Source organism: Pantoea sp. Morm, from assembly GCF_016643525.1.
Lineage (GTDB): Bacteria > Pseudomonadota > Gammaproteobacteria > Enterobacterales > Enterobacteriaceae > Pantoea > Pantoea dispersa.
In genome coordinates, this window is record NZ_VOQX01000002.1 from 113,668 (window position 1) to 154,773 (window position 41,106).

At 61.5% G+C, this 41,106-nt stretch carries 37 protein-coding genes and 1 pseudogene (1 of these 38 only partly in view); 10 read left to right on the top strand and 28 right to left on the bottom strand.

Annotation, left to right across the window (positions count from 1 at the left end):
• Positions 1-883, bottom strand: the 5' portion of a protein-coding gene (gene rlmF / locus FT726_RS01345; RefSeq protein ID WP_288422744.1) for a 23S rRNA (adenine(1618)-N(6))-methyltransferase RlmF. It extends 44 nt beyond the left edge of the window; only the first 883 of its 927 coding nucleotides appear in the window; the start codon lies at positions 881-883; its stop codon lies off the left edge, out of view.
• Positions 884-1,062: 179 nt separating this feature from the next.
• Here rlmF and FT726_RS01350 point away from each other — a divergent pair, with 179 nt between their 5' ends.
• Positions 1,063-1,692 (top strand): flavin reductase family protein, encoded by a 630-nt coding sequence (locus FT726_RS01350; protein ID WP_021508426.1) that lies wholly within the window; start codon positions 1,063-1,065, stop codon positions 1,690-1,692.
• Between the two features lie 33 nt (positions 1,693-1,725).
• Here FT726_RS01350 and hutH (FT726_RS01355) read toward each other — a convergent pair whose 3' ends face one another.
• The 7 genes from hutH (FT726_RS01355) to hutI form a co-directional block, all read right to left on the bottom strand.
• Complete coding sequence (gene hutH / locus FT726_RS01355; RefSeq protein ID WP_282995655.1) at positions 1,726-3,210, bottom strand: histidine ammonia-lyase; 1,485 nt, start codon at positions 3,208-3,210, stop codon at positions 1,726-1,728.
• Positions 3,207-4,007, bottom strand: coding sequence for an ABC transporter ATP-binding protein (locus FT726_RS01360; protein ID WP_021508428.1), 801 nt, complete (start codon positions 4,005-4,007; stop codon positions 3,207-3,209). Before FT726_RS01360 ends, hutH (FT726_RS01355) begins: the two co-directional genes overlap by 4 nt.
• A gap of 1 nt (position 4,008) precedes the next feature.
• Entirely contained in the window at positions 4,009-4,737 is a 729-nt protein-coding gene (locus FT726_RS01365) for an ABC transporter permease (RefSeq protein ID WP_215480147.1), read from the bottom strand.
• Between the two features lie 11 nt (positions 4,738-4,748).
• A complete protein-coding gene (locus tag FT726_RS01370) occupies positions 4,749-5,468 on the bottom strand; it encodes an ABC transporter permease (RefSeq protein WP_031279871.1) in 720 nt (239 codons plus the stop codon).
• Positions 5,469-5,480: 12 nt separating this feature from the next.
• Complete coding sequence (locus tag FT726_RS01375) at positions 5,481-6,332, bottom strand: transporter substrate-binding domain-containing protein (RefSeq protein WP_021508431.1); 852 nt, start codon at positions 6,330-6,332, stop codon at positions 5,481-5,483.
• 348 nt (positions 6,333-6,680) lie between these two features.
• The gene (gene hutG / locus FT726_RS01380; RefSeq protein ID WP_282995656.1) at positions 6,681-7,472 is read right to left on the bottom strand and encodes an N-formylglutamate deformylase; all 792 of its coding nucleotides are present in this window, start codon (positions 7,470-7,472) and stop codon (positions 6,681-6,683) included.
• Entirely contained in the window at positions 7,469-8,683 is a 1,215-nt protein-coding gene (gene hutI / locus FT726_RS01385; protein WP_211726418.1) for an imidazolonepropionase, read from the bottom strand. Before hutI ends, hutG begins: the two co-directional genes overlap by 4 nt.
• Before the next feature lie 84 nt (positions 8,684-8,767).
• On the opposite strand from hutI, the gene FT726_RS01390 reads away from it, so the two are divergent.
• Together FT726_RS01390 and FT726_RS01395 are read left to right on the top strand one after the other, a co-directional pair.
• Positions 8,768-10,123, top strand: coding sequence for a formimidoylglutamate deiminase (locus tag FT726_RS01390; protein ID WP_125308416.1), 1,356 nt, complete (start codon positions 8,768-8,770; stop codon positions 10,121-10,123).
• Positions 10,120-10,656 (top strand): HutD family protein, encoded by a 537-nt coding sequence (locus FT726_RS01395; RefSeq protein ID WP_346302328.1) that lies wholly within the window; start codon positions 10,120-10,122, stop codon positions 10,654-10,656. Before FT726_RS01390 ends, FT726_RS01395 begins: the two co-directional genes overlap by 4 nt.
• Here the strand turns inward: FT726_RS01395 and hutC are convergent.
• The gene (gene hutC / locus FT726_RS01400) at positions 10,640-11,395 is read right to left on the bottom strand and encodes a histidine utilization repressor (protein WP_021508436.1); all 756 of its coding nucleotides are present in this window, start codon (positions 11,393-11,395) and stop codon (positions 10,640-10,642) included. The genes FT726_RS01395 and hutC overlap by 17 nt on opposite strands.
• A gap of 319 nt (positions 11,396-11,714) precedes the next feature.
• Here hutC and hutH (FT726_RS01405) point away from each other — a divergent pair, with 319 nt between their 5' ends.
• From hutH (FT726_RS01405) to FT726_RS01415, 3 genes are all read left to right on the top strand, one after another.
• A complete protein-coding gene (gene hutH, locus FT726_RS01405) occupies positions 11,715-13,268 on the top strand; it encodes a histidine ammonia-lyase (RefSeq protein WP_104187040.1) in 1,554 nt (517 codons plus the stop codon).
• A 10-nt stretch (positions 13,269-13,278) separates the two neighbouring features.
• Positions 13,279-14,964 carry a urocanate hydratase gene (gene hutU / locus FT726_RS01410; RefSeq protein WP_125308529.1) on the top strand — a complete coding sequence of 562 codons (1,686 nt, stop codon included), beginning with the start codon at positions 13,279-13,281 and terminating at the stop codon, positions 14,962-14,964.
• 279 nt (positions 14,965-15,243) lie between these two features.
• Complete coding sequence (locus FT726_RS01415; protein WP_346302329.1) at positions 15,244-16,401, top strand: M20 aminoacylase family protein; 1,158 nt, start codon at positions 15,244-15,246, stop codon at positions 16,399-16,401.
• A gap of 114 nt (positions 16,402-16,515) precedes the next feature.
• On the opposite strand, the gene ybiB is transcribed toward FT726_RS01415, so the two are convergent.
• From ybiB to FT726_RS01430, 3 genes are all read right to left on the bottom strand, one after another.
• Positions 16,516-17,484, bottom strand: coding sequence for a DNA-binding protein YbiB (ybiB, locus tag FT726_RS01420; RefSeq protein WP_288423002.1), 969 nt, complete (start codon positions 17,482-17,484; stop codon positions 16,516-16,518).
• 71 nt (positions 17,485-17,555) lie between these two features.
• Positions 17,556-19,691 (bottom strand): ATP-dependent DNA helicase DinG, encoded by a 2,136-nt coding sequence (gene dinG / locus FT726_RS01425; protein WP_346302330.1) that lies wholly within the window; start codon positions 19,689-19,691, stop codon positions 17,556-17,558.
• Between the two features lie 54 nt (positions 19,692-19,745).
• Positions 19,746-20,642, bottom strand: coding sequence for a LysR family transcriptional regulator (locus FT726_RS01430; protein ID WP_346302331.1), 897 nt, complete (start codon positions 20,640-20,642; stop codon positions 19,746-19,748).
• A gap of 128 nt (positions 20,643-20,770) precedes the next feature.
• Here FT726_RS01430 and FT726_RS01435 point away from each other — a divergent pair, with 128 nt between their 5' ends.
• On the top strand, positions 20,771-21,856 hold the full coding sequence (locus tag FT726_RS01435; protein WP_288422751.1) for an iron-containing alcohol dehydrogenase family protein: 1,086 nt from the start codon (positions 20,771-20,773) through the stop codon (positions 21,854-21,856).
• A gap of 180 nt (positions 21,857-22,036) precedes the next feature.
• On the opposite strand, the gene FT726_RS01440 is transcribed toward FT726_RS01435, so the two are convergent.
• From FT726_RS01440 to argH, 7 genes are read right to left on the bottom strand one after another with little or no spacing between them, the layout of a single operon-like run.
• Positions 22,037-23,398, bottom strand: coding sequence for an MmgE/PrpD family protein (locus tag FT726_RS01440; RefSeq protein ID WP_346302332.1), 1,362 nt, complete (start codon positions 23,396-23,398; stop codon positions 22,037-22,039).
• Complete coding sequence (locus tag FT726_RS01445) at positions 23,382-24,269, bottom strand: polysaccharide deacetylase (protein WP_346302333.1); 888 nt, start codon at positions 24,267-24,269, stop codon at positions 23,382-23,384. The genes FT726_RS01440 and FT726_RS01445 overlap by 17 nt, the downstream gene beginning before the upstream one ends.
• Positions 24,262-25,107, bottom strand: coding sequence for a polysaccharide deacetylase (locus FT726_RS01450; RefSeq protein WP_021508446.1), 846 nt, complete (start codon positions 25,105-25,107; stop codon positions 24,262-24,264). Before FT726_RS01450 ends, FT726_RS01445 begins: the two co-directional genes overlap by 8 nt.
• A gap of 11 nt (positions 25,108-25,118) precedes the next feature.
• Entirely contained in the window at positions 25,119-25,940 is an 822-nt protein-coding gene (locus FT726_RS01455) for an ABC transporter substrate-binding protein (RefSeq protein ID WP_021508447.1), read from the bottom strand.
• A gap of 18 nt (positions 25,941-25,958) precedes the next feature.
• On the bottom strand, positions 25,959-26,723 hold the full coding sequence (locus tag FT726_RS01460) for an amino acid ABC transporter ATP-binding protein (protein ID WP_021508448.1): 765 nt from the start codon (positions 26,721-26,723) through the stop codon (positions 25,959-25,961).
• Positions 26,724-26,736: 13 nt separating this feature from the next.
• Positions 26,737-27,615: an amino acid ABC transporter permease gene (locus tag FT726_RS01465; protein ID WP_141496518.1), complete on the bottom strand. Its 879-nt coding sequence runs from the start codon at positions 27,613-27,615 to the stop codon at positions 26,737-26,739.
• Between the two features lie 9 nt (positions 27,616-27,624).
• Positions 27,625-29,052: an argininosuccinate lyase gene (argH, locus tag FT726_RS01470; protein WP_346302334.1), complete on the bottom strand. Its 1,428-nt coding sequence runs from the start codon at positions 29,050-29,052 to the stop codon at positions 27,625-27,627.
• Between the two features lie 156 nt (positions 29,053-29,208).
• Between argH and FT726_RS01475 the strand changes: the two genes are divergently transcribed.
• Positions 29,209-30,180, top strand: coding sequence for a LysR family transcriptional regulator (locus tag FT726_RS01475; RefSeq protein WP_282995667.1), 972 nt, complete (start codon positions 29,209-29,211; stop codon positions 30,178-30,180).
• Positions 30,181-30,324: 144 nt separating this feature from the next.
• Here FT726_RS01475 and FT726_RS01480 read toward each other — a convergent pair whose 3' ends face one another.
• Positions 30,325-30,843 (bottom strand): GNAT family N-acetyltransferase, encoded by a 519-nt coding sequence (locus FT726_RS01480; protein WP_010615951.1) that lies wholly within the window; start codon positions 30,841-30,843, stop codon positions 30,325-30,327.
• Positions 30,840-31,403, bottom strand: a complete 564-nt coding sequence (locus FT726_RS01485; protein ID WP_058775322.1) for a helix-turn-helix domain-containing protein — start codon at positions 31,401-31,403, stop codon at positions 30,840-30,842. Before FT726_RS01485 ends, FT726_RS01480 begins: the two co-directional genes overlap by 4 nt.
• Before the next feature lie 152 nt (positions 31,404-31,555).
• Between FT726_RS01485 and FT726_RS01490 the strand changes: the two genes are divergently transcribed.
• Complete coding sequence (locus FT726_RS01490; RefSeq protein WP_031279872.1) at positions 31,556-32,290, top strand: MerR family transcriptional regulator; 735 nt, start codon at positions 31,556-31,558, stop codon at positions 32,288-32,290.
• A 166-nt stretch (positions 32,291-32,456) separates the two neighbouring features.
• Here the strand turns inward: FT726_RS01490 and FT726_RS01495 are convergent, their stop codons facing one another.
• From FT726_RS01495 to FT726_RS01510, 4 genes are read right to left on the bottom strand one after another with little or no spacing between them, the layout of a single operon-like run.
• On the bottom strand, positions 32,457-33,188 hold the full coding sequence (locus FT726_RS01495) for an ABC transporter permease (RefSeq protein ID WP_346302335.1): 732 nt from the start codon (positions 33,186-33,188) through the stop codon (positions 32,457-32,459).
• A complete protein-coding gene (locus tag FT726_RS01500; RefSeq protein ID WP_021508457.1) occupies positions 33,188-34,123 on the bottom strand; it encodes an ABC transporter ATP-binding protein in 936 nt (311 codons plus the stop codon). The genes FT726_RS01495 and FT726_RS01500 overlap by 1 nt, the downstream gene beginning before the upstream one ends.
• Positions 34,116-35,282 (bottom strand): ABC transporter permease, encoded by a 1,167-nt coding sequence (locus FT726_RS01505; RefSeq protein WP_282995668.1) that lies wholly within the window; start codon positions 35,280-35,282, stop codon positions 34,116-34,118. Before FT726_RS01505 ends, FT726_RS01500 begins: the two co-directional genes overlap by 8 nt.
• A gap of 3 nt (positions 35,283-35,285) precedes the next feature.
• The gene (locus FT726_RS01510; protein ID WP_058780854.1) at positions 35,286-36,194 is read right to left on the bottom strand and encodes an ABC transporter substrate-binding protein; all 909 of its coding nucleotides are present in this window, start codon (positions 36,192-36,194) and stop codon (positions 35,286-35,288) included.
• 217 nt (positions 36,195-36,411) lie between these two features.
• Here FT726_RS01510 and FT726_RS01515 point away from each other — a divergent pair, with 217 nt between their 5' ends.
• On the top strand, positions 36,412-37,878 hold the full coding sequence (locus tag FT726_RS01515; RefSeq protein ID WP_058775318.1) for an MFS transporter: 1,467 nt from the start codon (positions 36,412-36,414) through the stop codon (positions 37,876-37,878).
• A 31-nt stretch (positions 37,879-37,909) separates the two neighbouring features.
• Here FT726_RS01515 and idi read toward each other — a convergent pair whose 3' ends face one another.
• The 3 genes and pseudogenes from idi to FT726_RS01530 form a co-directional block, all read right to left on the bottom strand.
• On the bottom strand, positions 37,910-38,443 hold the full coding sequence (gene idi / locus FT726_RS01520; RefSeq protein ID WP_152391206.1) for an isopentenyl-diphosphate Delta-isomerase: 534 nt from the start codon (positions 38,441-38,443) through the stop codon (positions 37,910-37,912).
• A 193-nt stretch (positions 38,444-38,636) separates the two neighbouring features.
• Positions 38,637-40,532 carry a methyl-accepting chemotaxis protein gene (locus tag FT726_RS01525; RefSeq protein WP_058769488.1) on the bottom strand — a complete coding sequence of 632 codons (1,896 nt, stop codon included), beginning with the start codon at positions 40,530-40,532 and terminating at the stop codon, positions 38,637-38,639.
• A 191-nt stretch (positions 40,533-40,723) separates the two neighbouring features.
• Positions 40,724-41,106, bottom strand: a pseudogene (locus FT726_RS01530) (sulfite exporter TauE/SafE family protein); the annotation flags it as partial.

The window sequence follows — 41,106 nt, forward strand, 5'->3', positions numbered from 1 at the left end:
TCCAGGCGATAAAGCGGCTCTGCTTCTGGCCCTGCGCCATGTCGACGATGCGTACCTGATAAGCGTCCTGCGCCTTCAGCCGGTCGCGCAGTTCAGGCAGATGCTCTTTGCGCGACACCAGTGAGGTAAACCAGACGATGCGATCGCCTAATGCGACGCTTTCATCGATCATCCGGCCGATAAACGCACGCTCACCGCCGTCGCACCACAGCTCGTTATGCTGACCGCCGAAGTTAAGCGGCGCCTGCCTGCTCAGGCCGAGATTGCGCACTTTACGCTGGCTGCCGGCCGCCGCATCGGCCGCCGAGGCGTGGAACGGCGGATTACACAGTACCGCGTGATAGCGTTCGTTCTTGAGCACCACGCCAGCAAAAATCGCGCTCTCCTGCTTCTGACGGCGCAGGCGAATGGCGCGCTGCAGGCCGGGATTGCTGGCGACAATCTGACTGGCGGCGTTAACGGCGTCCGCGCTGATGTCGGTGCCGGTAAAGCGCCAGCCATACTCCGCGTGACCGATCAGCGGATAGATGCAGTTGGCACCGCAGCCAATATCCATCACGTCGAGATCGCGCGGCAGCACGCCACCGTTATCGCTGGCCAGCAGATCCGCCAGCGCATGGATATAGTCAGCGCGGCCTGGCACCGGCGGCGTCAGATAGCCTTCCGGCAGCTGCCAGTTCAGATTATAAAACAGTTTCAGCAGCGCCTGATTCAGCAGCAGCACCGCGTGCGGATCGGCGAAATCAACCGACAGCTCACCGTAACCGTTGGGGCGCACTTTGTCCGCCAGCGGCGGATGCGCGGCAGTCAGGGCAGCAAAATCATAACGGCCCTGATGGCGGTTACGCGGATGAAAGAGCGCGGTAGCGGCAGGCTTGTTCATAGATTCTCCGGACATTAATGCGCGCGTAAGATACGCTGGATGACGGCAGCGCACAATCCGCCAGGAAAATTTAGTGCAACGAATTTAAATCTATTCTCCCTAAAACTGCATCCGCAATACTGCGTCCAGCCGCCAGCGCCGCCGGAACACGCAGTATCCAGGACGAATCAGGAGCGCAAATGCGTCAACGTTACACTTATCAGCCACGCAGTGGACACGGTCTGCCTCACGATCCGCTCAATGCCATCGTCGGCCCGCGCCCGATTGGCTGGGTCAGCTCGCAAAGCGCCAGCGGCCAGCGCAATCTGGCGCCCTATAGTTTCTTTAACTGTTTTAACTACCATCCGCCAATCATTGGTTTTGCCAGCAGCGGCTGGAAAGACAGCGTGCAGAATATCAGTGAAACCGGCGAGTTTGTCTGGAACCTGGCGACGCGTCCGCTGGCAGAAGCCATGAATGAGAGTTCCGCCTCGGTACCGCCCGATCACGACGAGTTTGCCCTCGCCGGCCTGACGCCGCTGGCCGCTTCCCACGTTAACGTCAGCATGGTGGCAGAAAGCCCGGTAAACTTTGAGTGTCGCCTGACGCAGCTGATTCGCCTGCAGGATGCACAGGGAGGCGAGCTGGAGAGCTGGCTGGTACTGGGCGAAGCGGTGGCGATTCACATCGATGAAGCGCTGCTGGAGAACGGCATCTACCAGACCGCCAAAGCGCAGCCGATTCTGCGCGCTGGCGGACCTTCCGCCTATTACGCGATCAGCGAAGATCAGCGTTTTGATCTGGTGCGCCCGGACGCGCGCCGCGGTTAAATCAGGCCACTGGCGGCGCGACACATTGCGCCGCTAGCAGGCCAGCGTCTGTAACACCTTCACCGCCCGGGCTATCTCCGGTGCCAGCCAGCGATCCTCCTGCCAGGTAGCAACCTCAGCGCGCAGCGCGCGTAGCGCCCGGCCCGTGCCGCTGGCCAGCTGCGCCTCACCGTGAAAATCCAGCGCCTGCGCCGCCAGCAGGTACTCAATCGCCAGCACCTGCCAGAGGTTATTCAGCAGCCTGAGCAGCTTGAGCGCCGCGCCGGTACCGAGGCTGAGGTGATCCTCCTGCAGTCCCGAGGTGACGTAATTGTCCAGCACCGCCGGCTGCGCCAGCTGACGATTCTCCGCGCACAGGGAAGCCGCCACGTATTGCGCGATCATCATGCCGGAGTTGACGCCCGGTTGCGCCACCAGAAACGGCGGCAGCCCGCTGACCAGCGGATTGACCAACCGGTCCAGCCGGCGCTCGGCTATGCTGCCAATCTCCGCCATGGCAATCGCCAGCAGATCGGCCGCCATGGCGACCGATTCACCGTGCGGATTGGCCTGCGACACCACGCGCCAGTCGTCCGGCGTGCCCAGCACCAGCGGATTATCGGTGCAGGCATTCAGCTCGATCTCAACCTGACGCGCCGCGTGAGCGAACTGATCGCGGCTGGCGCCGTGCACCTGCGGCATCGAACGCAGGCTGAGCGCATCCTGGGTGCGTATGCCGCAGCTCGCCGCCAGCAGCGGGCTGTCGCTCAGCAGCGCACGCAGACGCTGGCCGCTGTGCTGCATGCCGGGGCTGGCTTTCAGCGCAATCACCTCGGCGTCAAACGCCGCCAGCTGACCGCGCAGCGCTTCGAAGCTCATCGCGCCGGTGACATCCGCGCAATCCAGCAGCCGCGCCGCATCGTCCAGCGCCAGACAGCTCAGCCCGGTCATGCACGGCGTACCGTTGACCAGGCTCAGGCCCTCTTTGGCACCGGGGCGATACGGCTGCAAGCCAGCCAGCCGCAGCGCCTGCTCCGCCGGCATCACCTGTTGCTGATACTCAACGTCGCCCACGCCAATCAGCGCCAGCCCGATATGCGCCATGTGGGTGAGATAACCGACCGAACCCTTCGACGGCACCTGCGGCGTGATCTGCTGATTGAGCAGCGCCAGCAGATGCTGCACCAGCGCCACCGAAACGCCGGATTTGCCGTGGCTGTAGTTGGCGATGGCCGCACACAGAATGGCGCGCGTCTGCTCGCGCGTCAGCAGCGGACCGACGCCGCAGGCGTGGCTCAGCAACGTATTGCGTGACAGCTGGCTGAGCTGGTCTTCCGGCAGCGTGATGTTACACAGCGCCCCCAGCCCGGTGTTGATGCCATAGGCAATCTGGCCGCTGGCAACGATCTGTTCGACGATCTCGCGACCGCGCGCAATGCGCTGCCAGGCGGCGGCGCTCAGCGTCAGTTCGGCGTTATGTCGCGCTACCTGTACCAGCGCCTGCCAGGTCAGCGGCGCATCGCCCCAGACGACGGTCATACTGGCTGCTCCGCGTGATGGCTCTGATGGCTGGAGATAAACTGCTTAAAGCGCGATGAACCGCTGGCGCCAAACATCGCTTCCGGCGTGCCCTCGCAATCAATGTTGCCCTGATGCATAAACACCACGCGATTAGAGACGTTGCGCGCGAAGCCCATCTCGTGCGTCACCACCAGCATGGTGCGCCCCTCTTCCGCCAGGCTGCGCATCACCTTGAGCACCTCGCCGACCAGTTCCGGGTCGAGCGCCGAGGTTGGCTCATCAAACAGCATCACTTCCGGATCCATCGCCAGCGCACGGGCAATCGCCACACGCTGCTGCTGGCCGCCGGAGAGCTGCGCCGGATAAAAATCCTTGCGGTTAAGCAGCCCGACGCGATCCAGCAACTGCTCTGCCTGGGCGATACAACTCTTTTTGTCGCGCTTCAGCACATAGTGCGGACCTTCAATCACGTTCTGCAGCACCGTCATGTGCGACCACAGATTGAAGCTTTGAAACACCATGCCCAGCCGCGAGCGCAGGCGCTCAATCTGCTTAGGATTCGCCGCCAGCTGATGGCCGCGCGCGTGGCGCTTCATTTCAATGGTTTCGCCGCCGACGCTCACCACGCCGGCATCCGGCGTTTCCAGCAGATTGATGCAGCGCAGCAAGGTACTTTTGCCCGAGCCGCTGGCACCGAGAATTGAAATAACATCGCCCTGATGCGCCTGCAGCGAGATGCCCTTGAGCACCTCCATAGCGCCAAAGGATTTATGGATATCAGTGGCGGACAAGGTGACTGGTGAAGTGGAATGCATATTAGTCTCCGGCAAGCGGTTTAACGGCGGGCAGCGGCTTTTTTTCAGCGCGGTGCACCGGGGTCAGACGGCGCTCTAACAGCGCGTACAGCTGGACGATAATAAAGTTGAGAATCAGGTAGATCGCCGCAGCGCAGACAAACACCTCCATGGTGCGATAGGTACGCTGGATGATCTGCTGCGCCACGCCGGTGACATCCCACACCGTGACCAGGCTGGCGAGCGCGGTGGATTTCACCAGCAGAATCGCCTCGGTGGAGTACGCCGGCAGCGCATAGCGCAGCATGATCGGCGCGATGATGCGGCGCAGCAGCAGCCAGCGTGACATGCCGCAGGCCAGCCCGGCTTCGACCTGACCTGCCGGCACCGCCAGCAGCGCACCGCGCAGGATCTCAGCGGTGTAAGCGGCGGTACACAGCGACAGCGCCAGCACCGCGCAGATAAACGGCTCGCGCAGAAACGGCCAGACGAAGCTGTGGCGAATCACGCCAAACTGGCCGAGCCCGTAGTAGATGAGAAACAGCTGAATCAGCAGCGGCGAGCCGCGAAACACCAGAATATAGCCGCGGGCAAAACCGCTCAGCAGCCGCCAGCGGCTCATGCGCAGCGCCAGAATGCCCAGCGCCAGCAGCCCGCCGCAGACAAAGGCGCTGATAAACAGCCCGAGCGTCACCGGCAGCGCCGCGCTCAGCTTAAGAAAAGTGTCGGCAAGAAAAGCGAAGTCGATCATGCTGCTGCTCCTTAGTGCTGTGCCGCAGTGCGACTTTGCCATGCGCGGCCGAGGCGCGATTCCGCGCGGCGAAACGCATGGTTCGACAGCAGTGTCAGCAGCAGATAGCAGCCACCGCCAATCAGATAAAAGGTGAAGTAATCGCGCGTTGAACCGGCCGCCACCTGGCTGGCGCGCATCAGCTCGACGATGCCGGTCACTGACACCAGCGCCGAATCTTTCAGGCTCATCTGCCAGACGTTGGACATCCCCGGCAGCGCGTAGCGCACAATCTGCGGGACGAGAATGCGCTGGGCGATACGCCAGCGCGGCATCCCGATGGCTACCGCCGCTTCGACTTCGCCCTTGGCCAGCGCCAGGCGCGCAGCGCGATACACTTCACCCTGATAGGATCCGGAGATGAGCCCGATAGCCAGCGCGCCAATCAGGAACGGCGGTGCCTCAATAAAGCCGTCAGCACCAAACAGCTGGCCGACCAGCGTGATCAATCCCGATCCACCGAAGTAGAACAGGTAGATCACCAGCAGTTCCGGGATGCCGCGAAACACCACCGAATAGCTTTCACCCAGCCAGCGCAGCCAGCGCTGGTGCGAGAGTTTCGCCGCCGCCACGCCGGAACCGACCACGGCGCCAATCATCAGCGCCGCCAGCGACAGCAGCAGCGTGGTACCGGCGGCGCTCAGAATCAGGCGACCCCAGCCATCTGCACCAAAACTCAGCAGGCTCATCATCTTTCACCTCACTTACGGCGTTACGTCAGTTTTAAACCACTTCTCGCTCAGCTTTTTCACCGTGCCGTCCGCCAGCGCAGCGTGAATGGCGGCATCGAGTTTGGCCTTCAGGTCGTTATCAGCCATGCGCACGCCCATCGCTTCGCCTTCCCCCCAGATCGGACCGCCCAGCTGCGGGCCGCTGAATGTCAGGTTGCTGTTCTCTTTTCGCGCCAGCATCGACTGCGCGAAGGTCACGTCATCAAACACCGCATCGATGCGGCCCGCCTGCAGATCGAGAATCGCATCCGCCGAAGCGGTGTATTCGCGCACGTCGGCCACATCTTTGAAGTATTTATCGATAAACGGCGTATACACGGTGCCGGAGGCAATGCCGATGGTTTTGCCCTTGAGCGCCGCCTTCAGCGGGGCGATGGCCGCATTGATGGCCGCCTCGTCGTCGTGCAGTTTGATGATGTTCTTATCGGCCGGCAGCAGCGGGTTATCTTTGCTGGTGATGAAGGTCGCCGGCGTTGACGCGTACGGCGTGGTGAAGTTGACCACTTTTTTCCGGTCCGGCGTAATCACAATCGCATCCATGATGACGTCATATTTCCCGGCGTTCAGTCCGGCAATCATCCCGTCCCAGTTCTGCACCACCAGCTTGCACTGAATGCTCATGCGCTTGCAGAGATCTTCCATCAGTTCAGGTTCGAAGCCGCCCAGCTTGCCGCCCGGCAGCGTCAGGTTCCACGGCTCATAGCTGCCTTCAGTGGCGATGGTGATGGATTTCCACTCTTTAGCCTCGGCAGACACGCCGGCCAGCATCAGGCTGGCAAACAGCGTGGTAAGGCAAAAACGGCGAAACGGGGCACGGTGTGTCATACGTCTTCTCCTGGTGGTTAACAAATCTGGCTGTCTCTGTTGGCTGATACAGCGCAAATGACATTTCATGTATATACAAGTTAGCCTGCGGCAGATCATTGTCGGCATAAGCTTTTTGTGAGCCAGCCAGAATAAATAGTCATCATTGCCGCGCGGTCTTTACTTGTACATACAAGCTAGCAAGGGCTGTGCCAGATCGGCAAAGACGGTAAACGGAGGGGATCGGCGTCAGGCGAAACGCGTCGTGCACACTTTCAGGGCAGGGGTTGCACAGCATTGGGGAGTGAGGCAGCGGTTGTACATCCGCCACATGAGAAACGGGGTCACCGTGATGGCGACCCGCATCAATTAAACGGCTTTCCCCGCCTGCAGAAACGCCTGCAGCAGCGGCTTCAGCACGTGCTGCAACCGCGTGGCGCGATCCTGCTGCCAGGCAAACGGCGGCGCCTCATCCATGTAATTCAGCTGCGCCAGCTCCAGCTGCACCGCCTGCACGCCCTGCGCTGGCTGACCGTAAGCGCGCGTGATGTAGCCGCCTTTAAAGCGTCCATTCACCACCCAGCTGTAGTCGCTTTGCGCGGCGCACACCTGCTCAATCGCCGCGATGCTGGCCGCCGAACAGCTGGCGCCATCGTTGGTGCCGATGTTCAGATCCGGCAGCTGGCCATCGAACAGGCGCGGAATCACCGAAGCGATGGAGTGCGCATCAAACAGCAGCGCATAGCCATGTTCAGCTTTCAGCCGCGCCAGCTCCTGCTGAATCTGCTGATGATAGGGCTGCCAGATAGTGTCCAGATAGCGCTGGCGTGCCGCGCTGTCCGGCGTCATGCCCGGCTGGAACGTCGGCGTGCCGTCAAACAGCGTCTCCGGATAGAGTCCGGTGGTGGCCGTGCTGTACAGCGGCTGGTTGTCCGGCGGACGGTTGAGATCGATCACGAAGCGCGAGTAGTGACCGATCAGCACGCTGGCACCGAGGTCGCGCACAAAGTCGTACAGCAGCGGAATATGCCAGTCGGTATCCGGCAGGCCGCGCGCGGCCTCGCTCAGCCCGGCGTCAACCTCCGGCGTCAGTTGGGTACCGGCATGCGGAATACTGACCAGCAGCGGCAGCTTACCGGCGGTGAAATGAAAAGGGGTCATTGCGCTTCTCCACGATAGATAACCTGGCACGGCAGTTCGCCGCCCAGCCAGTAAACCAGCTCAGCCGGGCGAGCCAGCGGCCAGTGGACAAAATTGGCTACTTTGCCTGGCTCCAGCGAGCCGTGCGTGGCCTGCAGGCCAAGCGCCTTCGCGCCCCACAGCGTGACGCCGGCCAGCGCTTCCTCCGGCGTCAGGCCAAACAGCGTACAGCCCATGTTCAGCATCAGCCGCAGCGACAGCGCCGGTGACGTGCCCGGATTGGCATCGCTGGCCAGCGCCATTGGCACGCCGTGCTGGCGGAACAGTTCGACCGGCGGTCGCTGCGTCTCGCGCAGCAGATAGAACGCTCCGGGCAGCAGTACCGCCACCGTGCCATGCTCCGCCATCGCGCGGGCATCGTCCTCCGTGGCGTATTCGAGGTGATCGGCTGAGAGCGCACCATAGCGCGCCGCCAGTGCGGCACCGCCGAGTGCCGACAGCTGTTCAGCGTGCAGCTTCACCGGCAGGCCGAGCGCTTTGGCGGCATCAAATACCGCGCTCACCTGCTGCGGTGACAGCGCCAGGTGTTCGCAAAACGCGTCGACTGCATCCGCCAGCCCCTCCGCTTTCACCCGCGGCAACAGGCGCTGGCAGATAATATCGATCCAGCCCTGCGGGTTATCCCTGAACTCTGGCGGGAAGCCGTGCGCCGCCAGGCAGGTGGCCTGCACATCGGCAGGCACCGACTGCGCCAGCTCGCGGATAGCGCGCAGCAGAGTGAGTTCGCTCTCTTCGTCCAGCCCGTAGCCGGATTTAATTTCCACCGTGGTAACGCCTTCGGCCAGCAGGCGATCGAGCCGCCAGCGCGCCGACGCCACCAGCTGCTGCTGACTGGCCGCGCGCGTGGCGCGCACCGTCGACAGGATGCCGCCGCCCTGCGCGGCGATCTCCGCGTAGCTCACGCCGTTGAGCCGCTGTTCGAACTCCTGGCTGCGATCGCCGCCAAACACCAGATGCGTGTGGCAATCCACCAGACCGGGCGTAATGATGCCGCCGTCAAACTGCTGCTGCCGGCGCGGGGCAAAGTCCGGTAACGCGCTGCGCGGGCCGACCCACACCAGCTCGCCGTTATCCACCGCCACGGCGCCATCCTCAATCAGGTTATAGCGACCGTCACGCATGGTGACCACATCAGCCCCCAGCCACAGGCTGTCGATCTGTTTACTTGCCATCCCACTCCCCTTTTGTCTGGCGATTTACACTGCGCCTCAAAGTATGTATATGTATATACAACTTTCCGCCATTGAGGATCAACCATGGCAGTTTATTTTGCCCCACGCGCACGGCTGGCCGACGGCTGGCAGGAAAACGTGCTGATCGCAACCGACGATCAGGGATTTATTCGCGCTCTTACCGCCGACAGTACGCCCGGCGATGCCGTTCGTCTGGCCGGCCCGGTGATTCCGGCAATGGCCAACCTGCATTCCCATGCCTTCCAGCGCGCCATGGCCGGGCTGGCGGAAGTGGCAGGCGATCCGCAGGACAGCTTCTGGACGTGGCGCGATCTGATGTACCGCATGGTGCAGCGCCTGTCGCCTGAGCAGGTCGGTGCCATCGCCACCCATCTCTACATTGATATGCTCAAGGGCGGCTACAGCCAGGTGGCGGAATTTCACTATCTGCATCACGATCCGCACGGCCAGCCCTACGCTGATGATGCGATGCTGCACCAGCTGATGCAGGCAGCGCACACCGCCGGAATCGGCCAGACGCTGCTGCCGGTGCTGTACAGCTACAGCGGCTTCGGTGCGCAGCCGGCCAGCGACGGTCAGCGACGCTTTATTCAGCACACCGATGCCTATCTGCAGCAGCAGCAGCGTGTCGCGCAGTGGAGCGCGCAGCAGCCGCTGATCAACCACGGCCTGTGTTTCCACTCGCTGCGGGCGGTAAGCGAAGCCCAGATGCATGAGGTGCTGGCCGCCAGCGCTGCGCATCTGCCGGTGCACATTCACGTTGCCGAGCAGGAAAAAGAGGTTAATGACAGTCTGGCATGGAGCGGCGAACGGCCGGTGGCGTGGCTGTATAATCGCTTTGCCGTTGATGCACGCTGGTGCCTGATTCACGCCACCCATCTCGATCAGCAGGAGATCGCGCGCATGGCGGACAGCGGCGCGATTGCCGGTCTGTGTCCCACCACCGAGGCCAATCTCGGCGACGGCATCTTCCCGGCGGTGGAGTACATCGGGCGCGGCGGACGCTGGGGCATTGGCTCTGACAGCCACGTTTCGCTCAGTGCGCTGGAGGAGCTGCGCTGGCTGGAGTATGGCCAGCGGCTGCGCGATCGTCGCCGCAACCGCATCACGCTAACCGATCAACCCTCGGTCGGCGATCTGCTGTGGCAGCAGGCGGCACAGGGCGGCGCGCAGGCCTGTGGCATTGCCAGCGGTGAGCTGGCGGTGGGCAAACGCGCCGACTGGCTGGTGCTGGAGGAGGATGCGCTGCTGGCCAGCGTCAGTTCCGCCGCGCTGCTCAATCGCTGGCTGTTTGCCGGCAGCAGCCAGCAGATTCGTGACGTGTTTGTTGCCGGACAGCCGGTGATTCAGCAAGGCCACCACGCGGCAGAAGAAGCGGCCGCCGCTGGCTTTGCCCGGGCAATGCGGGCGCTGCAATGATCGCGCGCTTTGACTACGCGCAACTGCCGGTCAGCCGCTGGCGCAACGGCGGCGGGGAAACGCGCGAAATTATCAGCTATCCGCCGGGCGCAGCAGAGTTCGGCTGGCGCGCCAGCATCGCCACCATCGACGCCGACGGGCCGTTCTCGCCCTTCCCCGGCGTCGATCGGGTGATCACTTTGCTGCACGGCGATAGCGTGCTGCTGCGCTGTGAACAGGCCGAACAGACGTTGCTGCCCCATCAGCCGTGGGCCTTTCCCGGCGAATGGGCGATAGAGGCGCAGGTCAGCGGCAGCTGTCAGGACTTCAATATCATGACGCGGCGCGACGCATGGCGCGCGGCGGTAAGCGTGGAGCAGCTGGCGGTCAGCAGCCTGCATGGCGTGGCGTATGTGCTGGCCGGTACATGGCGCAGCAGTGCGGGCGAGACGCTGCAGGCGCAGCAGGGAATGTGGTGGCTGCAGGAGCAGCAGCTGGTGCCGCAAACGGCAGAGGCCAGCCTGCTGTTTATCGCGCTTAGCCGTGTCCCCTGAAGCGGCCCAGCAATTTGTAGCGTGAGCCTGGATAGAGCAGGCGCGCATAGGTGACGATTTTGTTGTCGCTCCACGTCTGGCGACGGATAAGCAGGCACGGCTCGTGCTCGTCCAGCGCCAGATGCTTACGCTGGCGCAAATCCGGCAGTACCGCTTCAACGATATGCTCACCGGCGGTCAGCGGGGCGACGCGCATCAGATAGGTGTACGGCGTCAGGCTGTGGTAATCCTGGCTGAGGTAGTCAGGCGCGACCAGCGGATTGACCAGACGATCTTCCAACTGCACCGGCAGCTCATTTTCATAGTGCACGATCAGCGAATGATACAGCGTCTGGCCGGTGGAGAGTCCCAGCACCGCCGCCTGTTCCGGATCGGCCTTCATCTGACCTATTGAGAGAATTTTGCAGCTGTGCGTATGGCCGCGCTGGGCAATTTCATCGGCGATGTTATGCACTTCCAGCATTGCGGTGTAGCCCTTCATCTCCGCGACAAAGGTCCCGACGCCCTGCATGCGCACCAGAAACCCTTCGCTGGTGAGTTCGCGCAGCGCGCGGTTGATGGTCATGCGGCTGACGCCCAGTTCATTGACCAGCTCGCTCTCTGACGGCACCCGCTGGTTGGCTTTCCAGTGACCTTCGCGGATCTGGCTGACGATTGCCTGCTTAACGCGCTGGTAAATGGGCGCGGGTTCATCCCCCATCGCTGCCGCCAGCTGTGCGATTGCCGTTTGCTCCGCCATTTCCTGTTCCTTTTCCGAATGATATGTGAAGTTTACTGTCTCGACGCCTAAATGTATATACATCCAATGGTGCAAAGCCTGCCCGCGTGGTGCAACCGCCGCCCGATTTTGGTGCAGCGTACCAGGCTGAAGGTTGCCGCGCCCGCATTGCGGCACGTTTCACAGAATACGATCAATCTGGCACAGCGCTTGCTACTTGTATAGACAAGATTAGACACTTATGCTTCACTCACAACACTTATAGCGCCCCTGGCGGATGCCATCGCAACTTACGCTCCGCCACAACGTGGCAGATCACTTGTATAGACAGGAGTAGACTATGTCAGGTTCGGTTCAGGCAATTCGCCTCGTTCCCGGTGAAGTGGACCTCGCCACCTTACGCCGCATTTATCAGGATAAGGTGACCCTGCAGCTGGCAGAGGAAGCGCGGGCGGATATTGACCGCGCACGTGAAACCGTCGAGGCCATCGTCGCCTCCGGCAAGGTGGTGTACGGCATCAACACCGGCTTCGGCAAGCTGGCGCAAACGCAGATCCCCGCCGAACGCCTGGCGGAACTGCAGCGCAACCTGGTGCTGTCACACAGCGTCGGCCTCGGCGATCTGCTGCCGGACAACGTCACCCGCCTGGTGGTCGCCAGCAAAATCATCAGCCTGGCACGCGGTCACTCGGGCATCCGCATGGAACTGATTGACGCGCTGCTGGCGCTGTTCAACGCCGGCGTGATGCCGTGCATCCCGGCGAAGGGATCGGTTGGCGCGTCCGGCGATCTGGCGCCGCTGGCGCATCTCTCCCTGATGCTGCTCGGTGAAGGCCAGGTGCGCATTGACGGCCAGCTGGTACCCGCCAGCGAAGGCCTGGCCCGCGTCGGCCTGCAGCCGATTGTGCTGGGGCCAAAAGAGGGTCTGGCGTTGCTCAACGGCACCCAGGTCTCTACCGCGCTGGCGCTGCGTGGTCTGTTTGAAGCCGAAAATCTGTTTGCCGCCGGGCTTATGGCCGGCGCGCTGTCGCTGGAAGCGATTAAAGGCTCGGTTAAACCGTTTGATGCGCGCATCCATCAGGCGCGTGGCCAGCACGGGCAGATTGCCGTCGCCGCTGCGGTGGCGACACTGCTCGAAGGCAGCGAAATTCTCAGTTCGCACAGCAACTGCGGACGCGTGCAGGATCCCTACTCGATCCGCTGCGTACCGCAGGTGATGGGCGCCTGTCTTGATAACCTCAGCCACGCCGCGCGCGTGCTGCAGATTGAAGCCAACGCTGCTTCTGACAACCCGCTGGTCTTCAGCGACAGCGGCGACGTGATCTCCGGCGGTAACTTCCACGCCGAGCCGGTGGCCTTTGCCGCCGACATCATCGCACTGGCGATAGCCGAAGTCGGTGCCATCTCCGAACGCCGCCTGGCGCTGCTGCTCGACACCGGTCTCTCCGGCCTGCCGCCCTTCCTGGTGCGCGACGGCGGTGTGAACTCGGGCTTCATGATTGCGCAGGTTACCGCTGCCGCGCTGGCCTCGGAGAACAAATCGCTGGCGCACCCGGGCAGCGTCGACAGCCTGCCGACCTCAGCCAATCAGGAAGATCACGTATCGATGGCCACCTACGCGGCACGCCGCCTGGGCGAGATGTGCTTCAACACCGCTGCCGTGGTCGGCATTGAAGCGATGGCGGCGGCGCAGGGCATCGACTTCCACCGCCCGCTGCAAAGCTCTGCCGCGATCGAACAGGAGATGAGTCGCATTCGTGCGCAAGTCGCCTTCCTCGATCAGGACCGTTTACTGGCGCCGGACATTGATGCCATGCGCCTGTGGGCCAGCAGTTACGTCTGGCCTGAAACCCTTACTGCGCTGCTGCCAAGCCAGCGTTCTACTGCTAATTAAGGAACCGATGATGAGCGAAACTTTGACTCAGGCTGTTGCCCGTGAAATCCGTGCGCCGCGCGGTAATGAACTGCACTGCGCCAACTGGCTGATTGAAGCGGCATACCGCATGATTCAGAACAACCTCGATCCTGACGTGGCCGAACGCCCGGAGGATCTGGTGGTGTATGGCGGAATCGGCAAAGCCGCGCGCAACTGGGCGTGCTTTGAGCAGATTCTGCGCTCGCTGCGTGCGCTGCAGCCGGAAGAGACGCTGCTGATTCAGTCCGGCAAGCCGGTCGGTGTGTTCCGCACCCATGCCGATGCGCCGCGCGTACTGCTGGCCAACTCCAACCTGGTGCCGCACTGGGCAACGTGGGATCACTTCCACGAACTGGATAAGGCCGGGCTGATGATGTATGGCCAGATGACCGCCGGCTCATGGATCTATATCGGCGCGCAGGGCATCGTGCAGGGTACCTTTGAAACCTTCGCCGAAGCCGGTCGCCAGCACTATAACAGTGACCTGACCGGCCGCTGGATCCTCACCGCCGGTCTGGGCGGCATGGGCGGCGCGCAGCCGCTGGCGGGCGTGCTGGCCGGTGCCTGCGTGCTGGCGATTGAGTGCCAGGAGTCGCGCATCGATTTCCGTCTGCGCACCCGCTACCTCGACCATAAAGCCTACAGCCTGGATGAGGCGCTGGCGCTGATCAAAGACGCCACCGAAGCCGGCCAGGCGATCTCCGTGGGGCTGCTGGGCAACGCGGCCGAGCTGGTCCCGGAACTGGTGCAGCGCGCGAAAGCGGGCGGCATGAAGCCTGACATCGTGACCGATCAGACCTCCGCGCACGACCCGATCAATGGCTATCTGCCGGTGGGCTGGGACGTGGCACGCTGGGAAGCCGAGCGCGTCAGCAATCCGAAAGCGGTAGAGAAAGCGGCACGCGCTTCCATGGCGCAGCACGTGCAGGCGATGCTCGACTTCCACCACATGGGTGTGCCGACCGTGGATTACGGCAACAACATTCGTCAGGTGGCGCTGGATGAAGGGGTGAAAAACGCCTTTGATTTCCCGGGCTTCGTGCCGGCGTATATTCGTCCGCTGTTCTGCGAAGGCAAAGGCCCGTTCCGCTGGGTGGCGCTCTCGGGCGATGCGGAAGATATCTATAAAACCGACGCCAAACTGAAAGAGCTGTTCCCGGATCACAAAAACCTGCACCGCTGGCTGGATATGGCGCAGGAGCGCATCGCCTTCCAGGGCCTGCCGGCGCGTATTTGCTGGCTGGGGCTGGGCGAGCGTCATAAAGCGGCGCTGGCATTCAATGAGATGGTGCGCAACGGCGAGCTGAAAGCGCCGATCGTGATTGGTCGTGACCACCTCGACTGCGGCTCGGTGGCGTCACCTAACCGTGAAACCGAGGCGATGAAGGATGGCTCGGATGCGGTGTCAGACTGGCCGCTGCTGAACGCGCTGCTGAACACCGCCGGCGGGGCCACCTGGGTGAGCCTGCACCACGGCGGCGGCGTCGGTATGGGCTTCTCGCAGCATTCCGGGGTGGTGATCGTCTGTGACGGTACGGCTGAAGCGGATGCGCGCCTTGGTCGCGTACTGTGGAACGACCCGGCCACCGGCGTGATGCGTCATGCCGATGCGGGTTACGAGCTGGCGCAGACCTGCGCAGAGCAGCACGGTCTCAATTTGCCGATGCTGAAGTAGTTCCAGGTGCGCATCAATGCGCACCCTACAGGATGTCACCCCGGCTAAACAATAACGTCGTGTTGGCCTGTTAAGCCGTAACATTGTTCCAAAAGAGTGCATTGTGTAGGGTCGGCATTGATGCCGACCTTGCCCCATCCGCTTATGCCAATCCGCTATAGCCTATAGCTAAATTATTCCTTTCCACGATAGACGCCCCCCACGCTTACCACTACAGTGGACACTTAACTTCCCGCGTCGGAGATTGCGCAGCTGACGCTGCTGATGGAGCCTTACCTTATGAGCCTGCCTGCTGTCCTGCTGGAAAACGCCCTCACCTGGCGTCGTCAGTTACATCAACACCCTGAACTGGGTTACCAGGAGCAGCAGACCAGCGAGCTGTTAGCCCAGGTGCTGACCGATGCCGGACTGCAGGTGTTTCGCGGCCTCGCCGGCACTGGCGTGATCGGCACGCTGGAAAACGGTCCCGGTCCGGTCATCGGGCTGCGCGCCGATATGGATGCCCTGCCGATTACCGAAAAAGGCGAGCCGCAGTGGAAATCGAGCCGGCCTGGCGTGATGCACGCCTGCGGTCACGATGGCCACACCGCGATACTGCTGGCCGCAGCCTGTCAGCTGGCCGCCACGCGTAATTTCAAAGGTACGGTACACTTCCTGTTTCAGCCGGCCGAAGAGAATCTCGGTGGTGCGCGCAAAATGGTGGAGGAAGGTCTATTTCAGCGCTTCCCGATGGATGCCGTGTACGCGATGCACAACTGGCCGGGATTGCCGGTGGGATCGCTGGCGGTAAATCCGGGCGCGATGATGGCATCGCTGGATTCGTTTGAGATTACGCTGCACGGCAAAAGCTGCCATGCGGCGATGCCGGAAAGCGGTGCCGACCCGATGGTGGTCGCCGCCGAGCTGATTCTGGCGCTGCAAACCATCCCGTCGCGCCGCCTGTCACCGCTGGCGTCGGCGGTGGTCAGCGTCACCAAGATTCACGGTGGCGAGGCCATTAACGTCATTCCGGAGCAGATCACGCTGCGCGGTACGGTGCGATGTCTGCAGACCGACGTGCGCAATCGCGTGCGCGGTCTGATTGAAGATTTTGTCACCACCCTGCCGCGCCCGTTTGGCGTCAGCGGCGAGATTCACTGGTATCCCGGCTATCCGGTTACCGCCAACCATGTCGCCCCGGCGGAGCAGGTGCGTGACGTGGCGTGCCAGCTGCTGGGTGAACAGCAGGTGCACTGGCAGGTTAACCCGTCGATGGCGTCTGAAGATTTCGCCTGCATGCTGGAAGCCTGTCCCGGCGCCTATTTCTGGCTCGGCGCTGACGGTGCCACGCCTTCAGCCCCGCTGCACAATGCCAACTATGATTTCAACGATGCGCTGCTGCCGATTGGTATTACGTTCTGGCAGCAACTGGTGGAGAGCGTACTGATTAAACGCTGATGGCGCTGCTCAGCAAACCATTTCAGCTGCGCAGGCGTGCCCCCCCTGCGCAACCGCTGCGGTGACCGCCGTCACCGCCCAGGTTTTTCGTGCATGGCCAGCCGGGCAGCCCGGTTAAATCCCCGCCTGCTGTAACCGCGTTTCGGCATCGGCCATTGTTGCGGCTTCGCCGGTCGCCACCAGACAGCACGCCAGCTGCAGGCGCAGCGCCTGCGGCACCGCGCGTTCACCGGCCAGCACCTGACGGATCCACGCTGCGGTATCCTGGGCGCTTTTGCTCTCGGCCAGCGCCAGCGCGATCTCCGGCTGCCGCTCGACCCACACTTCCGCCTCTGCGCCGGCACCGCGAATATAATTAATCGCCGGGCAGCGCTGCGGATTGGCATAGACCTCACCTTCAGTGCCGTTCAGCAGAATTGCTGGTGCATCGATATCCTGGAAGAATTTACCCACGCGCGGCACATATTCCGGATGCGACACGCTCGCCAGCCGCAGCGCGGCGCGTTCGGCAAACGGCGTCGCCAGCTTGGCCAGCGTGTGCGCGCTGTTGCGCACGCCCATGCGCCAGCGCAGCGCCAGCTGTTTAGCCATTGGCGCACATAAATTATCGATGGTGATGAACGCCAGCTCGCCAGCGTCGAGTTTCGCCTGCGCCTGCTGCGCGCTGGTAACCGGCGCAATATCCAGCGCCGCCAGCACCGCTTCGCTGGTCACGCGGGTTGGGTCGTCGCTGACGCCGTGCAGCAACACCGGAAAACCGAGCTTCACCAGCAGCAGCGCCAGCAGCGGCGTCAGGTTGCCCTGGCGACGCGCGCCGTTATAGCTGGGAATGACGATGGGCATCGGACGCTGTGCCGGGGCCTGCAGCCGCATCATGCGCTGCTGCATCGCGTGGTAGAAGCCGCGCATCTCTGCTTCCCCTTCGCCTTTGATGCGCAGCGCAATCAGCACGCCACCCAGTTCGAGATCCGGCACCTCGTCCGCCAGCATCGCGCTGTAAAGCGCCACGGCAGTGTCAAAGTCGATATCGCGTGCGTGATTCTTGCCGCGGCCAATCTCTTTAATGATCTTATTCAGTTCCATCATACTTCCCGCTTCCAGGGCGCGCCGTCACGCGGCGGCCAACAATCGTGCATCCGGCTGTTGCCGCATACTCAGGATTTCTTGCTGCGCTTCGCCGGTTTGTCCGCTTCCGGCACCGGCGGTTGTTCAATCGGAAACACCGGCAGCGCAGCCAGCAGGCGGCTGCCGTAGGTTTTGCTCAGCAGCCGGCGATCGTAAATGACGATTTCACCAAAACACTGATGGCTGCGGATCAGACGCCCGACCTGCTGGATCAGCGTAAACGATGCGCTGGGTAAACTTTGTACTTCAAACGGGTAGCGTTTGAGGCTCTTCAGCCACTCCCCTTCGGTCAAAATTACCGGACTGTCTACCGGCGGAAAAGCAATTTTATGGATGTGCACCTGCGACAACAGATCGCCTTTCAAATCGAGCCCTTCGGCAAAGGATTGCAGGCCAACCAGAATGCTGCTTTGTCCGGCGGTCACCCGTTGCCGGTGAAGCTCCACCAGCCGTGAACGCGGCTGATCGCCCTGCACCAGCATCGACAGACGCAGCTCCGGCACCAGGCTGACAAACTGCTGCATCGCCCGTCCGCTGGCAAACAGCACCAGCACGCCTTTGTGCTGCTGCGCCTGTATTTGCTGGCGAAAGAAGCGCGCCATCTCAGCAATGTGCTCCGCTTCATTGGCCAGCAGCGGCTCATAGCGCATTTGCGGGATAATCAGCTTGCCCTGATCGACATGATTAAACGGCGAGTCGAGTGCCACAAAGCGGTCGCCGGCCTTTTGGTTCAGGCCGGACATCTCCTGCAGGCGATTAAAGCTGTTCAGCGAACGCAGGGTAGCCGAGGTCACCACCACGTGCGGGATTTTGCGCCACAGCAGCTTTTCCAGCTGGTCGCTGACGCGAATCCCGGCGCAGTGAAACAGCAGATGCGCCTGGCCGTCACGAATTTCACGCGTCACCCATTTCGACACCGGCGCGTTGGACGCTTTTTCCATCGCCGCCAGCCGCCACAGTTTGCTGATGGATTCAAACCAGCCGAAGTGGCGATTGAGCTGCAGGATGGCTTTGTGCAGCCGCATGATATCGGCCTTGCCGGTCTGTTCGCCCAGCTCGTTGAGCAGCCCTTCGCTCAGACCACGCAGCGCATCACTCAGCTTAAACAGCCGCGCGCACAGGGTCAGCAGTTCTGGCGGCAGCTCACCGAGCACAAAGCGAAACTCGCCAGGCTGATTGTCGCGCGGCAGCAGAGGATTGAGCGCGTTGCACAGCGTCTGCAGCTGTTCGCGCATCTCATCACAGTGTCCTTTCAGGCGCTCGGGATTGCTCAGCGGCGGCGGGGATTTCGGCCGGAACTGCGCCATGATGGTCTCCACCAGCCGCACAAACAGATCGAGCTGCAGGCTGCTCCAGCCCGGCGTGATCTCCGCGCTCATCTCCAGCGCATCCCGCGCCACTTCCGGCAGATGGTGCCCTTCATCCAGTACCAGCATCAGGTGTTTGGCCGGCGGCAGCACCGACTCATTCTCCATTGCCGCCATCACCAGCGCATGGTTCGCCACCACCACATCGGCCTGCTCGATTTCGCGTCGCGCCACAAAGAACGGGCATTCGCGATACCAGCGACAGTGGTGTGCCAGGCAGTTCGCTTTATCAGTGGAAAGGCGCTGCCACAGGCTGTCGTCAATCGCCACGTCGCTGTGATCGCGCAGGCCATCCCACTTATAGCTGCTGAGGTCTTTCTCCAGCCGCGCGCAGAATTTCTGCTCCTCTTTCGAACCGGTCACCGCCTGTTCGTCGAGATACAGCAGCAGATCGCCCTGCTGATCGTCCGTTGCGGCCAGCGCGGTCAGATTGCGCGGACAGACATAGCGCCCGCGGCCAAAAGCCGCGGTGAAGGTGAGGTCCGGAATAATTTTCTTTAATAGCGGCAGATCTTTGCTGAAGATCTGATCCTGCAACGCCACATTGGCGGTGCTGATGACTAAACGTTTCTCTTCGGCGCGGCTGACCGCAATGCCGGGAATCAGATAGGACAAGGTTTTGCCGACGCCGGTCGGCGCTTCGATCGCCAGATGGCGGCCGTCGTCGCCGGCCAGACTCTTCGCCACTTCGGCGATCATCTGGCGCTGCGGCGCGCGCGGGATAAAGTCAGGAACCTGCTGCTGCAGCGCCTTATACCATTGCGCAATCTGGCTTTTTATCGCTGCTGTCAGGGCCATAGTGAATACTGTTGGTTAAACCGGCCTGTATTTTTACACAGTATTGCCACAGCGTCAGCTTTCACGCTCAGTTTTTCGCGCTGGATTCAGAATTTCGCGCATCGCGCGGATCAGCGGCTCGCGCGCGCGGCCGCGCCGGAAGGCGAACGAAAACGGCGCACGAAAGTGAAAATGGTGGGGCAGCAGGCGCAGCAACTGGCCGTGCTGCTCGCGGCTGCGCGCGTAATGCTCGGGCAAAAAGCCAATATAGCGCCCGGAGAGAATCAGCGTCAGCTGCGCTTCAATGCTCTCCACCGAGGCGGTGCTATGGCGGAAACCGCGCTTGTTCAGCTCCTGCTGGTTCCAGTAGCGCCGCGTTACCATGCCGGTCTGCTGCACGCGACGCACATCCGCATCGCCCTGCGCCAGCGCATGTTGCGGACTGCAGTACAGCCACTGCTGCTCCTCGTACAGCGGCAGCGTCACCAGATTGCTGGCGCGCAGCGGAAAGTGCCCGATGGCCAGGTCGAGCCGATCTTCCAGCACCTGCTGCTGCAGTTCGTTGGGCTCGCACACGCTGAGGGTGAGAAACACCGCCGGAAAGCGCTGGTTAAAACAGGCGATAACCGCCGGCAGATCCAGCGTGCTGTCGGTGACGGTGGCGTCGACCACGCCGAGCGCAAATGTGCCGCCCTGCGCGCTTTTCAGCGTCTCCACCTGCAACTGCCAGCCGCTCAGGGTCGCCAGCATTTCCCGGGTATAGGCGTAGAACTGTTCGCCTTTGCTGGTCAGCGCAAAGCCCGCGCGGCCGCGCTGGCACAGAATAAAGCCCAGCTGGCTTTCCAGTTCACTCATGTAGGCGCTGATGGCCGGTGTGGTCATGTTCAGCGCCTGCTGCGCACGCGAATAGCCCTGGTTTTCCACCACGCTGGCGAACACCTGCAGCAGTTTCAGATTGGGTAAGGTTGGCACCGCACTTCCTTCAGGGATTGCTGACAATAGTTAACGAATCGCTGAAGTGATTATCGGCTGACAGGGATTTTTTCTGCAAGCCGCTTTGGCGATGATGCAGCCATTCCCTGAAAAAGAGAGCTTTCGCTATGTCGCAACAAAATTTGCTGTTCCCGGCGCGCGTGCTGCGTGGTGCGGGTGTGATTAACCAGCTGGGGGCTATCTGCGCCGGGCTGGGCCAGCGCGCACTGCTGATTGGCGGCCAGCGCGCGATGCAGGCGGTGGCGACGCAGGTGAAGACCCAACTCGACGCCGCTGGCGTCACGCTGCTGGCACCGGTGTGGTTTGGTGGCGAAACCTCGCTTAACCATATCGAACGGCTGGCGGTGTTAGCGATTGAACAACAGGCAGAGGTGCTGATCGGTGCGGGCGGCGGCAAGGCGCTGGATACGGTTAAAGCGGTGGGCGCACAGCTCGGGCTGCCGGTGATAACCGTCCCGACGATTGCCGCCACCTGCGCTGCGGTGACCCCGCTCACCATTCGCTACGACGATAACGGCAACTTCTTTGATATTTTCCCGCTGCCACAGGCACCGGCGGCGGTGATCATCGACAGTGAGTTGCTGGCAGCCGCCCCTGCCCGCTGGCTGGCCGCGGGCCTCGGCGATACGCTGGCTAAATGGTATGAGTTCCGGGCGGTAAGCACGCGCCATCCGGCGCGCACCGGCAATGCGCTGTCATCGCTGGCGCACAGCCAGATCTGCTATGAGGTGATCGCGGAGCACGGTCCGGCGGCTTACGCAGCGGTACTGCGCGGTGAGAGCGGCACTTCGCTCGATCAGGTGCTGGACGCGATTTTTACCTGGGCCGGTCTGACCTCGCTGATGAGCAATGGCGCCCACGCCGCCGCTGCGCATGCCATTTACGAAGGTTTCACCTTCTGCGACAAAACGCGCGAGTTTGGTCACGGCCTGCTGGTGGGTTACGGCAATTTGTGCCTGCTGGCGCTGGAGGATCGCAGCGACGAAGAGCTGGTGGACGAGATGCGCCTGGCGCGCGACTGCGGCGTACCGTTAACGCTGGCCGAGATTGCCGCGCTGGAGGAGAGCGAGCTGGCGTTGATTATACGTGAGTCTGTCCATGCGCCGGATATGGCCAACATGGCCGAACCGGTCAACGAAGCGCGGTTGCGGGCGGCGATGGCGCGGATTGAAGGGCTGGCGGAACGGGTTTGATTGCGGTCGCAATGGATGTGGTAAATCCAGGTCACCGCAAACGGCAAACCCCAGGTCACCGTAAACGGCGACCCTACGGGCCAGCGCGCGTTTTTGTAGGGTGCGCATTTATGCGCACCGTCATCATCAGGTCGCGCTGGCCTGACCGACCGGCATTACGCCATGGCTGGCGCCCCACTTTTACCGGGTCGCCAGTAACACCGCGACTTGCCGCACATCCGCCACGTTATCCAGCGTCAGGCACAGCGTTTCCAGCTGCTGCACCTGTGCCGCCGGCAAGACGCGCGCGGCGAGGCTGCGGTATTTGGCGTGCAGCGCCGCGTCGCTCAGCGGATTCGCCGGCGATCCGGACGGCACCGCGACGTGCTGCTGCCACTGCTGGCCCTGCACCGTTTCCAGCCGGACCCACGGCTCATCATCGCGCCCCTGCTGGTGGTCAATCTCCAGCTCAATACGCGCCATCAGCGCGGCAGCTTCCGCACTCAGGCGACGGCTGTCGTCATAACTCGCCAGCTCCGCAGAGCCGAACAGCGCTCGCGCCGTCAGCGCATACGGCAGGCTCATTTGCGCGGCGGCGAGGCTGGTGAGCTCACGCGTGCCGCACATCTCCAGCAGGAACGGATTGAGCCCAACCACAATGCGTGCAATATCCCCGGTCGCCACCGCATGCTGCTTAAGCAGCAGACCCAGCGCATCGATCGCCGCATGCGTACCGCGACAGGCGGCGTACGGCTTGATGGAACAGCGCGCCAGTTTCCACACCTCGCCCAGTTGGTCCGTGAGCGCGGCGGGCTGTTGCGTTTCACCGGCCAGCGTTTGCAGAAAGCCGCCCCAGCGCGCCTCAAATACCGCGGCCGGTCCGCTGATGCCGCGCTGTGCCAGCAGCGCCGCCTGTACGCCCCCTTCCGCCGCGCGCGCCGCGTGCAGCTTTTTGGTGTGTGAGCCATCATGAATAAAGCCCCACAGACCGCCACTGAAGCTGGCTGCGATGCCCAGCGCCGAGGCACACTGCGCGGCCGGCAGCCGCAGTAAACAACTGACGGCGGCCGCCGCGCCAAAAACGCCACAGCTGGCAGTTGAGTGCCAGCCCGCACCGTTGTGCGCCGCATAACCCCCGCAGGCTTCCAGCACGCGGCGGCCGATGTCATAACCGACGACCATCGCGGTGAGAAATGCCCGGCCGTCGACCGGCTGCGTCGCCAGCGGCAGTGCCGCCAGCAGCGCCGGTAACACCACGGCACCGGAGTGATCGCAGCCGCCGGTGTCGTCCAGTTCATACATGTGCGCCGCCACGCCGTTGAGCCACGCCGCCTGGCGCGGGGAAGCTTGCTGCGCACAGCCCCACAGCTGCGCCACGGTGCTGCCGCCCTCTTCAGCCACCAGCGCCCGGCATTCGCGCCAGATCGGGCTGTCACAGCCCGCCAGCGCCGCGCCGAGCGTATCCAGCAGATGGCGCTTCGCCTGCGCTACCAGCGGTTCCGGCAGCTGGGCAAAGCGGGTGGCCGCGATGAAATCCGCCAGCCGATCAAGCGTGGTGTCCATGTTCGCCTCCGCTGAGCCGGGCAAACACCTCTGCCGGATGATCGGCATCGTTATCCGGCTGCGTCTGCCAGTGCGCGGCCACCTGGCCGGCAGTAGCGATCCACACGTCATGCTGCTGCAGCGTTTCCAGCAGCTGACGCAGCAGGCCAATGCGTCCGGCGGTGCCGATAATTTCCGGGTGCAGCCGCAACAGGTAGCACAGGCCGAAACGGTGAAAACCGTGGAAATCCTGCGTCAGGTTAGCCAGCGTTTCGCCATAGGGCGCGATGCGCGACTGTCCGGGCGGAATCGCCGGGCTGAGGTTGAAGGCAAAATAGGGCGCATCTTCCAGCGTGTAGTGCATGGGCAGCTCCACCAGCCGGGTGCCGGGGTGAAAATAGGGTAAATCATCACCGCGCCAGCTGGAGGACCAGCGGATGCCGTGCGTTGCCAGCGCCGCAGCAAGGCCCGGTTTCCACTGGCCGGCCGGCGTGCGAAACCCTGCAATCGGCTGGCCGCTCAGCTGCGCCAGCTGCTCGCAGCCGCGCGTTACGCTGGCAATCTGCTGCGCCAGCGTCAGCGCCGAGAAGTCTTCGTGTCGCTCACCGCTACAGGCGATCTCATGGCCGGCGGCGACAATACGCTGCAGCACCTGCGGCTGCTCTTCGGCGACGATGGCCGGTAAGCACCAGCTGGCCAGCAGCTGTTTTTCCGCCAGCAGATCCAGCAGACGATCAACGCCGCGCAGCGTGCCATAGCGCCACACCGACAGGGTTTTATCGCGCCCGGCGACCGCAGGGGCCTGCGTCAGGATGCCGTGAATATCGTGATAGTCGATGGTAATGATGGCCGCCGATTGTTTGCCCGACGGCCAGCGTGAATGTTCAGTCATGTTGCTGCTCCTGCAAATACCACGCGGCCACCGCATCACAGCGCGCAAACCACACATCGTCGCGCGCCGTCATGTGGGCAAACAGCTGCTCCAGCAACAGCAAACGGCCGGGCTGCCCGGAAATTTTCGGGTGGAACAGCGTGGTCAGGCACAGTCCTTCCGCCATCGCGCCGTCAAATTCGCGCTGCCAGTTGTCACCGGTGTGCGCATAGCTGGCGATGCGGTCGCCGCCCTGCGGAAAATCCGGCTGGCGCGTGTAGGCCAGCGAGGCGTAATCATCCATCTCCCATTTGCCGGGAATCTCCACCAGCGGCGTATGCCCGGCGACGGCAATGCTGTACGGCCGATCGTCACCACGCATGCTGCTGGAGTAAATCACCCCGGCTTCCCGCAGAATCTGCGGCGTTTCGGCGTGCCAGTCGCCGGAAGGAGTACGAAAACCGCAGGCGCGGATACCAAGATGTTGCTGAAAGATGGCGGCAGAGCGCGCCATCACGGCGCGCTGTTCATCTGGCGTAATCGCCCAGAACGATTCGTGGCGATAACCGTGATAGGCCACTTCGTGGCCCTGTTCGATAATCGCCTGGCACTGCCGCGGCCACTGCTCCACCACCCACGCCGGGACAAAAAACGTGGCCGGCAGTTGGAAGGCGCGCAGCAGATCCAGCAGCCGACCGAGCGCGCGAAACGGCCCGTAGGCGCCAAAGGTGAAATACTCTGGTGTTGACCACAGACTGCCATTGAGCATGGCATCGCCAGTGGGACCATCAAGATCAAACGCCAGCGCCATACAGCCACGCTTGCCCTGCGGCCAGCGCACTGCGCCCGGTTGTTGCATACGCCCGCTCCTTAGCCCTGATTCACCGTGGCTTCGGCAATGCCGTTGTCGCTCAGGCCCCATTTACTGAGGATTTTCTGGTAGCTGCCATCGGCAATCATGGCATTGATGGCTGCCTGAATCGCCGTGGTCAGCTCACCGGCATCTTTACCCAGCGCCATGCCGGTGTACTGGAAGGAGAAGGCTTTATCCAGCGGCTTAAAGGTGCCTTTTTCCAGGTTCATGATGTACGGCAGGGTTTCGCTGCCCTGTACCGCGCCATCCAGACGACGCTGACGCAGCTGCGTGCGCGCATCGGCGGTGCCTTCCGCGCCCACCACGATAATCGCGGGTTTACCGGCCGCTTCGCAGTGCGCTTTTGACCAGGTAGCAATCTCCTGCGGGAAGGTGGTGCGGCGGCTGGTGCCTACTTTTTTGCCGCACAGATCGGTGGCGCTGTTGATGTCGCTGCGCGCCGCCAGGGTGTAGAACTGCGGACCGGTTTTGAAGTAGTCGATAAAGTTAACTACCTTCTGCCGCTCTTTGGTGTCGGTCATGCCGGACATCACCAGATCGACGCGTTTGGTCACCACCGCGTTGACCATCTGTTCAAACGCGATCTCCTGCCAGTTAACCTTCACGCCGAGCTTCTCGCCAATTGCCTGGCCCAGCTCATAATCGACGCCGCTCAGCTGATTGGTGGCCGGATCTTTAAAATCCATCGGCGGGTAGTTCGGCATGATGGCGACGGTCAGCCCTTTCTCTTTGATACTGGCCGGTACGGCAATCTCCGCCCAGGCAGAGGATTGCAGCAGCAGCGCGGCACTGATGGCACTCAATAACAATTTTTTCATCTATTCACCCCGGTCACGTTAAAGAAGAATCGCGTTGATAAAGTTTTTCATCCGTGGGTTTTGCGGGTTCAGCAGAATCTCTTCCGGTGCGCCCTGCTCAATAATGCGTCCCTCATCCATAAACACCACCTGGTTGGCGACCTCACGCGCAAAGCCCATTTCGTGGGTCACCACCAGCATGGTGGTGCCTTCTTTTGCCAGCTGGCGCATCACCGCCAGCACTTCACCGACCATCTCCGGATCGAGCGCCGAGGTCGGTTCATCAAACAGCATCAGTTTGGGTTTCATCGCCAGCGCGCGGGCAATCGCCACGCGCTGCTGCTGACCGCCGGAGAGCGACTGCGGATAGTCGTGCGCTTTGTGCGCCAGTCCGACGCGATCCAGCAGCGCCATCGCCTCTTCGCTGGCCTCGCGTTTCGGGCGCAGCAGCACGCGACACGGCCCCTCGATGATGTTCTCCAGCGCGGTCTTGTGCGGAAACAGGTTGAAGCGCTGAAACACCATGCCGGTCTGCAGCCGCTGGCGCGCAATCTGTTTGTCACTCAGCGGGTGCAGCTTGTTGCCGGCAATGCGATAGCCCGCCAGTTCGTTGTCGACCCAGATGCCGCCCTGATCCACTTTCTCCAGCTGGTTGATACAGCGCAGAAAGGTGCTCTTACCGGAACCCGACGGGCCGAGAATGCACATCACCTCGCCGTAGTTCACTTCCAGGCTGACGTCCTTCAGCGCGTGGAACTGATCGAAATATTTGTTCACCTTGACGGCGCGCACGATGTTTCTCATCTCTCACTCCCGGTTACTGGCGACGACGATGGCCGCGTGAGAAGTAGCGTTCCAGCTGGCTCTGCCCGAACGACAGCAGCGTCACGATAATCAGGTACCAGATACCCGCTACAAACAGCAGCTCCATCACGCGCGCGTTGGCGAAGTAGATGGTTTGCGCGTTGTACAGCAGCTCGGAGTACTGAATCATGCTGGCCAGACTGGTGGTTTTGATCATGCTGATGAACTCATTGCCGACCGGCGGCAGAATCACCCGCATCGCCTGCGGCAGAATGATGCGCTGCAGCGCCTGCAAACGCGGCATGCCGATGGCTTTGGCGGCTTCATACTGACCGGTATCCACCGATAACAGCCCGGCGCGCACCACTTCTGAGGTGTACGCGCCCTGATTGATGCTCAGGCCGAGCAGCGCGGCGAGAAACGGCGTCATCACCGTGACGGTTTGCACGCTGAACAGACCGGGAATGCTGATGGTGGGAAACACCAGCGCCAGGTTGAACCACAGCAGCAGTTGCAGAATCAGCGGCGTGCCGCGAAAGATCCACGCATAGCCCACCGCGATATAGTGCAGCACCGGATTGGGCGACATGTACATGATGGCGGTGATGACGCCAAACAGGATGCCCAGCGCCATCGCCAGCACCGACATAATCAGCGTGTTAACCACGCCGTTAAGGATCGCCTGCGCGGTGAAGAACTGGCCGACGAACGACCACTCAATATTGCCGTGCGCAAAGGCGTTGACCAGCAGCGCCAGCAGCACGAGGATCACTGCCGATGCGGTGATGCGGCCATAATAGCGGCGCGGCACCACCTGATAGCGATCGAGATCGTAATGGGGCTGGACGCGGCCATTGTTGACCGACGGTTCAACCGGCGTGGTGTGTGTCATAGGCTCTCCTCAGGCGCGCGGTCCGGCGTAATCATCGGCCCAGCGCTGCTGGTCCTGCATCAGGGTTTGCAGACGGGCCAGCTGCTCGCGCACCCGTGCCGGCGCGGTGCCGCCGTAGCCGCTGCGGGCTGCCAGCGCCGCTTCCAGCGTTAACGCCTGACGCACCTCGGGCGTGAGCCGTGCATCGACGCCGTGCAGCTGCGCATCGCTGAGATCGGCCAGGCCGCAGTTTTCGCGTTCACACAGCTGCACCAGCTGGCCGGTAATCTCGTGCGCCTCGCGGAATGGCACGCCGCGCATTGCCAGCCAGTCAGCCACTTCGGTCGCCAGCGTAAAGCCATCCGGCGCCTGCTCGCGCATCACCTCAGTATTGAATTTCAGCGTCGCCATCATGCCGGCCATGGCAGGCAGCACCATCAGCAGCGTGTCGACCGCATCAATCACATTACGTTTGTCGTCGCTGAGATCGCGGTTGTAAGAGAGCGGCATGGCTTTCATGGTGGTCAGCAGCGCCATCAGGTTACCGACCAGCCGGCCGCTGCGGCCGCGCGTCAGCTCGGCAATGTCCGGATTTTTCTTCTGCGGCATGATCGAACTGCCGGTGGCATAACTGTCGTGCAGCTCCACCCAGCGGAACTGCCGTGACGCCCACAGGCACACCTCTTCACACAGCCGGGACAGGTTGATGCCGATCATGCTGGTGACGAACAGGAATTCCGCGGCGTAGTCGCGGCTGGCGACCGCATCGATCGAGTTTTCACACGGCGCCAGATAAGCGAGATCGGCAGCGGCCAGCTGTGGCTGACGCGCAATCGCCGAACCGGCCATCGCCGCTGCGCCCAGCGGACAGCGCGCGCTGCGGCGATCCCAGTCCTGCATACGCTCAATGTCACGCGCGAAGGATTGGGCATGCGCCAGCAGCTGATGGCCAAACACAATCGGCTGCGCCTGTTGCAGATGGGTGAAGCCGGGCGCGACGCTGTCGGTGTGTTGCGCGGCCTGCGTCACCAGCGCCTGCTGCAGCTGCAACAGCGCGCTCACCAGCTTACGGCCGTTATCCCGCAGGTAGAGACGCAGATCGTTGACGGTCTGATCGTTGCGTGAACGACCGGCACGCAGCTTGCCGCCCAGCGCGCCGAGGCGTTCTGTCAGCGCGCGTTCGATGAAGGTATGCACGTCTTCATCGGCGGCAATCGGCTGCAGCTGGCCAGCGCGATAATCGGCGTCCAGCGCGTCAATCGCCGCCAGCATGGTATCCAGCTCGTCAGCGCTCAATAGCCCGGCACGCGTCAGCTCGCGCGCATGGGCGCGGCAACCGGCGAGGTCATACGGCGCCAGCGCAAAGTAATAATCCGGGCTACGCGACAGCGCGGTTAAACTGGCTGCCGGAGCCGCTTTAAAACGTGCGCCCCATAACAGTTCGGCATTCTCAGACATGTTATTTCCCTCACAAATCAGCCGCAGCAATATGAAAAAGTTTGGATTCAGCCGGCAGCGATAATAAAAACTTATTTTATTGCCACACTGGCAAATAGGTGGTATTTCAGATTCACTGTACTTTCACCGCAATTATTCCGGAGTTGAATAGCAAAAATGGAAAGTAAAGTTTCCCAGTCTGGAAACAATGCGAATAATCGCGGCGATAATGCGGTTCTGGCGCTGAGTAATATCGACTTAAAATTGCTGCGGGTATTTAAATGCGTGGTGGAAGCCGGCGGATTAACCGCCGCCAGTCACGAATTAAATATTGGCCTGGCGGCGATCAGTAAACAGGTTTCTGACCTGGAGATTCGGCTGGGCATGACGCTGTGCAGCCGCGGCCGTGAAGGTTTTGAGCTGACGCAGTACGGCATCAATGTTTATCAGGCCACGCTGGAGCTGTTCGTATCGCTCAACCTGTTTCGCGAGCGGCTGCACAATAGTCGCAACGAGCTGCTGGGCGACATCGCGATTTGCGTGGTGGATAACACCATTAGCGATCCGCACTCGCCGGTCACCAGTGCGGTGCAACAGTTGCACCAGAAAGCGCCAAAGGTGCAGATTCGTCTGCAGACCGCACAGCTGGATGATATTGAACGCGGCATAAGCGAAGGGCGTTTTCATTGCGGCATTGCGCCCGTGTATGAAATGAAAAATGATTTCGATTATTTCGAACTTTATAAAGAATACGCAAAATTATATTGCGCTGCGTCACATCCTCTCTATTGCGGATCTTGCGATAAAAATATTTCGGTGGATGTATTACGTCAGCAGAAAATTATTAATCATTTATATGTTACCCCGCGCGATGAACGCCGCCTGATTCCGGTGCAGGAGAGCGGTGTGCAGGCGGTGCAGGTGGAATCGGTGGCCATGCTGATTTTAACCGGTCACTTTATTGGGTATTTACCGGAACATTATGCCGCTCCGTTTATTGCCCGCGGACAATTGTGTGAACTGGGCGATGACACGCTGCGGCGCGAAACCGCATTTTGTCTGGTGATGAAGAAAGGCCGGAAAATAAATCCGATCATCCGGCTGTTTATGCAGGCGCTGGGGTTGAGCGATGCGGCGGCGGCGCACTGATTTGGTGCGTGTGACCGGGTTTCTGCTGGCACGGGATGGGAATGTGTACGCTGATGCCCTCACCCCGGCCCTCTCCCACCGGGAGAGGGAGACGCAGCCTGCGGACAAGGGAGAGGCGGCGTCCGGTAACAGTAACCAGAACGCTTACGTCAGCCGCTTATACATCACCGTGGTAGCATCCAGCTCGCCGGCCGTGGATTCGGCATAGCACGGAATGGAACCCGCCACCTGCCAGCCGAGCGACAGATAGAGCGCGCTGGCAACATCGCCGCTGCGCGTATCCAGCACCAGCAGCGTTTTCCCCTGCTGCTGCGCCAGCTGCTCGGCACGTAACATCAGACGGCGCGCAATACCCTGACGTCGCGCACGCGGATGCACCAGCAGCTTGCTGATCTCCGCGCGATGGCGGCCGTTGGGCATACTGCTGAAGCCCAGCATCACCGTGGCTACTATCTCGCCCGCTTGCCAGGCCACCAGCAGCTGGTTATCGCCGCTCGCCAGGCTGTAAATTTTGTCCTGCCAGAAACGCGCCATCACTGCGCGATCGTCTGCGTCAATGAAGCCGACGCTGGCACCGTCTGCCACGCAGCCGTGCAGCACTTCACACAATGACGCCAGCAGCGGCTGCGCCTGGGTAGCGCTGAGAGAGTCGATTTCAATCATGGTTTGCACACCACCAGAATGTAGCGCGCGCCGCCTTCGGCATGCGCCTGAAAAGAGGAACGTCCGCTGAGGTGGAAGCGCAGGCAATCGCCGGCCTGAAGCGTCCAGCTCTGCGTCTCCATGGTGATGGTCAGCTCGCCCGACTGCAGCCAGATGTGCTGTTCCAGCCCCTGTACCGGCGGCGCATCATAATCAATGCGCGCGCCAGGACGCAGCACGCCCTCCACCAGCTCCGCTTTAAACTGACTGGCCGGCGGCGAGACGTTGCGCCGCTGGAAGCCGCTGAGCGTGTCCTGCCAGACCGGTTGCTGCTCCGCTTTCAGCAGCAGCGCCGCTTCTTCTTCTACTTCGCTGAGCAGTCGCGACATGGTTAAACCGTAGGCTACGCACAAGCGATTAAGCAAAGCGGCGGTAGGGCTGGTCTCGGCGCGCTCAATGCGCGACAATGATGCCCGGCTAATGCCGGTTGCCAGAGCCAGTTCATCCAGCGACCAGCCGCGCTGCAGGCGTAATTCCGCCAGACGTGCCGCAAGCCGATCTTCCGTATTTAGAGCAGACATCTTTAACCTCTCATTTTCGGGAAATAATTCTCACATAAGAGATAAAGCCCGAAATCGTGCAGTGGGTCAAGTTGTACAATAAAATAATCATTGTACAAGCTCACTCTGGCGGTTAAGGTGTTGTTATGCAGGTCAGAATTTTAGAGGATGCCATGGCCTTATACAGTATCGGTGATGTTGCCGAGCGCTGTGGAATTAACCCGGTAACCCTGCGCGCCTGGCAGCGTCGTTATGGATTGTTAAAGCCGCAGCGCACTGAGGGTGGTCATCGACAATTTGATGATGAAGATGTTCAGCGGATCGAAGAGATCAAACGCTGGATAGAGAGCGGTGTGCCTGTTGGCAAAGTCAAAGCCCTGCTTGAAGGAGAGACCTTCAACGTGCATGACGGCTGGACGGCGCTGCAGGAAGAGCTGATGAGCGTGCTGCGCCACGTGCGCGCCTCCAAACTGCGCACCAAAATCGCCACCATTGGCCGTGAACACCCGGTCGATGCGCTGATTGACCACGTTTTTGTACCGGTACGCCAGCGTCTCGGGCTGGATCAGAATACCGCCCGCACCATGTGCAGTCTGCTGGACGGCGCGCTGATTGATTATGTCGCGTTCTGTCTGGCAGGCGCGCGTAAAAAAGCCGGCAAAGATGCCTTAATGATTGGCTGGGGCGTAGAAGATCGCACCCGCATCTGGCTGGAAGCCTGGCGCTTAGCGCAGCAGGGCTGGCGTATTGATGTGCTGGCGGAACCGCTGGATATGCCGCGTCCGGAGCTGTTTCCCGGCCAGCATCTGTTTATCTGGACCGGTAAAAAGCCGACGCGTCGCCAGCTGGAGCAGTTCGAACACTGGCAGGCTCAGGGCTTCTCGATTCACGTCCACGAACCGACCTGAAAAATCGCACATGCGGCCTTTGCCTTACCGCATGTGCGCGTTATCATGCCGCACTTCATGACTTTCTCAGGTTTACCTATGAACTGGAATAAAATTCTCATTGGCACCCTGTTTGCCATCATGGCGATTGGCGGCATGGGCGGCATGATGCTGGTTGGCTACAGCCTTATTCTGCATACCCACTGAGTGCGTGCTGCAACCGCTCCAGCAGCCGGTCGCAGATCAGCGCCAGTAGCGCCACCAGCAGCGCGCCCTGAATCACATAGGCGGTATTGAAGCCGCTCAGACCGATAATCACCGGCGAACCCAGACTCTCCGCTCCGACGGTTGAGGCGATGGTCGCGGTGCCAATGTTGATCATCACTGAGGTGCGCACGCCCGCCATAATCACCGGTGCCGCCAGCGCCAGCTCTATCTGCCACAGACGCCGCCACGGTCCCATTCCCAGACCGACGGCGATCTCACGGCTGCTGGCCGGAACGCTGTCCAGTCCCGCCAGCGTGCCCTGCAGAATCGGCAACAGCCCATATAGAAACAGCGCCATCACCGCCGGCGCAGCGCCAAAGCCCATGACCGGCACGGCAATCGCCAGCACCGCCACCGGCGGAAAGGTCTGACCGGCAGCCGCCAGCGTCTCCAGCAGCGGGCGGAACGCCCTGCCGCCGTGACGGGTAGCGAAGACCGCACAGCCAACGCCCACCACAATCGCCAGCGTGCTACCGCTGATCACCAGCAGCAGATGGGCCAGCGCCAGCTGCCAGAAACTCTCCTGCTGGTACAGCGGACGCTCCAGCTGCGGAAACCAGTGCGCAAACAGCGGCGCACTGTGCGGTAACCCCCACAGCAACAGCAGAAATATCCCCAGCAGCCAGTAGAGCGGATCGCGCAGCATTCGCATCAGCCCGCCTCCTGCTGTCGCAGCAAATCGCTAAAGTGCAGCACGCCCAGCGGCTGCTGATGCTGATCGACAACCGGTAATTTGTCGGTGCGGCGCGCAATAAACTGCGACAGCGCCTCGCGCAGCGTCAGCCCGGCGGCGATCGGTTCCGCCTCCAGCCACTCACCGCGTCGTGCCGCACTGCCGGCCCGCCCCAGCGCCAGCAGACGCACGCCCAGCTCGCTGCGGCCAAAGAACTGGCGCGCGAAATCACTGGCAGGCTGCGTCAGCAGGTCAATCGGCCGTCCCTGCTGCACAATCTCTCCGCCGTCCATCAGCACCAGCTGATCGGCGAGAGTTAACGCTTCGTCGATATCGTGCGTCACCAGCACCACGGTGCGCCCCGACAGCTGCTGAATGCGCAGCATCTCCTGCTGCAGCGCCTGCCGGTTGACCGGATCGAGCGCGCCGAACGGTTCATCCATCAGCAGCAGTTCCGGGTCGGCCGCCAGCGCGCGCGCCACACCAACACGCTGCTGCTGGCCGCCGGAGAGCTGGTGCGGATAGCGCGACGCCAGCTGACTGTCGAGATTGAGCAGCGCCAGCAGCTCCTCAACCCGTGCGGCAATTTTTTCCCGCGGCCAGCCGAGCAGCGATGGCACGGTGGCGATATTTTTGGCCACATTCCAGTGTGGAAACAGGCCGATGGACTGAATGGCATAGCCAATGCGCCGCCGCAGCGCGCGCGCATCCATCTGCTCGATCGGCTCACCGGCAAAACGGATTTCGCCGCTGTCATGCTCAACCAGCCGGTTAATCATCTTCAGCGTGGTGGATTTACCCGAGCCGGACGTGCCGATCAGCACGGTAAAACTGCCCTTCTCAATCTTCAACGACAGGTTGCGAATCGCCTCTTTACCGGCGAACGCTTTGCTCACCTGATGAAATTCAATCATGTCCTCTCTCCAGCAGCGCCGACAGCAATCGCAGCAGCGCATCGAATATCACCGCCAGCGCCACCACCGGAATCACGCCCAGCAGCACCAGATCCAGCGCGCTGCTCAGCAATCCCTGAAACACAATGGCGCCGAAGCCGCCGGCCCCAATCAGTGCGGCGACCACCGCCAGCCCGACGGTTTGCACCACCACCACGCGCAGTCCGGAGAGCCACACCGGCAGCGCCAGCGGCAGCTCAGCTTGCCAGAACTGCTGCCAGCTACTCATGCCCATGCCGCGCGCGGTTTCACGCACCTCCTGCGGCACCTGCTGCAGCCCCGCAACCACGCTGCGCACCAGCGGCAGCAGTGCATACAGCACCAGCGCAATCAGCGCCGGCGCGACGCCAATCCCGCTGATACCGAGGCGCGCCAGCTGCGGAAAATGCGCCGCCAGCCCGGCCAGCGGTGCAATCAGCAGGCCAAACAGCGCCACAGACGGCACGGTCTGGATCAGATTCAGCACGCTGAAGGCGGCATGTTGCCAGCGGGCGCGACGCGCGATGGCGAGTCCCAGCGGTAGACCAATCAGTAAGGTGGGCAGCAGCGTGCCGCCCAGCAGCAGCAGATGCTGGCTGAACGCGGCGTTAAAGACAGCGGTGCGATTGCTGTACTCTTTTAGCAGCGACAGCGCGTCCAGCTGACCACTCAGCAGCAGTATCAGCGGCGGCAGCCACAGTTGCAGATTAAGCAGAATACGTAGTGGCGTCTGCTGGCTAAGCTGGCGAATCGCTTCGGCTGCCAGCAGTAGCGCTAATCCTGCCGCACACCATAGGCCGCTGCCCAGCGCGGTGCGCGCCAGCGGGCTGCCGCTGCGGGCCAGCTCACTGGCGGCGTGGCCGCCGATGCCAATCAGCAGGGCGAACAGTAGCTCCGCGCCCAGCAACTGCGCCAGCGCCGCACCGCGTCCCGGCGGCCACCACAATCCCAGCCATAGCCATAACAGCGGCAGCAGCAGCAGCCAGCCCGCCGTTACCTGCCAAAGCATCAGCGGCTGTCCGGAGACCAGCCGGTTGGCCGCATAGCTCAGCAGCGGTAGCGCTCCCAGCGCCAGCGTAATCAGCAGCGTCAGCACCAGCAGCACCGGCTGCTGGCGCGGTCGGTTTATCCGTGACAGCACCGCTTACAGCAACTTATTCTGCTGCAGCCACTGCTGCGCCACCTGGCTGGCGTCCTGACCGTCAACGGCGATTTGCGCGTTGAGCTGCTGCAGGGTTTTCTCATCCAGCTTGCTGAATACCGGCTGCAGCCAGTCGGCAATCTGCGGGTACTGTTGCAGCACGCTGGCGCGGATCACCGGCGCGGGCGCGTAAATCGGCTGTACGCCCTTCGGGTCGCTCAGGGTTTGCAGGCCGAGCGCCGCGACCGGGCCGTCGGTACCGTAAGCCATCGCCGCATTGACGCCGGACGTTTGCTGGGCGGCCGCTTTGATGGTAACGGCGGTGTCCCCGCCAGCCAGCGACAGCAGCTGTGACTGGCCCAGCTTGAAGTTGTAGGCTTTCTCAAACGCCGGCAGCGCATCGCTGCGCTCGATGAACTCCGCCGACGCCGCCAGCTTAAAGGTGCCGCCTTTTTTCAGGTAAGCGCTGAGATCGTCGAGGGATTGCAGGTTATTCTGCTGCGCGACATCGCCGCGCACCGCAATGGTCCAGGTGTTGTTAGCCGGTGCTGGCGTCAGCCACACCAGATGATTCTTCTCTGCATCGAGCTTTTTCACCTTCTCATAGCCCTGCTGCGCGTTTTTCCACGCCGCGTCCTTCTCATCATTGAAGAAGAACGCCCCGTTGCCGGTATATTCCGGATAGATATCCAGCTCACCGGCGGTAATTGCGCCGCGCACCACCTGCGTGGTACCTAGCTGGATTTTATTCACGGTTTTTACCCCATGCTGGTTCAGCACCTGCAGAATGATGTTGCCGAGCAGCGAACCTTCAGTATCGATCTTGGAACCTACCTTGACCGGGTCCGCTGCCTGCACGGCCCCGACACTCATCGCGAATGCGATCATCCCCAATAAACCCTGCTTAATCATGGCGCTTTCCTCAGCATTATTTTCTTTCAGTGATTATCAAGCGTAGCCTGGCGAAACGGGATGGGTGCGGTCAAGCGGCGCAATTCGTTCTTTTTCTGCTATCCGTTGCCGGTTTTATAGAACGCTTTGGTTGCACTTATAACCAAATAGAATTTTTCACATCCGTGGCGCGGCTTATGCTCATAGCCCCAATCATTACAATAAATCACACAACATCATGTCTGACTTAACTTCTTCGGCGCACGTGGCGCTGGCAGGGAATACGCCGCAGGGCGAGACGCAGTGGATTCGCAGCGCGGCCGACGTGACGCGGCTGGTCAATAACAGTAACGCCTCGCGCAGCAATGCACGCATCGTCATCGCCATTGCGCTGGGCGGGGTTTTTCTCGATGCCTACGATCTCGGTGCGCTGGCCTTCGGTATTAAAGATGTCACGCGCGAATTCAATCTGACGCCCGCCGGCACTGGCATGGTGGCGTCGGCTATCACCTTTGGCGCGATTGTTGGCGCGCTGATCGGTGGCTATCTCACCGATAAAATTGGCCGCTATCGGGTCTTCATGGCCGATATGTTCTTTTTCGTGGTGGCGGCACTGGCCTGTGCCTTTGCGCCGAACGAGTACGTGCTGGCGGCGGCGCGCTTTGTGATGGGGCTCGGCGTCGGCATCGATCTGCCGGTGGCGATGGCGTTTCTGGCGGAGTTTTCCCGACTGCGCGGTCAGGGCAATAAGGCCGCCAGTGTCGCGATGTGGTGTCCCACCTGGTACGCGGCGATAAGCATCTCCTATCTGCTGGTGCTGCTGCTATATGCGGTGCTGCCAGAGAGCCATACTGACTGGCTGTGGCGGCTGATCCTCGGCTTTGGCGCGGTACCGGCGCTGTTGATCATCGCCATCCGCAGTCGTTACATGAGCGAATCACCGATCTGGGCGGCAAATCAGGGCAACCTGCAGGGTGCAGCGGCAATCCTGCGGCGATCGTATAACATCAACGCGGAGGTCGCGCAGGATGCCGATCTCACTGCCGCACAGCCAGTACGTAAAGCCAGCTGGCGCAACTACGGCGCGCTGCTGCAGGGCGTTTACCGCCGCCGTACGCTGCTGGCAACGATAACCTCGATTGCCTCGTCGTTCGCCTATAACGCCGTGGCCTTTGGCCTGCCGGTGATCATCTCCAGCTTCCTCGCGCAGTCGATGCTGACCACCATTCTGGTCTCGCTGGCGCTTAACCTGCTATTTGCGTTTGTTGGCGGCCTGCTGGCGGTACGGCTGGTGCCGCGGCTGGGCGCATGGAAGATGTCGGTGGCCGGTTACGCCTGCCAGTGTGCGGCGCTGCTGGGCCTGGCGCTGATTGGTCGCCCGGCCGGCGGCGAGGAAGCGGCCCTGGCGATTGCCATGCTGGCGCTGTTCCTGTTCGGTCAGGGGTTTGGTCCGGGTTCGCACACCATGACCTTTGCCTCGCTGAGCTATCCGGCTTCGCTGCGCGGCGTGGGCGTCGGCTTTAACCAGACGCTGATGCGCGCCAGTTCGACGGTATCCCTGTTTGTGTTTCCGCTGCTGGTCGCGGCGTTCGGCACCGGCGTGTTCTGGGTGATCCTGCTCGCACCGCTGGCTGGATTACTGGCGCTGCTGGCGATTCGCTGGGAACCGTCAGGCTATGATGTCGATGCGGAAGATTTTCAGTAAGCGGATAACGCCTCAGCGATGAGGCGTTGGCTCAGGCGGTGAGGCGGAAATCGCCCAGCGTATTGGGGATGCGCGGGAATGTGTGCAGGAACCACGGCGTGAATTTTGCCGGATTCTCGCGCATCTCCTGCTGAATCTGTTCGACTGAGCGGTAACACCAGTCGTCAGCCTCATCAAGGTTGAGCACCGGCACTTCGTCACTGATGGCGAAAAACACATGACCGTACTCATGTTCGATCAGACCGTTGCTGAGGGGCAGGTTATAGCTCAGTTCAAACACCGGCGTTAACGCCAGATCCAGTCCCATCTCTTCACGCAGGCGGCGCTCAGCCGCATCGCGCGTCGGCTCCTGCGGGTAAGGATGGCTGCAGCAGGTATTGCTCCACAAACCGCCGCAGTGATACTTGCTTTGCGCCCGGCGCTGCAGCAACAGTTCATGGCGCGAATTGAACACGTAAACCGTTACCGCACGATGCAGCAATCCTTTCTCATGCACTTCCAGCTTTTCCATCTTGCCGGTGGGACGATCGAGGTGGTCAACGAGGATAACTTCAATGGCGGGCATGACAACTCCTTCGGAAAAATCCCCACTATTGTACACAATAGCGGAAGCGGCAGCGGAGAAAATCGCGCACATTCCGTGCGCTGGCGCGATAAGCAGTAAGCTTAGCAGCCAGCGGATAATTCTGGAGAATAAGGCAGGAAAAAGCGTGACAGCGGCGCAAAAAACGCGCCGCTGTGCTCTCTGACGGGATGAATTACAGTTTGAAGCCGTGCACCACCTGCTCAAGCTGCACGCTCTGCTCCTCCATGGCGCGCGCCGCTGCCGAGACCTGCTCCACCAGCGCCGCGTTCTGCTGGGTGCTGCCGTCGAGCTGGGTAATCGCCACGTTCACCTGTTCGATCCCCATGCTCTGCTCGCGGCTGGCGGACATGATTTCGCTCATCAGCGTTGTGACGCTGCTGACGCCCTGCATCAGCTCATCCATGGTTTGTCCGGCCTGCTCCACCAGCTGGCTGCCGGTGTCGATATTAGCTACCGACTCTTCAATCAGCTTCTTGATTTCGCGCGCGGAGTTAGCGGAACGCTGCGCCAGATTGCGTACCTCCGAAGCCACCACGGCAAACCCGCGGCCCTGTTCACCGGCGCGTGCCGCTTCTACCGCCGCGTTGAGCGCCAGAATGTTGGTCTGGAAGGCGATGCTGTCGATGACGCTGATGATATCCACCACCTTACGCGAGGAGTGATGGATTTCACCCATGGTGCTGACCACCTGACGCACCACTTCACTGCCGCGCGCCGCGACCTGGGATGCGCCATCTGCCAGCTGGTTGGCGTGCGTGGCGTTGTCGGCGTTCTGACGCACCGTGCCGGTCAGCTCTTCCATTGACGCGGCGGTTTGCACAATGGAACTCGCCTGCGATTCCGTCCGCGCCGAGAGATCGGCGTTGCCGCTGGCGATTTCGCGTGAAGCCGCGGTAATCGCCAGTGCGCTGTCGCCCACCTGGCGCATCAGCCCCTGCAAATGGGCGATGAACTGGTTGAAGCTTTGCGCCACGGCGTTGAATTCCGGGCTATTGCTGGCTGGCAGACGCTGCGTCAGATCCGCACCACCAGTCGACAGCGCTTCGATGTTTTGATGCAGCAGATTCAGGCGTTTCATCATCGCGCGGACAAAGCCAAGCAGCACCAGCAGCAGCAGAATCGCTAGCGGGATCTGGACCAGGCCGAGACGGGTCAGCATGCTGTGCGTCTGCGCATCCAGCAGCGCGGACGGCACGTCGCTGGCCAGATACCACGGGCTGCCGGGGATAGCCTGCAGGAACAGCGTGTGCTCACCATCTTCTCCGCTGAAGGTGGTTTGCGACGGCTGAGAACCGGCCTGTGCCAGCAGCCCTTTCAGCGCCGCCGCCATTGGCAGCTGGGTATCAGCCAGATTTTCCAGCTTCGGCGTACCCTCCAGCAGCGCGGCATTACCGACCACTTTGCCGTCCGCTTCGACAATCAGTACGCGGCCATGAATCGCCTCACCCATTTGCTGCGCCAGCTGGTTGAAAAAGCCGAGCGTGACGTCAATGGTTGAGACGCCCCACACAGTGCCGTTACGGTAAATCGCCATCGCGCAGTTGGTGCGCGGCTGCGGGCTGGCGGCATCCTGATAAGCCTTCGCCCACGCGCACTGGCCTTTTTCTGCGGCCATGCCATCTTTGTACCACGGCTGCTCCCAGTATTTGTCGGCAGCATCGGAGTTCCAGTAGGTGTTGACCTGCAGCTGGTTGCTGGCGTTACGCGCAAAGAACGAGCTGTCTTTCTCTTTCGCCGGATCGCGCCGGTTGGGTAACGGCCAGATACCGCCGCCGAACACATTGCTGTCCTGATACTGGTTAACCAGCGCCGGCAGCAGCGTGTCAATGGCGGCGCTGTCCATCACGCCCGCCGCTTCGGTAATCGCACGCTGCTGCGCCTGCACGCGGTTCATCTGCTCGACGATACGTCCGGCGAGACCATCCACCTCATAGCGCACCAGCCGGCTTTCGTTCTGGCTAAGCTGCGGCGCGATGAACTGGTTGATCACCAGGACGGTGACCAGCATAAGAACAACGAAGAATGCGACTAAGGTCGCGGTAAAACGGGATTGTGTGGTTTTTAACATCGGTGTGCCCTTACCCTGGTGTGGCGAGTTGCCTGATCGAGGTTAACGGCTTGTTACAGAGGAACTTGAGGTGCGCGAGATCACAAAATGGTTAACTGATTGAATAGCGTGACCATAAGAGCGCTTATTGTCACCGGCCTTACCCTGCTGTTCCTCAGCAATGAAGAGAGTGCAAAGAATGAAACGTAACTTTATGGTGCTCCTGACCAGGCATTAACGATTAATCCTGCGCCGGAAATAAACAGAATGACGTCTATCAGCACGGCAAATTGTGTGACTGACAGTCTCTGGACTATCACCTTCGTGCTCAGGGTGCCCAGCATAATGCCACTGCCCACTAACACACCGGTGAGCACAATCTGCATTGAGAGCGCCTGCTGGAAGGCGAACGTACTGACCTTGCTGAAATATAACAGCAAGGCACTCGATGCTTCCGTGCCAATAAATGCGCCACGGCTCAATCCATAGGCGGTAAAAATCAGCACGCTCACCGGTCCGGTGGAGAGAACCAGTCCGGTCAGAAAACCCACCACGCCACCACAAAGCCCTAACTGCTTTATCGAGAGCGTCCAGT

Bases quoted from the DNA above. Each gene is read 5' to 3' on its own strand.
- FT726_RS01350 (WP_021508426.1), top strand. From the start codon at position 1,063: ATGCGTCAACGTTACACTTATCAGCCACGCAGTGGACACGGTCTGCCT.
- hutH (WP_282995655.1), bottom strand. From the start codon at position 3,210: ATGACCGTCGTCTGGGGCGATGCGCCGCTGACCTGGCAGGCGCTGGTA.
- FT726_RS01360 (WP_021508428.1), bottom strand. From the start codon at position 4,007: ATGCATTCCACTTCACCAGTCACCTTGTCCGCCACTGATATCCATAAA.
- FT726_RS01365 (WP_215480147.1), bottom strand. From the start codon at position 4,737: ATGATCGACTTCGCTTTTCTTGCCGACACTTTTCTTAAGCTGAGCGCG.
- FT726_RS01370 (WP_031279871.1), bottom strand. From the start codon at position 5,468: ATGATGAGCCTGCTGAGTTTTGGTGCAGATGGCTGGGGTCGCCTGATT.
- FT726_RS01375 (WP_021508431.1), bottom strand. From the start codon at position 6,332: ATGACACACCGTGCCCCGTTTCGCCGTTTTTGCCTTACCACGCTGTTT.
- hutG (WP_282995656.1), bottom strand. From the start codon at position 7,472: ATGACCCCTTTTCATTTCACCGCCGGTAAGCTGCCGCTGCTGGTCAGT.
- hutI (WP_211726418.1), bottom strand. From the start codon at position 8,683: ATGGCAAGTAAACAGATCGACAGCCTGTGGCTGGGGGCTGATGTGGTC.
- FT726_RS01390 (WP_125308416.1), top strand. From the start codon at position 8,768: ATGGCAGTTTATTTTGCCCCACGCGCACGGCTGGCCGACGGCTGGCAG.
- FT726_RS01395 (WP_346302328.1), top strand. From the start codon at position 10,120: ATGATCGCGCGCTTTGACTACGCGCAACTGCCGGTCAGCCGCTGGCGC.
- hutC (WP_021508436.1), bottom strand. From the start codon at position 11,395: ATGGCGGAGCAAACGGCAATCGCACAGCTGGCGGCAGCGATGGGGGAT.
- hutH (WP_104187040.1), top strand. From the start codon at position 11,715: ATGTCAGGTTCGGTTCAGGCAATTCGCCTCGTTCCCGGTGAAGTGGAC.
- hutU (WP_125308529.1), top strand. From the start codon at position 13,279: ATGAGCGAAACTTTGACTCAGGCTGTTGCCCGTGAAATCCGTGCGCCG.
- FT726_RS01415 (WP_346302329.1), top strand. From the start codon at position 15,244: ATGAGCCTGCCTGCTGTCCTGCTGGAAAACGCCCTCACCTGGCGTCGT.
- ybiB (WP_288423002.1), bottom strand. From the start codon at position 17,484: ATGGAACTGAATAAGATCATTAAAGAGATTGGCCGCGGCAAGAATCAC.
- dinG (WP_346302330.1), bottom strand. From the start codon at position 19,691: ATGGCCCTGACAGCAGCGATAAAAAGCCAGATTGCGCAATGGTATAAG.
- FT726_RS01435 (WP_288422751.1), top strand. From the start codon at position 20,771: ATGTCGCAACAAAATTTGCTGTTCCCGGCGCGCGTGCTGCGTGGTGCG.
- FT726_RS01440 (WP_346302332.1), bottom strand. From the start codon at position 23,398: ATGGACACCACGCTTGATCGGCTGGCGGATTTCATCGCGGCCACCCGC.
- FT726_RS01445 (WP_346302333.1), bottom strand. From the start codon at position 24,269: ATGACTGAACATTCACGCTGGCCGTCGGGCAAACAATCGGCGGCCATC.
- FT726_RS01450 (WP_021508446.1), bottom strand. From the start codon at position 25,107: ATGCAACAACCGGGCGCAGTGCGCTGGCCGCAGGGCAAGCGTGGCTGT.
- FT726_RS01455 (WP_021508447.1), bottom strand. From the start codon at position 25,940: ATGAAAAAATTGTTATTGAGTGCCATCAGTGCCGCGCTGCTGCTGCAA.
- FT726_RS01460 (WP_021508448.1), bottom strand. From the start codon at position 26,723: ATGAGAAACATCGTGCGCGCCGTCAAGGTGAACAAATATTTCGATCAG.
- FT726_RS01465 (WP_141496518.1), bottom strand. From the start codon at position 27,615: ATGACACACACCACGCCGGTTGAACCGTCGGTCAACAATGGCCGCGTC.
- argH (WP_346302334.1), bottom strand. From the start codon at position 29,052: ATGTCTGAGAATGCCGAACTGTTATGGGGCGCACGTTTTAAAGCGGCT.
- FT726_RS01475 (WP_282995667.1), top strand. From the start codon at position 29,209: ATGGAAAGTAAAGTTTCCCAGTCTGGAAACAATGCGAATAATCGCGGC.
- FT726_RS01480 (WP_010615951.1), bottom strand. From the start codon at position 30,843: ATGATTGAAATCGACTCTCTCAGCGCTACCCAGGCGCAGCCGCTGCTG.
- FT726_RS01485 (WP_058775322.1), bottom strand. From the start codon at position 31,403: ATGTCTGCTCTAAATACGGAAGATCGGCTTGCGGCACGTCTGGCGGAA.
- FT726_RS01490 (WP_031279872.1), top strand. From the start codon at position 31,556: ATGGCCTTATACAGTATCGGTGATGTTGCCGAGCGCTGTGGAATTAAC.
- FT726_RS01495 (WP_346302335.1), bottom strand. From the start codon at position 33,188: ATGCGAATGCTGCGCGATCCGCTCTACTGGCTGCTGGGGATATTTCTG.
- FT726_RS01500 (WP_021508457.1), bottom strand. From the start codon at position 34,123: ATGATTGAATTTCATCAGGTGAGCAAAGCGTTCGCCGGTAAAGAGGCG.
- FT726_RS01510 (WP_058780854.1), bottom strand. From the start codon at position 36,194: ATGATTAAGCAGGGTTTATTGGGGATGATCGCATTCGCGATGAGTGTC.
- FT726_RS01515 (WP_058775318.1), top strand. From the start codon at position 36,412: ATGTCTGACTTAACTTCTTCGGCGCACGTGGCGCTGGCAGGGAATACG.
- idi (WP_152391206.1), bottom strand. From the start codon at position 38,443: ATGCCCGCCATTGAAGTTATCCTCGTTGACCACCTCGATCGTCCCACC.
- FT726_RS01525 (WP_058769488.1), bottom strand. From the start codon at position 40,532: ATGTTAAAAACCACACAATCCCGTTTTACCGCGACCTTAGTCGCATTC.